The 57,671-nt window shown below is 60.6% G+C and carries 49 protein-coding genes (1 of these 49 running past the window's edge); 32 read left to right on the forward strand and 17 right to left on the reverse strand.

Annotated elements, in window-relative coordinates:
* Nucleotides 1–575 precede the first annotated feature (575 nt).
* From OSJ75_RS20975 to OSJ75_RS20990, 4 genes are all read right to left on the reverse strand, one after another.
* Nucleotides 576–1,889, reverse strand: coding sequence for a surface lipoprotein assembly modifier (locus OSJ75_RS20975; RefSeq protein WP_267229376.1), 1,314 nt, complete (start codon nt 1,887–1,889; stop codon nt 576–578).
* Nucleotides 1,890–1,911: 22 nt separating this feature from the next.
* A complete protein-coding gene (locus OSJ75_RS20980; RefSeq protein WP_267229377.1) occupies nt 1,912–2,820 on the reverse strand; it encodes a transferrin-binding protein-like solute binding protein in 909 nt (302 codons plus the stop codon).
* Between the two features lie 154 nt (nt 2,821–2,974).
* The gene (gene pdeM / locus OSJ75_RS20985; RefSeq protein WP_267229378.1) at nt 2,975–3,703 is read right to left on the reverse strand and encodes a ligase-associated DNA damage response endonuclease PdeM; all 729 of its coding nucleotides are present in this window, start codon (nt 3,701–3,703) and stop codon (nt 2,975–2,977) included.
* Nucleotides 3,700–6,270: a ligase-associated DNA damage response DEXH box helicase gene (locus tag OSJ75_RS20990; RefSeq protein WP_250019365.1), complete on the reverse strand. Its 2,571-nt coding sequence runs from the start codon at nt 6,268–6,270 to the stop codon at nt 3,700–3,702. The genes pdeM and OSJ75_RS20990 overlap by 4 nt, the downstream gene beginning before the upstream one ends.
* Before the next feature lie 105 nt (nt 6,271–6,375).
* Between OSJ75_RS20990 and OSJ75_RS20995 the strand changes: the two genes are divergently transcribed.
* The 17 genes from OSJ75_RS20995 to OSJ75_RS21075 all read left to right on the forward strand — a co-directional run bounded on the left by OSJ75_RS20995 (nt 6,376) and on the right by OSJ75_RS21075 (nt 25,636).
* Nucleotides 6,376–7,392: a ligase-associated DNA damage response exonuclease gene (locus OSJ75_RS20995; protein WP_267229379.1), complete on the forward strand. Its 1,017-nt coding sequence runs from the start codon at nt 6,376–6,378 to the stop codon at nt 7,390–7,392.
* Nucleotides 7,392–9,017 carry a cisplatin damage response ATP-dependent DNA ligase gene (locus OSJ75_RS21000; protein WP_267229380.1) on the forward strand — a complete coding sequence of 542 codons (1,626 nt, stop codon included), beginning with the start codon at nt 7,392–7,394 and terminating at the stop codon, nt 9,015–9,017. Before OSJ75_RS20995 ends, OSJ75_RS21000 begins: the two co-directional genes overlap by 1 nt.
* A gap of 250 nt (nt 9,018–9,267) precedes the next feature.
* On the forward strand, nt 9,268–10,866 hold the full coding sequence (locus tag OSJ75_RS21005; protein WP_267229381.1) for a peptide ABC transporter substrate-binding protein: 1,599 nt from the start codon (nt 9,268–9,270) through the stop codon (nt 10,864–10,866).
* A gap of 214 nt (nt 10,867–11,080) precedes the next feature.
* Entirely contained in the window at nt 11,081–12,004 is a 924-nt protein-coding gene (gene oppB, locus OSJ75_RS21010; protein ID WP_250019255.1) for an oligopeptide ABC transporter permease OppB, read from the forward strand.
* Nucleotides 11,997–13,127, forward strand: coding sequence for an ABC transporter permease (locus tag OSJ75_RS21015; RefSeq protein ID WP_267229382.1), 1,131 nt, complete (start codon nt 11,997–11,999; stop codon nt 13,125–13,127). Before oppB ends, OSJ75_RS21015 begins: the two co-directional genes overlap by 8 nt.
* 2 nt (nt 13,128–13,129) lie before the next feature.
* Nucleotides 13,130–14,731, forward strand: coding sequence for an ABC transporter ATP-binding protein (locus OSJ75_RS21020; RefSeq protein ID WP_267229383.1), 1,602 nt, complete (start codon nt 13,130–13,132; stop codon nt 14,729–14,731).
* A 291-nt stretch (nt 14,732–15,022) separates the two neighbouring features.
* The gene (locus OSJ75_RS21025) at nt 15,023–15,793 is read left to right on the forward strand and encodes an amino acid ABC transporter substrate-binding protein (RefSeq protein ID WP_267229384.1); all 771 of its coding nucleotides are present in this window, start codon (nt 15,023–15,025) and stop codon (nt 15,791–15,793) included.
* A gap of 77 nt (nt 15,794–15,870) precedes the next feature.
* Nucleotides 15,871–16,551, forward strand: coding sequence for an amino acid ABC transporter permease (locus OSJ75_RS21030; RefSeq protein ID WP_250019260.1), 681 nt, complete (start codon nt 15,871–15,873; stop codon nt 16,549–16,551).
* The gene (locus OSJ75_RS21035; RefSeq protein WP_267229465.1) at nt 16,551–17,321 is read left to right on the forward strand and encodes an amino acid ABC transporter ATP-binding protein; all 771 of its coding nucleotides are present in this window, start codon (nt 16,551–16,553) and stop codon (nt 17,319–17,321) included. Before OSJ75_RS21030 ends, OSJ75_RS21035 begins: the two co-directional genes overlap by 1 nt.
* Before the next feature lie 115 nt (nt 17,322–17,436).
* Entirely contained in the window at nt 17,437–17,775 is a 339-nt protein-coding gene (locus OSJ75_RS21040; protein WP_250019261.1) for a hypothetical protein, read from the forward strand.
* 493 nt (nt 17,776–18,268) lie between these two features.
* Nucleotides 18,269–20,083, forward strand: a complete 1,815-nt coding sequence (locus OSJ75_RS21045; RefSeq protein ID WP_250019262.1) for a BTAD domain-containing putative transcriptional regulator — start codon at nt 18,269–18,271, stop codon at nt 20,081–20,083.
* Between the two features lie 27 nt (nt 20,084–20,110).
* Nucleotides 20,111–20,353 (forward strand): hypothetical protein, encoded by a 243-nt coding sequence (locus tag OSJ75_RS21050; RefSeq protein WP_267229386.1) that lies wholly within the window; start codon nt 20,111–20,113, stop codon nt 20,351–20,353.
* A 105-nt stretch (nt 20,354–20,458) separates the two neighbouring features.
* Nucleotides 20,459–20,683: a hypothetical protein gene (locus OSJ75_RS21055; RefSeq protein WP_267229387.1), complete on the forward strand. Its 225-nt coding sequence runs from the start codon at nt 20,459–20,461 to the stop codon at nt 20,681–20,683.
* A gap of 80 nt (nt 20,684–20,763) precedes the next feature.
* Entirely contained in the window at nt 20,764–22,020 is a 1,257-nt protein-coding gene (locus OSJ75_RS21060; protein WP_267229388.1) for a YcaO-like family protein, read from the forward strand.
* A 9-nt stretch (nt 22,021–22,029) separates the two neighbouring features.
* Nucleotides 22,030–22,770, forward strand: a complete 741-nt coding sequence (locus tag OSJ75_RS21065; RefSeq protein WP_267229389.1) for a TfuA-like protein — start codon at nt 22,030–22,032, stop codon at nt 22,768–22,770.
* Between the two features lie 351 nt (nt 22,771–23,121).
* On the forward strand, nt 23,122–24,345 hold the full coding sequence (locus OSJ75_RS21070; RefSeq protein ID WP_267229390.1) for a glycosyltransferase: 1,224 nt from the start codon (nt 23,122–23,124) through the stop codon (nt 24,343–24,345).
* Nucleotides 24,326–25,636, forward strand: coding sequence for a glycosyltransferase family 4 protein (locus tag OSJ75_RS21075; RefSeq protein WP_250019271.1), 1,311 nt, complete (start codon nt 24,326–24,328; stop codon nt 25,634–25,636). The genes OSJ75_RS21070 and OSJ75_RS21075 overlap by 20 nt, the downstream gene beginning before the upstream one ends.
* A 297-nt stretch (nt 25,637–25,933) precedes the next feature.
* Here OSJ75_RS21075 and OSJ75_RS21080 read toward each other — a convergent pair whose 3' ends face one another.
* The 3 genes from OSJ75_RS21080 to OSJ75_RS21090 form a co-directional block, all read right to left on the reverse strand.
* Nucleotides 25,934–26,263 (reverse strand): hypothetical protein, encoded by a 330-nt coding sequence (locus OSJ75_RS21080; protein ID WP_267229391.1) that lies wholly within the window; start codon nt 26,261–26,263, stop codon nt 25,934–25,936.
* Between the two features lie 27 nt (nt 26,264–26,290).
* Complete coding sequence (locus OSJ75_RS21085; protein ID WP_256473399.1) at nt 26,291–26,968, reverse strand: sugar transferase; 678 nt, start codon at nt 26,966–26,968, stop codon at nt 26,291–26,293.
* Nucleotides 26,969–27,282: 314 nt separating this feature from the next.
* Nucleotides 27,283–28,827 carry a hypothetical protein gene (locus OSJ75_RS21090; protein ID WP_267229392.1) on the reverse strand — a complete coding sequence of 515 codons (1,545 nt, stop codon included), beginning with the start codon at nt 28,825–28,827 and terminating at the stop codon, nt 27,283–27,285.
* 325 nt (nt 28,828–29,152) lie between these two features.
* On the opposite strand from OSJ75_RS21090, the gene OSJ75_RS21095 reads away from it, so the two are divergent.
* From OSJ75_RS21095 to OSJ75_RS21105, 3 genes are read left to right on the forward strand one after another with little or no spacing between them, the layout of a single operon-like run.
* Nucleotides 29,153–30,595 carry an oligosaccharide flippase family protein gene (locus OSJ75_RS21095; protein WP_267229393.1) on the forward strand — a complete coding sequence of 481 codons (1,443 nt, stop codon included), beginning with the start codon at nt 29,153–29,155 and terminating at the stop codon, nt 30,593–30,595.
* Between the two features lie 12 nt (nt 30,596–30,607).
* Nucleotides 30,608–31,318, forward strand: coding sequence for a N5-glutamine methyltransferase family protein (locus OSJ75_RS21100; RefSeq protein WP_267229394.1), 711 nt, complete (start codon nt 30,608–30,610; stop codon nt 31,316–31,318).
* Entirely contained in the window at nt 31,311–32,420 is a 1,110-nt protein-coding gene (locus tag OSJ75_RS21105; RefSeq protein WP_267229395.1) for a hypothetical protein, read from the forward strand. The genes OSJ75_RS21100 and OSJ75_RS21105 overlap by 8 nt, the downstream gene beginning before the upstream one ends.
* 14 nt (nt 32,421–32,434) lie before the next feature.
* Here the strand turns inward: OSJ75_RS21105 and OSJ75_RS21110 are convergent, their stop codons facing one another.
* A complete protein-coding gene (locus OSJ75_RS21110) occupies nt 32,435–32,917 on the reverse strand; it encodes a hypothetical protein (protein WP_250019282.1) in 483 nt (160 codons plus the stop codon).
* 3 nt (nt 32,918–32,920) lie between these two features.
* Nucleotides 32,921–33,736 (reverse strand): response regulator transcription factor, encoded by an 816-nt coding sequence (locus OSJ75_RS21115; protein WP_250019283.1) that lies wholly within the window; start codon nt 33,734–33,736, stop codon nt 32,921–32,923.
* Between the two features lie 624 nt (nt 33,737–34,360).
* Here OSJ75_RS21115 and OSJ75_RS21120 point away from each other — a divergent pair.
* From OSJ75_RS21120 to OSJ75_RS21135, 4 genes are all read left to right on the forward strand, one after another.
* Complete coding sequence (locus tag OSJ75_RS21120; protein ID WP_250019284.1) at nt 34,361–35,275, forward strand: hypothetical protein; 915 nt, start codon at nt 34,361–34,363, stop codon at nt 35,273–35,275.
* A gap of 95 nt (nt 35,276–35,370) precedes the next feature.
* A complete protein-coding gene (locus OSJ75_RS21125; protein ID WP_267229396.1) occupies nt 35,371–37,362 on the forward strand; it encodes a hypothetical protein in 1,992 nt (663 codons plus the stop codon).
* A 34-nt stretch (nt 37,363–37,396) separates the two neighbouring features.
* Complete coding sequence (locus OSJ75_RS21130; protein WP_267229397.1) at nt 37,397–39,427, forward strand: type I secretion system permease/ATPase; 2,031 nt, start codon at nt 37,397–37,399, stop codon at nt 39,425–39,427.
* Nucleotides 39,428–39,448: 21 nt separating this feature from the next.
* A complete protein-coding gene (locus tag OSJ75_RS21135) occupies nt 39,449–40,780 on the forward strand; it encodes an HlyD family type I secretion periplasmic adaptor subunit (RefSeq protein ID WP_250019287.1) in 1,332 nt (443 codons plus the stop codon).
* A gap of 6 nt (nt 40,781–40,786) precedes the next feature.
* Here the strand turns inward: OSJ75_RS21135 and OSJ75_RS21140 are convergent, their stop codons facing one another.
* Genes OSJ75_RS21140 through asnB form a run of 6 tightly spaced genes read right to left on the reverse strand, consistent with a single transcriptional unit; the run spans nt 40,787 to nt 48,084 of the window.
* Nucleotides 40,787–42,226, reverse strand: a complete 1,440-nt coding sequence (locus tag OSJ75_RS21140) for an O-antigen ligase family protein (RefSeq protein WP_267229398.1) — start codon at nt 42,224–42,226, stop codon at nt 40,787–40,789.
* A gap of 23 nt (nt 42,227–42,249) precedes the next feature.
* Nucleotides 42,250–43,287, reverse strand: coding sequence for a glycosyl hydrolase (locus tag OSJ75_RS21145; RefSeq protein ID WP_267229399.1), 1,038 nt, complete (start codon nt 43,285–43,287; stop codon nt 42,250–42,252).
* Between the two features lie 8 nt (nt 43,288–43,295).
* A complete protein-coding gene (nadE, locus tag OSJ75_RS21150) occupies nt 43,296–44,306 on the reverse strand; it encodes an NAD(+) synthase (RefSeq protein ID WP_267229400.1) in 1,011 nt (336 codons plus the stop codon).
* Complete coding sequence (locus OSJ75_RS21155; RefSeq protein ID WP_267229401.1) at nt 44,306–45,844, reverse strand: class I adenylate-forming enzyme family protein; 1,539 nt, start codon at nt 45,842–45,844, stop codon at nt 44,306–44,308. The genes nadE and OSJ75_RS21155 overlap by 1 nt, the downstream gene beginning before the upstream one ends.
* Before the next feature lie 15 nt (nt 45,845–45,859).
* Nucleotides 45,860–46,123, reverse strand: coding sequence for an acyl carrier protein (locus tag OSJ75_RS21160; RefSeq protein WP_250019292.1), 264 nt, complete (start codon nt 46,121–46,123; stop codon nt 45,860–45,862).
* 14 nt (nt 46,124–46,137) lie between these two features.
* Complete coding sequence (asnB, locus tag OSJ75_RS21165; RefSeq protein ID WP_267229403.1) at nt 46,138–48,084, reverse strand: asparagine synthase (glutamine-hydrolyzing); 1,947 nt, start codon at nt 48,082–48,084, stop codon at nt 46,138–46,140.
* 341 nt (nt 48,085–48,425) lie between these two features.
* Here asnB and OSJ75_RS21170 point away from each other — a divergent pair, with 341 nt between their 5' ends.
* From OSJ75_RS21170 to OSJ75_RS21185, 4 genes are read left to right on the forward strand one after another with little or no spacing between them, the layout of a single operon-like run.
* Complete coding sequence (locus OSJ75_RS21170; RefSeq protein WP_267229404.1) at nt 48,426–49,778, forward strand: SLBB domain-containing protein; 1,353 nt, start codon at nt 48,426–48,428, stop codon at nt 49,776–49,778.
* 22 nt (nt 49,779–49,800) lie between these two features.
* Nucleotides 49,801–52,131: a GumC family protein gene (locus OSJ75_RS21175; RefSeq protein WP_267229405.1), complete on the forward strand. Its 2,331-nt coding sequence runs from the start codon at nt 49,801–49,803 to the stop codon at nt 52,129–52,131.
* Nucleotides 52,121–53,038, forward strand: a complete 918-nt coding sequence (locus OSJ75_RS21180) for a glycosyltransferase family 2 protein (RefSeq protein WP_267229407.1) — start codon at nt 52,121–52,123, stop codon at nt 53,036–53,038. The genes OSJ75_RS21175 and OSJ75_RS21180 overlap by 11 nt, the downstream gene beginning before the upstream one ends.
* Before the next feature lie 49 nt (nt 53,039–53,087).
* The gene (locus tag OSJ75_RS21185) at nt 53,088–53,390 is read left to right on the forward strand and encodes a VanZ family protein (protein WP_267229408.1); all 303 of its coding nucleotides are present in this window, start codon (nt 53,088–53,090) and stop codon (nt 53,388–53,390) included.
* On the opposite strand, the gene OSJ75_RS21190 is transcribed toward OSJ75_RS21185, so the two are convergent.
* Complete coding sequence (locus OSJ75_RS21190; RefSeq protein WP_267229409.1) at nt 53,375–53,785, reverse strand: carboxymuconolactone decarboxylase family protein; 411 nt, start codon at nt 53,783–53,785, stop codon at nt 53,375–53,377. The genes OSJ75_RS21185 and OSJ75_RS21190 overlap by 16 nt on opposite strands.
* A gap of 141 nt (nt 53,786–53,926) precedes the next feature.
* Nucleotides 53,927–54,136, reverse strand: coding sequence for a hypothetical protein (locus tag OSJ75_RS21195; protein ID WP_250019299.1), 210 nt, complete (start codon nt 54,134–54,136; stop codon nt 53,927–53,929).
* Nucleotides 54,137–54,297: 161 nt separating this feature from the next.
* Between OSJ75_RS21195 and OSJ75_RS21200 the strand changes: the two genes are divergently transcribed.
* The 4 genes from OSJ75_RS21200 to OSJ75_RS21215 form a co-directional block, all read left to right on the forward strand.
* A complete protein-coding gene (locus OSJ75_RS21200) occupies nt 54,298–55,263 on the forward strand; it encodes a DUF930 domain-containing protein (protein ID WP_267229410.1) in 966 nt (321 codons plus the stop codon).
* A 201-nt stretch (nt 55,264–55,464) separates the two neighbouring features.
* Nucleotides 55,465–56,442, forward strand: a complete 978-nt coding sequence (locus tag OSJ75_RS21205; RefSeq protein ID WP_250019301.1) for a TRAP transporter substrate-binding protein — start codon at nt 55,465–55,467, stop codon at nt 56,440–56,442.
* A gap of 61 nt (nt 56,443–56,503) precedes the next feature.
* Nucleotides 56,504–57,058: a TRAP transporter small permease gene (locus OSJ75_RS21210; RefSeq protein WP_267229411.1), complete on the forward strand. Its 555-nt coding sequence runs from the start codon at nt 56,504–56,506 to the stop codon at nt 57,056–57,058.
* Nucleotides 57,059–57,671: the 5' portion of a TRAP transporter large permease gene (locus tag OSJ75_RS21215; RefSeq protein WP_267229412.1), read on the forward strand. It continues 668 nt past the right edge of the window; the window shows 613 of its 1,281 coding nt (coding positions 1–613); its start codon is at nt 57,059–57,061; its stop codon lies beyond the right edge, outside the window.

The following is a 57,671-nucleotide window of genomic DNA, read 5'->3' on the forward strand; positions in this document are numbered from 1 at the left end:
AGACCGCCCGTCTCCCCCCATTTTCAATGACCAGACGCGATTGCGCGGGCGTGGTGCGGATTTTCCGTATTTAATCCCTGCATCACACCAAGTTCCCCCATGCTGAGCCCCCACCTCCCTCATGCCGATCTCCACCTTCCTCATGCTGAGCTTGTCGAAGCACGCACTATTTCGATGCAGCGCTGTAAGGGGACTGCATCACCGTTGCTGCGCCCTTCGACAGGCTCAGGATGAGGGTAAATTGTTGATTGCAGGAAGGTCGTTCTGCGATCTCTCAACACCCGCCAACGCCACAGAACTACCACCCAGCCAAACACCCCCCAACCCCTCATGCCGAGCCAACCTCCCTCATGCTGAGCCCGTCGAAGCACGCGGTACATTATTGCCATCTCTGATTTCAGCGCTGCATCAACATCGTGCGTGCTTCGACACGCCTGCAACCCACTGGGCGGCGGCTGCACAGCTCCCGCATCGTGGCGCGCAGCCTGCACCCTCGACATGAGGGGCGGTTGGGCACCGCACGGATGCCGTTGTGGAAATCCGGGCCGGCGGCGGATAGCAGGCATGGTGGCGTGTTAGTATTTGCGCGTGAGGTAAACTCCCATGGAGTGGGTATCGTAGTCGTAAAGGCCGATATTCGAATTGTTGCGGACATAGGCATATTCCAGTCGCGGAGCGATGCGCCTGAAGCTCAGGCCACGGAAGGTCAGCGACGAGACCAGGCTCAGCTGCCCGTCCCTGCGGTTTTCGCCCGTCCATGGGAACTTTCCGTCATAATCGCGGAGCTGATAGCCAAGGCCGATACTGCCGAGCACGCCGAAAGGCAGGTCGCTGTAGATCTCGAAATAGGGCCGCACCGCATTATAGCTGTTGAACTCCCTCTCTGCCTTGACCCGCGTCAGTTCCGCCCCGGCATTGGCCACCAGCGCGGCGGAAAAGGCGTGCTGGTAGCGCAGGCCGCCGGAAATTTCATATCCGTCGAAAGCATCGAGATCGTCATAGTCCAGCCTGCGGAGGCGGCCGGTGAACCGCATCGTGTCGCCGCTATTGCCGAAGCTCTTCTGGATGCTCCACTGCGCACCATAGGCGAGGCGATAGCCTTGCCAGTCGAAGGTAAGGCGCTCCATTGTCGGGCCGACGCCAAAACGCCAGCGGCCGGTCTTGTATGAGAATTCGGAAAACACCTGGCCGGAGAGGGAGTCATATTCGCGCCCGCCATATTTGGTGCCGTCGAAACCGCCGCCGAGGGTGAGCCCCATCCTTTCATTGAGATCGAACCGGTACGATCCCGAACCGCCAAAGCTGACGCCGATGCCGCTTTGCTTCCTGTTGGCCGGCTTCACCGGCACGCCGCCTATGAATACCGTATCGGCCGCCACGCCGCGGCTGATATTCGTGCTCGGGGCGAGGGCGACATAGCCATCGAGCGACCATGGCCGCCGCGAGTCGATGGCGTCGAGATAGTCATTGTAGAGCGAGCGAAATGCCGGCGAATGGCTGGTCGCCGACAATATGCCGAACTGGTGCCGCGCATGGTCGTTCTCGCCGAGCAGATAATAGCTATGCGCCAGCTCCTGCCGCACCCGATCGAACTCGGGATTGTCGAGCAGGATCGCCTCCATCGCATCAGCGGAAGCCTGCAGCTGCCGCTGATGCTTGAGGATGAGCGCCTCGGTGAACGCCTTCGCCACCCGCTTGCTCGGGCTGTCCTCGCCCGAAGCGGCAACGAGCTGGCGCGCCGCATCATATTGGCCGGATTCGATCCGCGACTTTACCTGCGCGAAGGAATAGGACCCCTCCGCATGGGCATCGGCACTGGTCAAACATCCGAGGAGGATACCGAGCGCCAATGCCGCCCGGTATCGCCGGCCCTTGAGCCTGCCTGTCATCATTTCGTTCCCGGCAGTGCGATCAATTCGGCTTTTCGCCGTGGAACGCCCCGATGATGTTGGTCGGTTCGCTGCCGGAAACGGTAGCCTGCAATGTGCCGGCCGTTTCGCTGCCGCCGGCATTGAAGAAACCACCCTGTACGGCGCCGGAAACAGCTTGTACGCCTTCCCCGGTGATGGTTACCTTGTCGGCGCTATAGCTCGCCTTGTCTGCCGCCATCTTGCCGTCGAAGCCTATGCCGGTCACCATGCCCGCTGCCGCCGTCGGACTGGTCTGGTCGAGTGGCCCCCTCAAACCCTGGATCGTACCCTTGACGGTTCCGGCGCCGAAATCGGCCGCCAGGTCGAAGGGGCCTTCCAGATGCGCCCGCACGCCGCTATTGCCCTTGCCGGCATTGGCCGCACCGACAAAAATACCCTCATAGGTCGCGGTGCCCGAAGTGGGGAGGTTTGTCGGCGCCCGGCCGCCATAGAGCGCACCGGCGGAGAAGCTCTTCTCCGCTGAATTATCGACCAGAAGCCCGAAAGCGGTGGGGTTGTCCTTCGAGTCGCGTGAGGCGTCGCTCATCAGGAAGCGGATATTGTCATCTTCGCCGCCGCCGTCGCGCGCAGTATTCAGCATCTGGCCGGCCGCGGTTCCGTCCTTGCTGAATTTCAGGAACACCGGCGCGTACTTCCCTGAAATCGTCGCTCCGGCTGCCTTTGTATCCCCCAGCGTGGCCGAATAGGCAAACGTCTTCAGGCTTCCATCCTCGGCGGTCTGCAAACCGGTACCCTTCAGGCTGTAATCGCCGCTCTGCGCCGTGTCCTTGGCTTCGGCTCCCGCCGTCTTGCCGGCGAGCGCCAGGGACGGAGCTCCCTCGTGCTCTCCGTGCTTGCAGCCAGCTATTGCCAAAGCAATAGCAGCCAGGATGAGAAGATCGTGCCGCATGAAAACCTCTTCTGAAAAATCTGTTTAAGCAATATCCTTATCTGTAGAACGATTTCCAACATTCGATCTATTGGTAATAAGTATGAGTACTAAACCAAGTACAACTTGTAGAAGAGTCGAGAAATAATATTCGGGGGAAGGGCCGCAATTGCGGTCAGAAGCGCGGCGCGGGCTCGAAATAGCTGCGATTGACGCGGTATATCCTGTCTTTTCCGAGCATATAGGCGCTCAGCGCCGCAAGATCGAACAGGCCGTGAAAGGCGCGGTTCATGATGTTCAGCCCGCCGGTATAGGCGCCGAAGGCCGGCATGATCATGCGGGAATGGTCGGTCGCAAAACAGCGGCGCTGCACCGCCTGGCCGCGCCAGACGATCCTTGCGGCGGGGTGCAGATGGCCGGCGATCTCGCCCGCGGGCGCGTTGCGCGTCGGTTCATGACGAAAGACCAGCCCGCCGAGCGCCAGTTCGGCACAGGTTTCGCCGGGCAGCGCGCCCGGATGATGCGGATCATGATTGCCGGTGATCCATGTCCAGTGCCTGCCTCGCATCAGCGTCATCAGATGGCTTGCGGATTCCGGCGCAAGGCGCGTCGCGGCCTCGCCATCATGGAAACTGTCGCCGAGGCTGAGAACGGATTTCGGGCGGTAGCGGCCGATGAGCCGGGCAAGGGCGGCAAGCGTCGTCAGCGTGTCATAGGGCGGCAGCAGCATGCCGCGTCGCGCAAAGGACGAACCCTTTTCGAGATGCAGGTCGGAGACCACGAGCAGGCCGTCCTCCGGCAGGTAGATCGCGCCCGCGGGGTCGCAGACCAGCCGGTGCCCGGCAAGATCGAGCTCGGCCGCGCCGGCGGGCACGGGCGCGACGTCGAGAGCTGCCATGTTCATCGGTGGTCCGTCATTTCGCGCGTCATTTCCTCCGCGATCTCTTCCAGCAGCATGTCATGCGCCTCGCCGGGCACACGTTCCTTGCCGATCTCCATCATCACGGGCACCGCCAGCGGCGAAATCCTGTCGAGGTCCCGGTGCACGATATGGCCCTTGATTCGTCCAAGCATAACGCCAAGCCGTCCAATGTCGAGCAAGCCGGTTGCCGCATCGGCGCGCGTCGCCTGCAGAAGTATGTGGTCCGGTTCGTGCTCGCGCAGCACGTCATAGATGAGATCGGTCGAAACCGTCACCTGGCGTCCTGTCTTTTCCTGCCCGGGATGGCGCTTTTCCACCAGCCCTGAAATCAGGGCGCAATTGCGGAATGTCCGCTTCAGCATGAAACTTTCCGACAGCCATGCTTCGAGATCGTCGCCAAGCATGTCCTCGTCGAACAGGTCGGCGAGAGGCAGTTCGCCGCTGCGGAACATCTTGCCAAGGTCGCGCATGCCCCAGACCGAGATGGCATAATCGGTGGCGATGAAGCCGAGCGGCCGCGCCCGGGCGCGCTCAAGCCGCCGCGTCAGCAACATGCCGAGCGTCTGGTGGGCGAGCCTGCCTTCGAATGGATAGGCCACCATGTAGGAGCGGTTGCCGCGCGGAAAGGTCTCGACAAGAAGGCTGCCCGGCTGCGGCAATGTGGACTTGTCCCGTTGCAGCCGCAGCCAGTCGCTCACCTGCTCGGGCAGCGCGCGCCAGCGCTCCTCGTCGGCGAGCATGGCGCGCACCTGGTCGGCGAGATAGGTGGTCAGCGGAAACTTGCCGCCGGCATAGGAGGGAATCTTGGCATCGAAGCCCTTCGCCTCGGAGACGAGGCATTCGTTTTCCCTGATGCCTTCGAAGCGCAGCACCCGGCCGGAAAAGAAGAACGTATCGCCCGGCGCCAGCGCTTCGAGGAAATGCTCCTCCACCTTGCCGAGCACCGGGCCGCCGCGCACATTGATGCCCTTGCCGCTGCGCCGGGTCAGCCGCACGGTCAGCGCCGCCGCTTCGATGATCGTCCCGACATTCAGCCGGTATTGCTGCGCCACCCTTGGGTGTGTCACGCGCCAGCTGCCATCCGCCGTCTGGCGGATCTTGGCGAAGCGCTCATAGGATTTCAGCGCATAGCCGCCGGTGGCGACGAACTGGACGATGCGCTCGAAGGTCTCCCGCGCCAGCGGCGCATAGGGCAGGGCCGTGCGCACCTCGGCGTAAAGTTCATCGATGACGAAAGGCGCGGCGCAGGCCATGCCGAGCACATGCTGGGCAAGGACGTCGAGCGCGCCGACGCCGAGCGGCGGCGTATCCTGCGCGCCGAGGTAGTTGGCATCGAGCGCCGCCTGGCATTCCATCACCTCGAAGCGGTTCGCCGGCACCAGAATGGCGCGCGAGGGCACGTCCATGCGGTGGTTGGAGCGGCCTATGCGCTGCGCCAGCCGGCTAGCGCCCTTCGGCGCGCCGACATGGATGACGAGATCGACATCGCCCCAGTCGATGCCGAGATCGAGCGTCGACGTGGCGACGACCGCGCGCAGGCTGTTCGCCGCCATCGCCTGCTCGACCCTGCGCCGCTTGCTGACATCGAGCGAGCCGTGATGCAGCGCGATGGGCAGGTTGTCGTCATTGATCATCCACAGGTCATGGAACAGCCGCTCGGCCTGGCTGCGCGTATTGACGAAGATCAGCGTCGTGCCATGCGCCTTGATCGCGTCATAGATGCCGGGAAGGGCGTAGACGGCGGAATGGCCGGCCCAGGGCACGCGGTCTTCTGTTTTCATGATGGTGATGTCCGGCCTCGCGCCGCCTTCGACGACGATCAGGCTTGCAAGCGCAGCCGAACCGTTCTGGGACTCCAGCTGGGGCACCAGCCATTGCCGCAGCATGTCGGGCTCGGCGACGGTGGCCGAGAGGCCGATCGCCTGCAGCCCGGGCTGCAACCGGCGCAGGCGCGCGAGGCCCAGCGCCAGCAGGTGCCCGCGCTTGGAGGTGATCAGCGAATGGAGCTCGTCGAGGATCACATAGCGCAGATCCTCGAAGAAGCGCGCCGCATCCTTGCTGGCGATGAGCAGCGCCAGCTGCTCCGGCGTCGTCAGCAGGATGTCGGGCGGGGCGAGCTTCTGGCGCTGGCGCTTGAAGGCGGGCGTATCGCCGGTGCGGGTCTCGATCGAGATCGGCAGCGCCATCTCCTCGATCGGCTTTGCCAGATTGCGCTGGATATCGACGGCAAGCGCCTTAAGGGGCGATATGTAGAGCGTGTGGATGCCGCGACCGGGCGCATTGCCCTTGCCGCGCGTCGCAAGGTCCGTCAGGGCTGGCAGAAACCCGGCCAGGGTCTTCCCGGCGCCGGTCGGTGCGATGAGCAGGGCGGAATTGCCCGCATCCGCCTCGCGCAGAAGGTCCAGCTGGTGTTGGCGGGGGCTCCAGCCCTTGTCCTGGAACCAGCGCAGGAATTGCGGCGGCAGGAGGGGGGTGTCGTCCAATGTTTCGGGCTTGCTCACAGCGGCGAATGTAGCGATTGCCGGTCTGCGCGCCAAGGTCCCTGGCATCTGTCGAAGCATGCACGACGCTGCTGCAAATAGCGCGATACGGAATTTGCGTGGAGCCAAAAGCGCACTATCTTCGTTTAGCCATGGCCGGAGCAGGGGGAGAAGGTGCTGAAACGACCGGAAGACTTGTTGCGATCGACGCCGGCGGGGCTCTATTGTCCGCCGGGCGATTTCTACATCGATCCGATCCGGCCGGTGCAGAAGGCGCTCATCACCCATGGCCATTCGGATCATGCGAGGTCCGGCCATGAAAGCGTCATGGCGACGCGCCAGACACTCGACATCATGGCGCTGCGCTACGGCAGTGGATTCGCTGCCGTGACACAGGCGGCGACGCTCGGCGAAACCGTCGTCAACAACGGCGTCAGCGTCAGCTTCCACCCTGCCGGGCATGTGCTCGGATCGGCGCAGATCGCGGTGGAGAAGGATGGCATGCGCATCGTCGCCTCGGGCGACTACAAGCGCAGCCCCGACCCGACCTGCCTCGGCTTCGAGCCGGTGGCCTGCGACGTCTTCATCACCGAGGCGACGTTCGCGCTGCCGGTGTTCCGGCACCCGGACAGCCGCGACGAGATCGCCAAGCTGCTGCGCTCGGTCGAGCAGTTTCCGGAACGCTCGCATCTCGTCGGCGCCTATGCGCTCGGCAAGGCGCAGCGCGTCATCCGCATGCTGCGCGATGCCGGCCATGACAGGACGATCTATATCCACGGCGCACTGGCGAAGCTCTGCGACTACTACCAGTCGCAGGGGATCGACCTCGGCGACCTCTCGCCGGCCACGGTCGATACAGACAGCGCCGGCGATTTTGCCGGGGCCATCGTCATCGGTCCGCCATCGGCTTTCCTCGATCGCTGGGCGCGGCGTTTCCCCGACCCGGTCTCCTGTTTCGCCTCGGGCTGGATGCGCATCAGGCAACGCGCCAGGCAGGGCGGCGTCGAACTGCCGATCATACTTTCGGACCATTGCGACTGGGATGAGCTGACGCGGACGATAACGGAACTCGATCCCGATCAGGTCTGGGTCACCCATGGCCGCGAGGAGGCGCTGGTGCGCTGGTGCGAGCTCAATGGCTACAAGGCCAGGCCGCTGCATCTGATCGGTTACGAAGACGAGGGCGACTGATGGAAGAGTTTGCCGAACTCCTCGACCGATTGGTGCTGACGCCGGCCCGCAACGGCAAGCTGACGCTGCTCGTCGATTATTTCAGCAGGACGCGCGACCCGGATCGCGGCTATGCGCTGGCGGCCATCACCGGCGATCTCAACATCGCCAACGTCAAGCCGGCAATGCTGAGAAGCCTGATTGCGGAGCGAATGGACGAGCAATTGTTCGGCTATTCCTATGATTATGTCGGCGATCTCGCCGAGACGATATCGCTGGTCTGGGCGGCGGAAGATGCGCCGCGGGCCAATGCGGCGCCGTCGCTCGGCGATATCGTGACCTCGCTCATCCACGCATCCCGCAGCGATGCGGTCCGGCTGGTGGAGCGCTGGCTCGATCGGCTCGACGCATCGGCGCGCTACGCCTTGCTGAAACTGGTGACCGGCGGCCTGCGGATCGGCGTGTCGGCGCGGCTTGCCAAGCAGGCGCTGGCGCAGTTCGGAGATGTGGATGTCGGCGAGATCGAGGAATTGTGGCATGGATTGAAGCCGCCCTACGAGCCGCTCTTCGCCTGGCTGGAGCGCAAGGCGGACAAGCCGCAGGGCCTTGCCAGCGCGCCCTTCCGCCCGGTGATGCTGTCGACGCCGCTGGAAGAGCCGGACTATGGCAAGATCAACGCGGAAACCTATGCGGCCGAGTGGAAATGGGATGGTATCCGCGTGCAGCTGACGGCGGAAGGCGGCCAGCGGCGGATCTATTCGCGCACTGGCGACGACATCTCCCACGCCTTCCCGGACGTGGCCGACGCCATGAGCTTCGCCGGCACGCTGGATGGCGAATTGCTGGTGGGGCGGCCATCGGCTACCGGCATCGAAGTCGGGTCGTTCGGCGATCTGCAGCAGCGGCTGAACCGCAAGACGGTGACGGCAAAACAGCTCGAGAGCTTTCCCGCCTTCGTGCGGCTCTATGATCTCCTCTTCGACGGGGACGAGGATATCCGCGCCCTGCCTTTCATCGAGCGCCGGGCGCGGCTGGAGACGTTCGTCGCCGGGCTCGATCCCGCCCGCTTCGACCTCTCGCCGCTGGTGCCGTTCGAGACTTTCGACGATCTGGCGGAACTGCGGGGCAAGCCGCCGCATCCGATCATCGAGGGGCTGATGCTGAAGCGGCGGGATTCCGCCTATGTGCCGGGGCGTCCCAAGGGACCGTGGTTCAAGTGGAAACGCGATCCGTTCATCATCGACGCGGTGCTGGTCTACGCGCAGCGCGGCCATGGCAAGCGTTCGAGCTATTATTCGGATTATACATTCGCGGTGTGGACCGGACCGGAGAGCGACCCGCAGCTCGTCCCGGTGGGCAAGGCCTATTTCGGCTTCACGGACGAGGAGCTGAAGCAGCTCGACGCCTTCGTCCGCAACAATACCACCGAGCGCTTCGGCCCGGTTCGCTCGGTGCGGGCAGAACCCGACCACGGGCTGGTGCTCGAAGTGGCGTTCGAGGGGCTGAACCGCTCCAATCGGCACAAGTCCGGCGTCGCCATGCGCTTCCCGCGAATATCGCGATTGCGCTGGGACAAGCCGCCGATAGAGGCGGATCGTCTCGAAACGCTGGAAGCACTTTTGCGTGATAGCGAAACCGCAGGTTGAGTATTGTCGCGGCAATTTGCGGATTGTCGTGTTTTCCACACAAATCGGTATGACCTAAGTCTTAGGATGTAGGCCGCGTTTCCGGCAGAAAATGGCGGGAATCGGGCATGTGGTCCATATGGTGCAACGATGTTTGACGTGGCCGTAACCCCCATTATCGCTACAACCCCGACAAAGCCTCCTTGCGTTCATGCAAAAATTGTCATTTGTTCATGCCTTCACATTCTCTTAGAGGGGAAGGAACAGACAAATGTCCCACATGAAACTCAATCTCCGCGCCGCGCTCCTGCTTGGGTCGCTGCTGATCGGCGCGAGCCCCGCTCTGGCCGAAATGGTGCTGCATCGCGGCAATAGCGGCGAGCCGCAAACGCTGGACCAGTCGCAGACCTCCATCGACATCGAGGCCTTCATCCTGAAGGACCTTTACGAAGGTCTGACCGTCTATGACGCCAATGGCAAGATCGTGCCCGGCGCGGCGGAAAGCTGGACGATCTCGGATGACGGCACGGTCTATACGTTCAAGCTCCGCGCCAATGCCAATTGGTCCGATGGCAGCCCCGTGACGGCGGAAGACTTCGTGTTCTCGCTGCGCCGCATCCAGGACCCGAAGACGGCTGCCGGCTACGCCAATATCCTCTACCCGATCAAGAACGCGGCGAAGATCAACAAGGGCGAGGCCAAGCTCGAAGAGCTGGGCGCCAAGGCGATCGATGCGAAGACGCTGGAGATCACCCTCGAAAACCCGACGCCGTTCTTCATAGAGCTGCTGTCGCACCAATCGGCGCTGCCCGTCAGCAAGGCGAGTTTCGAAAAGAACGGCGCCGATTTCGTCAAGCCGGGCAAGCTCGTCGGCAATGGCGCCTTCAAGCTTGTCGAGCATGTGCCGAACGATCACCTGACCGTGGTCAAGAACGAGAATTACTGGGATGCCGCCAACGTCAAGCTCGACAAGGTCATCTTCTACCCGATCGACGACCAGGCGGCGAATGTCCGCCGCTTCGAAGCGGGCGAACTGCATCTCGTCTATAATTTCGCCAGCGACCAGATCGAGCGGCTCCGCGCGCAAAATGGCGAACAGGTGCATGTGACCCCGTCCTTCGCCACCTATTACTATCCGTTCGATACGCGCGCCGAACCCTTCAGCGACGTGCGCGTGCGGCGTGCGCTGTCGATGGCGGTCGATCGCGACTTCCTTTCCACCGAGATCTTCAACGAGTCCAAGCTGCCGATGTATTCGCTGGTGCCGCCCGGCATCGAGAATTACGGCAAGCCGGAGCTGCCCGATTTCGCCGAGATGTCGCAGCTCGATCGCGAGGACAAGGCCATCGAACTGATGAAGGAGGCCGGTTATGGCGAGGGCGGCAAGCCGCTCAATATCGAGATCCGCTACAACACCAATCCGAACCATGAGCGGGCCGCGACCGCCGTCGCCGACATGTGGAAGAAGACGTTCGGCGCCAATGTCACACTGGTCAATCTCGACATTTCCTCGCACTACGCCTACCTGCAGGAAGGCGGCAAGTTCAATGTCGCCCGCGCCGGCTGGGTGGCGGATTATGCCGATGCCGAAAACTTCCTCAACCTGAACTACAGCGGCAACAAGACCTTCAATTACGGACACTACAACAATCCGGAATTCGACGAACTGCTGCAGAAATCCTACAAGGAACGCGATCCCGCCGCGCGCTCCAAGCTGCTGCACCAGGCCGAAGCCCTCGTCATGCGCGACCAGCCGATCGCGCCTCTGGTCAACGACGCGAATTTCTGGCTGGTCTCCAGCAAGGTCAAGGGCTGGGGCGACAACGGCAATAATGAACATCTGAGCAAGTATCTCAGCGTCGAGGAATAGGATTTTGCATTGCGGCCTGCGATCGGGGTTCGATGGCAGGCCGGCAACGGGTTCCGGCGTGGCTCAGTTTTCTCATAATTCGACACATGAAACCGTGTTCCACCCGGTGCGGGCAGCCTGTTCGCCCGCGCCGGGAGGAGCCGTTTCCATGGGACACAGCCGCGACGGGAACCCGAACGCAAGCCGGGTAGAATCTTCTCCGGGAGTATAGCGGATGTTTCACTTCATTCTTCGCCGATTGGCGAGTGCGGTGCCGACCCTCTTCATCGTCGTCACCATTTCCTTCTTCCTGATGCGCTTCGCACCGGGCGGCCCGTTCAATCTCGAACGGCCATTGCCGCCGGCGACGATGGAAAACCTGATGCGGGCCTATCATCTCGACCAGCCGCTCTGGAGCCAGTATCTCCAATATCTGAAGAACGCGGTCACCGGCGATTTCGGGCCGAGTTATATCTACAAGGACAACACGATCGCCGAACTGATCGGCAAGGGCCTGCCCTATTCGATAAGGCTGGGCAGCCTCGCCTTGATCTTCGCGCTGGTCGGCGGCGTGCTCGTCGGCACGCTGGCGGCCCTGCGGCAGAACTCGTTCCTGGATTTCCTCGTCATGTCGGTGGCGACGACGGGCGTCACCGTGCCCAATTTCGTCGTCGGGCCGGTCCTGCTGCTCATATTCTCGCTGACATTCTCGCTGCTGCCGGGCGGCGGGTGGGGCGATGGTTCGTGGCCATTCCTCATCCTGCCCGTGATCACGCTCGGCCTGCCGCAGCTCGCGGTGTTCGCCCGCCTGACGCGGGGATCGATGATCGAGGCGCTGCATGCGGATCACATCAGGACGGTGCGGGCCTATGGCCTGCCGCAGCGGGTGGTGGTGATAACCCACGCCATGCGCGGCGCGCTGTTGCCCGTCGTCTCCTATCTTGCTCCCTGCGCGGCTGCGCTGCTGACGGGCTCGGCTGTGGTTGAAAGCATATTCACCATCCCCGGCGTCGGCCGCTACTTCGTGCTCGGCGCCATCAACCGGGACTACACTCTGGTGATGGGCACCGTCGTGCTGGTCGCGGTCTTCGTCATCGTGTTCAATCTCGTGGTCGATATCATCTACGGCCTGCTCGATCCGAGGGTTCGCCATGACTGACATCCCGACGACCATCGTTCCGCCGGAGGAGACCCGGGGACGCGGCCTGTTTCAGCTGGCGCTCATCCGCTTTCGCCGCAACAGGGCCGCCATGGCGGGCAGCATCATGCTGCTTCTGATCATGCTGTTCTCGTTCGTCGGCCCCTATTTCATCAGCCACAGCTATGATCAGGTGTTTCCGTCCTATGTGGCGGTGGCCCCGAGCATCGAGCCATTGCCGAAAGCCGATACGCTGGGCGACGTCCTGAAGGGCGTTGCCACCCGGGCGCGGGTGGAACTGCGCGAATTCGCCATCGAGGACAATGGTTTCACGGCCACGATACAGTCCGACAAGACCATCGATCCGCGGACGATACGCTATTTCGACCGTGCCAACGAGTTCGACAATACGCAGGTTGTCGCAACCGAGGATGACGGGCGCACGCTCAAGGTCTCGGGCGAGGTCAACCGCGAATATTTCCCCTTCGGCACCGATACGAACGGCCGCGACATGCTGGCGAGGGTCATGCTGGGCGGACAGATATCGCTGGCGGTCGGGCTGCTCGCCAGCCTCGTATCGCTCGCCGTCGGCGTTACCTATGGCGCGGTCTCCGGCTATATTGGCGGGCGCATCGACAATGTGATGATGCGGCTCGTCGAAATCCTCTATTCGCTGCCCTTCGTGTTTCTCGTGGTGGTGCTGGTGGTGTTTTTCGGCCGCAGCTTCATCCTGATCTTCCTCGTCATCGGCGCGGTGGAATGGCTGGACATGGCGCGTATCGTCCGCGGCCAGACCCTGGCGCTCAAACGCCGCGAATTCATCGGCGCGGCGCAGGCTTTGGGCCTGACGGACTGGCAGATCATCCGGCGTCACATCATCCCGAACACGATCGGTCCCGTCGTGGTCTTCGTCACCGTCGTCGTGCCCAAGGTCATCCTGCTCGAGAGCTTCCTCTCCTTCCTCGGCCTCGGCGTGCAGGCGCCGCTGACCAGCTGGGGCGCCTTGATCTCGGAAGGCGCGGCCAAGATGCAGTCCGCGCCATGGCTGCTGATATTCCCCGCCATTTTCTTCGTTCTCACCCTGTTCTCGCTGAATTTCATCGGCGACGGACTGCGTGATGCGCTAGACCCGAAGGATCGCTGACCATGACGGATGATATGGAAAACATATTGGCCGTGCGCGGCCTGAAGGTCGACTTCACCACCCCCGACGGCGAGGTCAACGCCGTCAAGGGCATCGATCTCGACGTGAGGCGAGGCGAGACCCTCGCCGTGGTGGGCGAGTCCGGTTCGGGCAAGAGCCAGACGATGATGGGCATCATGGGCCTGCTCGCCGCCAATGGCCGCGTGGCCGGTTCGGCGAAATATCGCGGCAAGGAACTGGTGGGGCTGCCGGTCAAGGGGCTGAACACCGTCCGCGGCTCGAAGATCACCATGATCTTCCAGGAGCCCATGACCTCGCTCGATCCGCTCTATACGATCGGGCGCCAGATCGCCGAGCCGATCGTCCATCACCAGGGCATCAGCTTCAAGCAGGCGCGGGTCAGAGCTCTCGAACTCCTGAAGCTCGTCGGCATCCCCGAGCCCGAGCGCCGCATCAACTCCTACCCGTATCAATTGTCGGGCGGCCAGCGCCAGCGCGTCATGATCGCCATGGCGCTCGCGAACGAGCCCGATCTCCTGATCGCCGATGAACCGACGACGGCGCTGGATGTAACGATCCAGGCGCAGATTCTCGATCTCCTGCGCTCGCTGCAGAAGCGTTTCGGCATGGCGATCGTGCTGATCACCCATGATCTCGGCATCGTCAGACATTTTGCCGAACGCGTCGTCGTGATGCGTCGCGGCGAAGTGGTGGAAACCGGCACGATCTCGGACATATTCGAGCGTCCGCGGGAAGATTACACCAAGATGCTGCTTGCGGCTGAGCCGAGCGGCACAAAGGGGCCGCCGGAGGATACCGCTCCCATCGTTCTGGAGGGCCGCAATGTCAGCGTCGATTTTGCCGTCGGCGGTGGCTTCTTCCGGTCGGCGACTGCCGTGTTCCGCGCGGTCGATGGCGTGAACGTGCGATTGAAACAGGGGCAGACGATCGGCATCGTCGGTGAATCCGGCTCGGGCAAATCGACGCTCGGCCGCGCCCTGCTGCGCCTGCTGCCGAGCAGCGGCCAGTTCCATTTCGACGATACGAACATCACCAATTACGGCCGCTCCGCCATGCGGCCGCTGCGGAAGGAATTGCAACTGGTCTTCCAGGACCCCTACGGGTCGCTGTCGCCGCGCCAGACGGTCGGCGAGGTGATCACGGAGGGCCTGCTGATCCACGAGCCGCAATTGTCGCGCGCCGAGCGGGACAGCCGCGCCGTTGCGGCGCTCAAGGAAGTTGGGCTCGATCCGGCGGCGCGCAATCGCTATCCGCATGAATTCTCCGGCGGCCAGCGGCAGCGCATCGCCATTGCCCGCGCCATGATCCTGAAGCCCAAGGTGGTGATCCTCGACGAACCGACATCGGCGCTGGACCGTTCGGTGCAAGGCCAGGTGATCGATCTCCTGCGCGACCTGCAGGAGAAATATGGCCTGTCCTATATCTTCATCAGCCACGATCTGGCGGTGATAAAGGCGATATCCGACTATGTGATCGTCATGAAGAACGGCAAGATCGTCGAGGAGGGGGAGACGGGAGAAATATTCGCCGACCCGCATCACGACTATACGAAGACGCTGATCGGCGCCGCCTTCGATCTCTGACACGGCACTTCGTCATCACCGGAGCCCGCGCCTCGCCGGCGCGGGTTTTTCCTTGCGGATGCGCCCGCCTCGCCGTGGTCCGGAACATATCCATTTGTCGATGGTTCTACGGGCGCACCTATCGGTTGAAGGCATGAGAAATTCATTCCTGTTATGTGCCGTATTATGGTATATTTTTGCAGCCAAGCGCTAAACTTGGCTTCGGATATCTATGCACGGCCGAGCCAAAGTGACATTTTCTCGGAATGACCAAGGCGCATCGGCGCGCCCGGCAGAAAGCGACGGAATAAGATGAACTGGCTGAAATCACTTGTAGTTGTTGGCGCCCTCGCAATTGCTCCCGCGCATGCGCTTGCGGGAGAAAATCTCGAGCAGATCAAGGCGGCCGGCGTGTTCAAGATCGGGACGGAAGGGACCTACGCTCCCTTCACCTATCATGATGCGTCGGGCAAGCTCGTCGGGTTCGACGTCGAGATCGGCGAAGCGATCGCCAGGGAGCTTGGCGTGAAGCCGCAATTCCTCGAGGGCAAGTGGGACGGCCTCATCGCCGGCCTCGACGCCAATCGCTATGACACCGTGATCAATCAGGTCGGCATCACCGACGCGCGCAAGGCGAAATATGATTTCTCGGAGCCCTATATCGCGTCGAAGGCAGTGCTGATCGTCAAGGGCGACAATGACGAGATCAAGGGTTTCGCCGACCTGAAGGGCAAGAAGTCGGCGCAATCGCTGTCGAGCAATTTCGGCAAGATCGCACAGAGCAACGGTGCCGAACTCGTCGGCACCGATGGTTTCGACCAGTCGATCCAGCTTCTCCTCAGCGGCCGCGCCGACGCGACGGTCAATGACAGTCTTTCCTTCCTCGACTTCAAGAAGCACAAGCCGGATGCGAACGTGAAGATCGCCGCCGAACAGGAGAATGCGGATTATTCCGGCATCATCATCCGCAAGGGCGAGCCGGAGCTGCTGGCCGAGATCAACAAGGCGCTCGAGAAGATCAAGGCTGACGGCACCTACCAGAAGATAGCGGACAAATATTTCGGCCAGGACGTTTCCAAGTAGTCCGTTTACGCCGATTGATATTTGCGCTCTAACAGGGCAGGGGGTAACCCCTGCCTTTGTTTTGAGGAGAAAAGGCCGTGCCACACTGGCTGAACCTGATGCTTGAATCGCTGGCTCCCCTGCTTTGGGCCGGCTTGATCTTCACCATTCCGCTGACGCTTCTGTCCTTCATCTTCGGCCTCACCCTCGGGCTGGTCGCGGCGCTCATCCGGCTGTTTGCGCCGGCGCCGGTGGCGGCCATCATCAAATTCTATGTCTGGATCATCCGCGGCACGCCGCTGCTGGTGCAGTTGTTCCTGATCTTCTACGGCCTGCCGAGCGTCGGCATCGTGCTCGATGCGTTCACCGCCGCGCTGATCGGCTTCACCCTGAACATCGGCGCCTATACGTCGGAAATCCTGCGCGCCGTCATCTCCTCGGTGCCGAAGGGCCAGTGGGAGGCAGCCTATTCGATCGGCATGAGCTGGTCGCAGGCCATGCGCCGGACGATCCTGCCGCAGGCGACGCGCGTTGCGGTTCCGCCGCTTTCCAACACGTTCATATCGCTCGTCAAGGATACGTCGCTTGCCGCTGCCATCACCGTTCCCGAACTCTTCCAGGCGGCGCAACGGATCGTGGCGACGACCTACGAGCCGCTGATCCTCTATATCGAGGCTGCGCTGATCTATCTGGTGCTCAGCTCGGTCCTGTCGGCCTTGCAGGCGCGGCTCGAACTGAGACTCAATCGCTATGGCGGATTTCTGGAGGCGCGTTCATGATGATAGAGCTCAAGAACATCGTCAAGAAATTCGGCGATCAGACCGTTCTCGACAATGTGTCGCTCAATGTCGCCGAGGGCGAGGTGCTTGCGCTTGTCGGTCCCTCCGGCGGCGGCAAGAGCACATTGCTGAGATGTATCAACCTTCTGGAGATTCCGACATCGGGCAGCGTCGAGATCGCCGGCGACCGCCTGGAGTTGCAGCCGGGCGTGCGGCCGGGGGCGAAGGCCATCCAATCCCTGCGCCGCCATACCGGCATGGTGTTCCAGAACTTCCAGCTTTTTCCGCACAGGACCGCCATCGACAATGTGGCGGAGGGACTGGTGACCGTCCTCGGCTGGCCGAAAGCCAGGGCGCGGGACCGGGCCCTGTCGCTGCTCGACAAGGTGGGGCTGGCGCACAAGGCGGATGCGTGGCCCGCGACATTGTCGGGCGGACAGCAACAGCGCGTCGCCATCGCGCGCGCCCTGGCGCCGTCGCCGAAGGTTCTCCTCTGCGACGAACCGACCTCCGCCCTCGATCCGGAACTGTCGGGCGAGGTGGTGGACGTCCTCGCGCAATTGGCGCGGGAAGGCACGACCATGGTGATGGCGACGCACGACCTGCGGCTTGCGTCGCGCATTGCCGGCGAGGTCGTGGTGCTGGAAGGCGGCGTCGTCGTCGAGACCGGGACGTCGCGCGATATATTCACCCGGCCGCAAAAGGAACGCACCAAGCGCTTCATTGCCACGCTCACGCAGGAAAACCACACGCATGGCGATGGAATCTGAGCCCTACCTGCTCTAATTATGTACTTTCCTTATGCAGGCCGTCTGAGACAATCGCATTGAAGCTCAAGCCGACGCGAAGATTCGCAGTCGGTGCCTGAGACAGGGGAGAAGGGCGATGTTCGGATTCAAGATGAGAAGCGCAACGCGTGATCTTGAAGCGGATCTGTCGCGGTTCCAGCGCATCCAGGCAACGCTCGGCCAGGTGATGGACGAACTTCAGCGCGAGAAGGCGGGATTGCGCAAACGCTATTCGGATGCCTCGGCCGACGCGGCGCTTGTGTTCGAAGCCATGCCCGAGGGGGAAAGCCAGCAGCCCTATGAGGCCAAGCTCGATGTCTTCGCCAAGTCTATACAGAACTGCGAGCGCCGGATAAACTTCATCGACGCGCAGATCGTGTTCGTCAGCGAGATATTGATAAGCGTAAGGTCGTTTTGCGGCAGGCACGCACTCTAGTTGGCCGCCGGTCGCACCAGCAATACTTTGTCGACAAGTTTAGCGAACGAATATTGTTCGCCTGAACTGGCCCGCGGCCCTCCCGATTGGCCCCGGCACGGATGAAAATCGCACTGTAATGTCCTTCCGGAGCACAATACCGGCCGGCCGGCAGACATGAGCACCGCGATAGATCATATTTATTAGCGTTTCGGATCATCGCGGGTATAGAGAACTATTGAAACCTATAGTAGAGTTTAAACAAACTGACGGGAAATGGCATTTGGAATACACCTTAACCTATTGAATCATCTGATATGCAAGGTCGTGCTCAATGAAAATGGCAGTTTTTGGAGAGGCAACTGTTGGCCTGGGTGGGCAGCTCGTTCCGCGCGTGCCTGCCAATTTTCTAAGAATTGTTGTTTACCTCTTCCTCGAATCCGGAAGTTATTCCGTTTCCCGCAGCAAACTATCCCAGATTCTGTGGTCTGACACCGACCAGGCCCATGCTTCCATGAACCTGCGTCAATGTCTGGCGCGCATACGCAAGTTCCAGGACCAATATGGTTTGAACCTCATCCAGAGCGACGCGACCTATGTCTATCTGGATCTGGAACAGGTGCGCTCGCAGCTCCTCGAAATCGATCTGCTGGACTATCTGAACTGCAAATGCCGGGACGACATCGAATCCGTCCTGCGGATCGCCGATATCTACAATGGCGATCTGCTCATGCAGCATGAATCGCAGAGCGCCGATTTCGATGAATGGCTCGATGTCCAGCGGGCAAAGCTCAGGGACGAGACGATCAACATATTGCTGAGCGTCGTGAACCGGCCGATCGGCGTGAGCGTCGACGAAAAGCGCATCTGCGCCTGCAAGTTGATCGAGATCGATCCCTATCAGGAAGTTGCCTACCGGGTGCTGATGGCCACGGCCTCGCAACTGGGGCAGATAACGAAGGTCGAGCGGACTTTCCGCGAATGTGCAAAGAAATTGCGCGACGATCTGGATGTCGAGCCCGAGACGGAAACCGTCGAACTCTACCAGAGACTGTTGCCGAAGCAGCTTCCGAATGAAGGGCGCGCCGTCGGCACCTTCACCGGTATTGAACTGCCGCGCGGGTTGCAGGCGTCGAGCGTGATCGAGCAGAATGAGCGCGTCGGGCTGCCGCGCATCATCATGCTCTATATGCCGCACAATGCCGATGATCCGATAGAACAGCTTGCCGCATCGCTGATCGACGACATTACGATCGGCCTTTGCCGGCTGCGCACGGTTTCGGTCGTCGCCCCGTATACGTCGCGGCGGATCGTCGTCGATTCGCCGGTCGAAAGTTTCGAGCATCTCGGCACGCAGTTCGGTGTGAATTATGCGATCGACAGCAAGATCATGCGCCGCGACGGCACCTGTTTCCTGTCGGTGAAGCTGATCGACGTGGCAACGCAGCAGATCGTCTGGGCCGAGAAGCAGCGCTTCGACTATGTTCTGCCGGAGCAGCAATACCGGCAATTGTCGATACGCATCATCCTGTCGGTGGTCTCGATCATAGAGAAGACCGAGCTGGACCGCTACAATACGCTGTACCAGGACCCCAACGCCTACTACTGGTATCTCACGGGCAAGCGCGATCTCGACAAGTTCGACCTGGTCAAGCTTCGCCAGGCGCGCCAGTCGTTCAAGAATGCGCTCGTCGCTTCCGAGGACTTCGTACCCGCGCTGAGCGGCATTGCCCGGACGATGCAGAAAGAGTGGCTGATGCAGGCCCGCAGCGACAAGGACATTCTCATCGAAGGCGAGCAGATCGCCAAGCGCGCGGCGCCGACCGATCCGAATGACGAGCGGCCATTGCGCGAACTCGGCACGATCAGCATGTATCTCGGCAAGTATGACGACAGCCTCGAATATTTCGATCAGGGCGAGTCGATCAATCCCCAGCATGCCGACCTGCTGGCCGACTATGCCGACGCATTGACGCATTATGGCTGGCTCGAACAGGCGGTCGAGAAGATCGAGGTGGCGATCGCGCACAATCCGCTTGCGCCGGATTATTATTACTGGGTCGGCGCCGGTGCATTGCATGCGCTCGACCGGCACGAAGATGCCATCGCCTATACGAACAGGATGCAAAACCCGCGGGCGGCCGCACGATTGATAGCAGCCTGCTGGGCCATGCTCGGAGAGCGTGACGAGGCGGCGAGATTCCGCGCCTACTCGCTGGAGGACAATCCCGGGTTCAAGATCAGCGACTGGACCAAGAGCATGTGCCTGAGGGTGCCGGAACAGCGGCAGAAATATGAGGTCTCGCTGCGCGAAGCGGGCTTCCATTAAACGGTTCGCGACGAAATCGGGGCAGGAATGGCAAAATATTTTCTTTTGGGGGACGCCAGCGATCTTTGGCTGGTGGATGTCGAAGCGGGCTCGGTCGTGCCGATCAGCGAAGAGCTGCTGGCAAGCCCTTTCAGCTCCGACATGTTGAAACTGGTCGATCGCGCAAGGCGAAATGGCATGTCGCTCATAAGGGGCGTCAGCGTGGCCATCTCCGGCGATGCGCGCGCGGAACTTGCGACCAAGTCGTACAGCGAGAATAACGAAAATTAAGTGGAGAAACGGCGGGAACTTTACTGCAGTTGCTTCGCCCATTGACGTCCGCACGAATCAGAATAACCTCTCCTTGTGAGCTCTTTACTTGGAAAGGTTATAGTCATGGGAAAGTTTTACATTGTTGACGACATGACCACCGACAAGCTTTGGCTGGTGGATGAACATAAACGCTCGATTGAGCTGATCGACAGGGATGTCCTTGGTTCCATGGGCAATGCAGGCGCAGAATTTCTGAAAAGAATGGATAATCGCGACCGGTCGACAGTAATGTCGGGCGTTTGCCGCAGTGACGCTTCGGATCGCGCCTATTCCGCAAGCCCCTGCTAAGGGACAGGTTCCGCCGGGGCCGGAATGGTCCCGGCGGAACATCCTTATGGCGGCATGGGACACGCCCTCGTGGATAATTCATGAAACCCCTGGACGTGACGTCGATAATGGCACGGCTGGCCGGCGATGAGGCGAGGCTTGTGGCCGCTGCTCGTTCCGACAGTCTTTCCTCTGCCCGGCTTCAAAACGCTGCAACGCTCGTGGAGCGCTTGCGCCCGCATTTCCCGCGGCTCGGCATTGTCCGCATTGCCGATATGACGGGGCTCGACCGTATAGGAATTCCCGTCTGGATGGCTGTCCGGCCAAACAGCCGGACGCTGGCCGTGAGCCAGGGCAAGGGGATGAGCGCCGCTCATGCCCAGGCATCGGCTGTCATGGAAGCGGCGGAGATCGCCATTGCCGAGAATATCGGCCTGCCACGTCTGACAGCTTCGCGGCGGGAACTGATCGAGCAGGGGAACGCGGTCTTCGACGGGCGCATGTTGCTGATGCGCGATGCTGACGAGCCGGCGATGGACGAGCCGGTGGATTGGCTGCAGGGCCATGATCTCATCAAGCAATCGCCGGTCATGGTTCCGCACGAACTGGTCACGCTCGATTTCACCACTGCCCGGCGGGCGTTTCATTATACCCAATCGACGGATGGGCTGGCCTCGGGCAATTGCCTGCTGGAGGCTGTCATTCATGGGCTGTGCGAGCGCGTGGAGCGTGACGCGATCGAACTCTGGCGCTTCAGGAAGGATGCGGCAGTCGAGGCGAATTGTGTCGATCCGGCTGCCCTCAGGCATGAAAGCATCGACGGGCTGGCGCACAGCATCAAGACCGCCGGGTTCGAACTGAGGCTTTTCGATATCAGCTCCGATATCGGGCTGCCCGTGTTCATGGCTACCATCTCTCCGCGGACGCGCCACGAATCCTACCTGCATTTCGATCTGGCAGCCGGCTATGGCTGTCATCTTTCGCCGACGGTTGCGGCGATGCGGGCGATCACCGAAGCTGCGCAGACGCGCATCACCAATATTTCCGGCGCCCGGGACGATTTCGACCCCGCCGAATATGCGCAGCGGCTGGCACCGGATCTTGCCGTCTACATCAATGCTGCGCCACTGGCGGATTTCGCCTTTGCCGACGCGATGCCGCAGGACAAGGCGCGGCTCGAATGCTATCTGGCGCCATTGCGGGCCAGCGGGATCGGCAGCGTTGTCGTCGTGCCGCTCGGCGGCGAGGAGTTCGGCATCTCCGTCTGCCGGGTGCTGGTGAACGAACTGGAAAGCCCGGTCGGCATGCGCAAGCATCGCTTTGGCGGCAGGGCGCTCACCGCCCTGCTGCGGCATTAGGAGCGGGCGATGAAGATATTGTTTGCCGGTCCAAGCCTGTCGGGAACGCCTTATGTTCCGCTGGAAGGCGGCAAGGACCGGCTGGTGCCGGAGCATGATCTGACCTGCCGCGGCCCGGCCAGATGCGGTGACATCACGCGGGCGGTGCAGCAGGGGTTTCGCCGGATCGGTCTCGTCGATGGCCGGTTCGAGGACGTGGCGGCGGTCTGGCACAAGGAGATTCTCTACGCGCTCTCGCGCGGCGTCGTCGTCTACGGAGCCGCCAGCATGGGGGCGCTGCGGGCGGCGGAATGCCACCCATTCGGCATGATCGGCCTCGGCCAGGTGTTCGAAAGATATGCTTTCGGCGGACTTGAGGACGATGCGGCCGTCGCGCAGATCCACGCTCCGGCCGAGTTCGGCTATGTGGCCTTCAGCGAGGCAATGGTGACCGTGGATGCGACGCTGGAGCGTGCGATGGAAGCCGGTTCCATCACGCTGGACGAGGCAGGCGCAATCAGGGACGCCTGCAATGCGATTTTCTTCAAGGATCGGACGCGAAAGCGCATCTTCGCATGTGCGGATGCCGTGGTGCCCGGTTCCGCCGTCAAGCTTGCAGCAGCCTGGCGCCATATCAAGCGGGAGGATGCCGAGATTCTACTTCAAATCCTGCTCGGGCGAGAGTTGAAAGTACCGTCGCCGCAGGTTTCATCTGCCTTTTCCGGGTGGACATTCAATGAAACGGTGCAATGGGCGAAACTAAAGAACTAGTACTGCTGCAGCGCACAATCAGTTCTATCTATAATCATATTGATTACGGAATTTGTCTAAAATTGTCGAAAAAGATACTGACGAGTCACGCTCGCGTAACGGGTAGCGCCTTAGCTTCATCACGTGGTCGCAAGTTTAAACGCATGAAAAACAAAATTAATCAAGCGTGTGTGGGAGCAAGCGGGCAGCAGTCGGTGGGGGACCTACGCCGGAACTCTAAAGTGATTGAATGTAGGGTTTCGGCGTAGCACCGCGTCTCGGACGTCCATCCAACCAATTACAATAATCTAGAACCTGAACGGACGCGCTTGTCTGCAAGCGTGCGACGGACTTTGGGCAAGGGGCAGTTTTGTGAAAGTTGCAATCGTTCATTATTGGCTGCTGTCGATGCGCGGCGGTGAAAAGGTGCTTGAAGCGCTGAGCGAGCTTTATCCGGAAGCCGATATCTTCACCCTGGTCTACGACCCGGATGCGATCAAGGGACGGCTGAAGAACCATACGATCAAGACGTCGTTCCTCCAGAAAATCCCCGGCGTGAAGAAATACTACCAGCTGATGCTTCCGCTCATGCCGTTGGCGCTCGAAAGCATGGATATCACCGATTACGATCTGGTGATCTCGAGCGAATCCGGCCCGGCGAAGGGAATCATCCCGAAGCCCGACGCGCTGCATGTCTGCTACTGCCATTCGCCCATGCGCTATATCTGGGATCATTATTTCTTCTATCACGCCAATGCGGGCTTCTTGAAACGGCTGCTCATGCCGGTCATCGCGTCCCGGTTGCGGCAATGGGATGTCTCGACGAGCGCCCGGGTAGATCGCTTCGTCGCCAATTCGCGTCACATCGCCAATCGCATCGAGAAATATTACCGCCGGGACGCGACTGTCATCCATCCGCCGGTTTCGGTGGATGATTTCGCCATCGCGGACGATATCGGCGACTTCTACCTCTGTGCCGGGCAGCTGGTTGGATATAAGCGCGTGGACATCGCGGTCGATGCCTTCACCAGGATGCAGAAGAACCTCGTCGTCATCGGCACCGGCGAAGAGATGGAAGACCTCAAGCGCCGCGCCGGTCCGACGATAAAATTTCTCGACCATCAGCCTTTCGCGTCGCTGAAGAAGCACATGGCGCAATGCAAGGCGTTGATATTTCCGGGCGAGGAGGATTTCGGCATCGTTCCGGTGGAGGTCATGGCCAGCGGCCGGCCGGTTCTCGCCTATGGTCGCGGCGGCGCGATGGATACGGTCGTCGAGGGCCTGTCCGGCATGCTCTTCGCCGAGCAGAGCGTCGAGTGCCTGATCGAAAGCGTGGCGAAGTTCGAGGCGGCAGAGGCCGGTTTCGAGCCGAAGGCGATCCGGGCGCACGCACTCAACTTCAGCAAGGACAATTTCAAGAAGAAGATCAAGATGCTGGTGCAGGAAGAGCTTGCGAAACGCAGCGCCGTCGCCGCCGGCCTGTCTCCGGTCAATGTGCCGCCGGCGATCCCGGAGGGCTGGCCGAAGCCGGGCGCACTCGTTCTTGCGCGCAGTCCGAAGACGCGGAGACCGGCCGATGTCGTCCAGCCCAGCTGAAAACGCTTTAGTGCCGCTCGAACGAGTGGTTGTCATCAATGACGAGGCAATAGCGAGCGGCGGAGCTGCCGTTCTGGCGCTGCTATCGGCCCGGCTCCTGCGCGAGGCCGGGATACCCGTCACCTTCCTCAGCGGCGACGCCGGATCCAATCCTGCGCTGTCCTCGGACGGGATCGAGGTATCCGGTATCGGCAGCGCGCCGCTCCTGAAGCTGCCATTGCACAGGCGGATTGTCGAAGGCGCCTATAACCGGCTGGCTCACCGCCGGATACGCGAATATATCGCGCAGCACGACACGCCCGGCACGATCTACCACGTGCATGCCTGGGCGCAGATATTATCGCCATCGATCTTCTCGGCGCTGCGGCCCGTGCATCACCGGCTGGTCATCTCGGCCCATGATTTCACGCTGGTCTGCCCGAATGGCAGCTATGCCAATTTCAACCAGTCGACCGTATGCGAGCTGACGCCGCTCAGCCGCCAGTGCCTCGCTTCGCATTGCGACAAGCGGCGATATGCCGACAAGGTCTGGCGTTTCGGCCGTTCATGGCTGCGGACGCGGTTGCTGCAGCTTGCCGATTCCGAATGCACGATCGCATCGATCCATCCGCTGATGAACCCATGGCTCGAGCGCGGCGGCATTCCACAGGAGCGGATCAGGACGGTACTCAATCCGGTTCGTCCCTTTGCCCGCCGGCGGATCCCGGCGGAAACCAATGACGACATCTTCATTATCGGCAGGGTGGAATTCGAGAAGGGCGTGGATATCGCGGCCGAGGCGGCGAGACGCGTCAACAGGAAGCTGCGCGTCATCGGCGATGGCGCGTTCCGGGAGGAACTGCTTCAGCGCTATCCGGAAATTGTCTGGGAGGGCTGGCGGAGCCATGAGGAGATTGCCGAACTCTTGCAGCAGGCGCGCTTCGTGGTGATGCCGAGCCGCCTGCCGGAGCCGTTCGGCCTGGTGGCGCATGAGAGCCTGCAAAGCGGCGTGCCTGTCGTCGCGTTCAAATCGGCCTTCATTGCTCAGGAGGCGAGGCAGCTTGGATGCGGGATCGTAGCGGAACGGACGGACGTCGACAGCCTGGCGGCCGCGTTCGCGAAGATGGACGACGATGCGACGGTCGAGCGCATGAGCCATCTGGCCTTCGATGTCTCGCCGCGCCTGTCCAACACGCCGGGCTCATGGCGGGACGAATTCATCGCGCTTTACAAGTCTCGCCTGCGATCGCAGGAGCAGGCTGTCCTGCGGCCAGGGCCCGAGCTGTCTTACGGGCGGGCGCAGGCCGTATAAATCCGTCGATTGATCCCAGAAAAAGACAACTAAATCCAAATCAGCAGGATATCCTGCCAAAAACTATGCTTTTATTCATTTTTGTGGCATATGATCTTGTACGGCAGGGGAATTACTGCCGAATTTCGGGGTATCGTTAAATCCGATTATTTACGGAAGGGCGATATCGACGATTGAAACAAGTTCAAGAGATCGATGCCAAACCCGACAGAAAACCTCAAATCCACCGACGAGCAGCCATCGAAATCCTTTTTCGACCTGGTCGAGGAGAAGTATTTGATCAGATGGGCCGCGTTTCTAACGTGCGTCATCTTCTGGGTTGTTGTCTGGCGCCTGCTCTAGCCCGCCGCCGCCTTGGTTGAGGGTGCCGGCCTCACTGTCGCCGGCAACGAGCCAGTTGCGCAAGATTGCCACCGACATCGGCCCCAGATTGGGAATGAGATTGAGATCCAGGCTTGCCGCCCAGACGCGTTCGGGCTCCCAGTCCTGCGGCATGTCCCAGGGCGATCCGCCATATTCAATCCATAGCGCATTGGAGATTCGAGAATGCACGGTCTTCGACGGGCAGAAATCTCTAAGGCGATCGCGCATGGGCAACTCGAGAACATGCATTGATTGATGCGTCATTGCGGCGGTTCCTGCGAACGGTCCTGGTCAGCAACTGCCTCGCGCCAGGAGTACTACTAACGCTGTACGGCACATGATCTTGATGTCGAGAATAAGCGAGCGGGACTTGAAGTAGGCTACATCCAGCTTCACCCTCGTGTCATAGCCGGTGCTGCTGCGCCCGCTTACCTGCCACAGGCCTGTGATGCCGGGCTTGAGCGCCGCATAGTAGTGATAGGCATCGCCATAGCGTGCTATTTCGCTCGTGACGATCGGCCGGGGCCCGACGATGCTCATGTCGCCGCGCAGCACATTGAAGAATTGCGGCAGCTCGTCGAGGCTTGAGACGCGAAGGAAACGACCCAGCCGGTGAATGCGCGGATCGGACTTCAATTTCTGGGTTTCGCGCCATTCGCGCAGGGCTTCCGGATTCTCGTCCAGCAGCTTCTTCAAGCGCTCATCGGCGTCATTCGCCATCGAGCGGAACTTGTAGCAGGTGAATTCCTTGCCATTCTGGCCGATGCGTCTTTGCCGATAGATGATCGGCGTGCCGTCATGTGCGATGAGGGCGACGACGATCGCCACGAGCACGGGAAAGAGAAAAGCCAATGCGACGACAGCGAAAGCAACGTCAAGCGCCCTTTTGGAAAGGTCATAGAACAGTTTGTTTTGCGCATTCGTTATTTCTGGCCGTTGTTCAACCAACGGTTCTGATATGTAGGACATAATGTAAACCCCAAGCCACCCATTGCCGCTCTAAGTCAGATAAATTTCACGTCGTCTTCTTGCGCGAGAACATTGCCGTTCCTTGCGTGTTTCAGTGTAGAAGTTTAAACCGAAGTATTACCCAACAGCTTCTTATTTTTATTTGTGAGCGATTCCATTTTATACGTTAAAATTATAGTATATGCCTCTGGCGTCAATAATTAATAGTGACTAATGGCGGCGGTTGTGCCTTTATCAATATTCATTAAATGTTTAGGAAAATTTGACGCAAATTGCCCGTTTTCGCGATCGAATCGGCGAAACGGTGCAGCATTTCAGGCCCGGCACAAATCGATCACGAAGCGCCCGCCGAGGAAATCGACATGATGACATGCGACGATTCCCGGTTTGAAATTGGGCTCGATGAGTCGCAAGGGCCGCTCGCTGTATTCGTCGGCATCGAGCCGGGTTATTTCCTGGATATTGAGCCCATAGCCATAGACGCCATGGGAATTGCATTGAGACGGGCGCAACAGGCGGTCGCCGACGAGGTGGACGCGTCCGGCATTGCGCGCGATGTCGCTGCCGATGATCACCGGGTTGCGCTTGTGCGGGACCACCGACGTCAGGGCGGGGCCATCCACGGCGAAGGCATAGAGTTCGCTGCAATGGTCCATGAAGTCCGAATGATCGGACAGCGACGTCAGCAGCCACCATTGCCCCTTGGTCTTGAACATGACCGTATCGGCTGGACTTTGCCCCTCCAGGGCAGTCGCATGCAGTTCCCACTTCAGCGGAAATTCCACGGACTTCCAGATTTCCACGCGCCCGGTCTGATGGGTCTCGGGGATGAGATAGATATCGTCGCCATCATTGAATACGAAAGGATAGGAAAGATGATAGCTGGTGCGCAGGCAGGTGCCCAATAGCTCCGCCTTGCCATCGACGAGCTTCGCCACCGAAAGCCAGGCATTTTCGTGATTGCCGGGAAAACACTCGAAGAACACGTAGTCCTCGCCGTTCCATTGGAAAAGGAAGGGATCGGCGGCCCACATTCCCGGCGCCAGCTGCAGCTCGAGACTCTCCGACGGCCGGAAATCCTCGATACTGCCCGACCCGATATGAACGCCCCAGCTGCGGGCTTTCAATCCCAGGCGCGTGCGCCCGACGACAAGCGCCTTGGTCAGGATATTTCCGGCGAGGCGCCGGAGATAGGGCGGCAGGTCCCGATAGGACGGGCTATGCGTCGCTTCCGTGGGTTGAACGGCCGCGGCCGGCTTCAGCTCGCCGCTATCGGCGATCCGGCGCAATTCGCGCATGAGAAGGATGACCGACTTCTCCTTGAGGAATGCGCCATTGACCGTTGCGCAGAATTTCGTGCCATAGGATGCGCCGGCGAGCGGCTGCGGCGGCTCGCTGGCGCTTGCCCGGAAATTGACGACGACCTTGGTGAAAGGACTGCCGTTCCGGACTTCCCGGAAACCGGCCCAGTCATAGCCAGCAGTCTTCCGGTCGACGAAATCCAGCGATAATTCGCCAAGCCTGGTGCGGTCGAGCACGCGCCGCGGCAGTGCGTCCGCGGTGAGGCGGATGAAGATATCCACGCCGCTATAGGCCGAGCCCTTGTCCGCGGTGATCCGCAGCAGCTGGCTCTTCACCTCGCGAGCAAGGCTGCTTGTGTTACGGGCGAAGACCATCTGTTCGCCGCGTTGCAGCAGCCGGAGGGCGAGCGGGGCTGCCGTCTTTGCCGGAGACCTGTTCTCGACAATGTCGCGGAGTTCAAGCCGGCTGTCGGCCAGAATATCTGCGAGCAGCTTTGCTTCCCAGTTGCTCAGTTCCTCGATGGAATCAATGGCAACGCCAATGGCGAGTTTTGACACGCGGGCCCCCTGCGATGCTCGGTTTGTTCGCTGTTTTTCTTCATTGCCGATGCGACCGAGCTTCCCCTTTTTAAGGAATGTCCCATGTTCGATTGGGTTCGTCCAGACGGGCTAATCGAATTGATTAGCAATGTAGTTCCTGAAAATGCGCTGCCGATCTGTTAGAAATCGGAGACTGCCGGCGTTCATGGATCAGCCGAAATAAACAAGCAAAAACAATATCGAAACGGCCGAAGCTGCGGCCGAACAGAGCGGTGGGGTATATATCCTGGATCAGTTCCCGAAAAGAGATGCCGGAAGTGTGACGGCCCGGAAAGCGGCGGCCATGGGAATAGCCGCGCTCGGCTCGCGCGTCTCTGCGCAGGTCGCCCAGATGGCCGTATTCATTCTGGCCGCGCGCACGCTCACCGCCGCGGAATTCGGGCTCTATACGCTCACGCTGGCGATCGCGATATTCCTGACCCGCGTCGCGGAAGCCGGCTCGAGGGAGTTCATCATGAGCTGCCGGGAGGACCGCTCGCTGCTCGACCAGATCGGCACTGCCGCCATCATCAGCGGCGCTGCCGGGACAGCGGGCGGACTCATCGCCGCGAAGTTCATCGACAGCATCTTTTCCGTCCAGGGCGCGGCCAGCCTGCTCTGCCTGTTTTCCGCATGGGTGTTCCTTGCCACCTTGAGCGCGGTCTATACCGGACTGCTCGTCAGGCGCAGCCAGTCGGAGCTACACTCGGTCTTTCTCATGGTCGGGGAAGCGGTCGGCTTGCTGACTGCGCTGGCGGGGCTCTATTCCGGCCTCGGCATATTCGCGCTGGCGATCGGCAAGCTCAGCATGCAGGTGATTTACCTCAGTGCCGCATTCGTCGCCACGAAATGGTTCCCGCGCCTCAGGCTCGAATGGAGCGTCGTGCGCGAACTGGCGGCCTTTTCGAGGCACATCCTTTCGACGCGCATGATCGCCTATATCCAGACCTATGCGGTGACTTTCATCATCGGCGGCTTCATCGGAACAGCCGGCGTTGGTTATTACCGTGTCGCGGAACGTCTCGCCTCCTCGTTCTTCGAGCTCATGGAGGAGCCGGCGCGGCTGATTTCGTGGGTGTCGTTGCGGCGGGTCATCGACAATGACGCGCATCATACCGAGACGAAGCTGCGCGTCGGGCAGGAAATTACCTTGCTGATGCCGTTTCTTCTGGCGCTCGCCCTTCCGATCTTTATCGGCCTGGCGCTGGTTTCGGAGGATCTGGTGGTGCTCCTGCTCGGGGAACCATGGCACCCGGCAGCGCCCATCACGTCGATCCTGGCGCTGGCCTATCTGATGTGCATTCCTCAAGTGCTGTCCGAACCTGCGCTTTCGCTGACGGGCCAGATCAATCTTCTGCCGCGGATATCGCTCTTCAACGCGGCGATCGCCATCGCCATCATCTTTGCCACCGTGCCGTCTGGTATCGAAGCTGTCGCCGCAGGCCAGTTCGCCGCCGGCGTGATCAGCTTCATCGCGACGGTTTGGCTGCAGATCCGCTTTGGCCGTGTGTCATGGGGAAGGATCGCAAGGCGTGCCGCCATCGTGCTTCCCGGCCTCGCCGCCATGGCGGGAGCCGTCCTCTGGTTCGCGGCGGCACCAATGGCGCCGGGATTGAAGCTGGCCTTGCAGGTGGCGACGGGCGCCATCGCCTATGGCCTCATCGCCGGGGCAGCGTTTTTCATCGCATACCGATCAAATGACTGGTCCTCGCTCAGGGAGAGCAGGGCCACGGGAAGCTTGGAGTAAATGGGGGTTCCGATGCAGGAAAATCAACGTGGTTTCGCAGCAGGGGTGAAGCATGACAGGCAGGATCTACGCCGCTTCCTCGATGTCGACATCGAAATTGCCCCGGGTGTGCTTGCGCCTCGCGAGGAGACGGAACTGCTTTGCCTTGCTGCCATCGAGCGGTTGACGGAGGAGGAAGAGCCCCTCGTCATCGATATGTGTTGCGGTTCCGGCAATCTCGGCTTGGCGATAGCGACCGCAGTCAGTTCGGCACGGGTAATCGGCGCGGACCTGACCGACGAAACCGTGGAACTCGCGCGGCGCAACACGGTGCGGCTCGGGCTGAAGAGCCGGGTTTCGATCTATCAGGGCGATCTCTTCGAAGCGCTGAATGGCCAGACGCTCACTGGCAAGGTCGATATGATCGTCTGCAACCCGCCTTATATTTCGACGCGGCGCCTGACCGACAGCCTGGCGCATCTGCTCGAGGACGAGCCGCGGGAAGCCTTCGACGGCGGGCCCTTCGGCATCTCGATCCTGCAAAGGGTGATCCGGGGAGCGGTAGCCTTCCTGAAACCCGATGGCTATCTGATCATGGAATTCGGCGAAGGCCAGGTGGAGCAGGTGCGGCACCTCGTGACGCGTGTCGAGGGCTTTGCGCCGCCGGTCTTCATAACCAATGAGGAGGGTACTCCCCGCGTCGTCGTGGCGCGCAGGGAGGCTATGGGAGCGGATCGTGGATAGCACTGGCGCCGGCCTGATCAGACCCCTGGCGAAGGCGGACATCCCCGCCGTCGCCAGCATGTTCTGGCGTATGTTCAAGCCGAAAAACCAGACCGTCTCGCCTGCCGCCGAAGCCTATCTGGAATCGCTGTATCTCAATCCCGACAGCCGGGACAAGGATATCATTTCCCAGGTCTTCATCGGCGACAATGGCGTGCTCAACGGCTTCATCGGTTCGCTGCCGCTTCGTATGAGCATTCAGGGGCGGACGCTGCGCGCTGCCATATGCGGACCTCTCATGGTCGAGCATCATGCCTCGGACCCGCTGGCGGGCGCACGGTTGCTGCGCACATTTCTGGCCGGGCCGCAGGATCTTTCGCTGAGCGAAACGGCCAATGAAACCTCCCGCCTCATGTGGACCAGGCTGCGCGGCGTCGTCCTGCCGTCCTACAGCCTGGAATGGGTCAAGATATTCCGGCCTGCGGGATTCGCCGCCGATTTCGCGATGCGCTACACGCCGCTGGCGCGTTCGCTGAAGCCACTGGCGGCGCCCCTCGATCGGCTGGCCGGGAACTGGAGCCGCGGCCATCTGCAGGAGCAGGGCGGACTGCGCGCCACGAGCGACGAGGCGACCGATTTCCCGACGTTGATGGAGCTGGTACCGTCCTTCCTGCAACATTACGATCTGCGCCCGGATTGGACGGGTGACGAACTTCGTTCGGTTCTGAACGCAGCGATAACCAAGTCTTCCTATGGCGAGCTTCACAGCCGCATTGTCCGATCCGGTTCGGGCACCGCGCTCGGCGCCTATCTCTACCACGGAGGCAGCGGCAGGGTGGCGCGCATCCTGCAGATATTTGCACGGCGTGGACAGGAGGATGCGGTACTCGATCGCCTGTTGTCGCATGCTGCCCAGTCGGGAGCAGTCGCGGTGCGGGCCCGCATCCAGCCAAATCTGATGGCGGCGATGATGGTGCGCAAGGGCATGTTCTTCCAGCGCTCGTCCACGGTTCTTCACGCGCGGGATGAAGCGGTGCTCGGCGCATTCGCCGCGGGAAATGCCTTCTTCAATGGATTGGCGGGCGAAGCCTGGAACAGGCTCAATGGCGACGATTTCCGCTGACCTTGGCCCAACAGTCAGTGGCTGATGTTCTTCTCCTGCATGAAGCTCCAGATCGAACGATTCACGCTGATGATGGAATCGATCGTATTCTGGATCCGCTGCAATTCGGCATCGTCGAGCGCTTCCACCTTGCCATATTTCAGGCTCTCGTCCATGTCGATGATGCGCATCAGCTGCGTGGAGGCCATGCGGCCGGATTCATCGAAGGAATAGATGCAGTGATTGTACTTGTTGCGCAGGCGCTGTTCGCGCGTCATGCGCGAGGTGATGTCGAGAACCGACTTCTTGACGTCCGGAGGGGTTGACCGGATTTTGGCCAACCGCTCCAGAAGGTCTATGCGAGCGCGTGTCGTATTGAGTGTCAGGAATACGATCGTCGCCGCTTCCTTATTGGTATCGAGGAGGTGGGCAATCAGGTAGATAAACAGGCTTTCGGTGTTCGTCCAGGCATAATTCAGCTTGCCCACCAGCATCAGTACGTCGTCAAATCGTGACATTGCCTAGAGCGCTCTCACCATTTCAGCGCCACCATTCATGCGCGCCATTGACGTACCGTAACCTCTAAAAGGGGGCGAGTATCGCTCCTGGTCCTTGTTGTTGCGATAGACCGCAGCCGCCTGGGTCCGGTTGTGGACGCGCAGTTTGCGGATGAGGTTGTGCACATGGACCTTGACGGTGTGTTCCGACAGCGACAGCCGATCCGCGATGATCTTGTTCTGGAGGCCTTCCGACAGAAGCTCCAGAATCTGGTGTTCCCGGATCGTGAGCGTCTTGATCGGCTTCGTACCGTTGCCGGCAGCCCGCAAGGACGTCTCGATGGACGTGACGGAAGGCTTTTCCTGCTCGGCGCCGGCCGAGCGGACAATGGATGTCGGATAGTATTCGCCGCCATTGAGCAGAAGCCAGATGACGGCCAGCCAGACGTCGAGCTTCAGGTTGAATGGCAGAAGCCCCTGGATCTGCTTGTTGTCGAAGAGGTGGCTCAGCTCATGGATTCCGGTGGCGGATTCCTCGATCATCATCGTGATCGATGCCGACGGGAACCGTTCGCGGCAGCGCATGACGCAACCCGTGACGTCATCGGCAAAGCTGGCCTGGATCAGCGCGAGCCCCACCTCGCTATCAAATGGTTCAGCTTCGACCAATTCGTCGGCGAGGTAGATCTCCAGGTTCGGGAAAGTTCTTTCAAGAGATTGCACCAGGCCCTGAAATACGGCGCCGGACTCTGCGTAGATGAATACGCCGTTCTTTGACTTGGCTGGCCCCTCTGATCTGGACGGATTTTCTATTTTCAGGCGTGATATAGAATTGTTCATAATAGTCCCCTACGCCCCAAAATAAGTGTCACCTCGGGGCCAGTTAGCGTTTCGCGTTTTGTTTTGTAATTGTGAACATTTCCTCAGCACGGCAACCCCCGTCACCGGTGCTGACCTTTTAAGGATTAGTAAACCCGGCGTGACGGCACCGTGACATTGTTAAATGTTTATACATCCGATTGTCCTTCGACTGCCAATCTAGATAGAATTATACTGTTTCAGGCCCATCCGGGTCATCGTCCCAATTCATTAGCCGGGATTATGCTGCCGCTGGCCGCCGGCAACGGGTCGCCGCGAGCGCGCCTCATAAGTATCTGGTAGCTTGGCTTTATTCGCCCGTACCGCGTCCGATTCGCCCGTTCTTACTGGTTTCTGCCGGAGCTAAGTACAATTGGTAGCTTAACGAGGCCGGTTTTCGGCCCTAGGTTCACGTCTCGGCTTGGCGTGCAGTAGGTAAGCCGGATCATCACGAGCATCAGTACCATCATTGTTACCTTGTGCGAGATTCATCGTCTCGCACATTGCAGGCCGATGCTTGTCGGAACTTAACACGGCAGAGCGCGCAGATAATCTCGTTTGAAATGCATAGAGATTTGCCGCTTTGATCTTTTCGGAGGAATTAACATGAGTGGCAATAAGAATTACCAGCTCCCCGGCTTCGACCCGTCCGCCTCGGCCAGTGCCGACGCCGACGCATTCGCCGCTGCGCTGGCGCTTCAGTTGCAGGGACAGGGTCAAGGCCAGGGACAGGGCCAAGGGCAGGATCAGGGCCAAGGGCAGGGACAAGGTCAGGGCCAAGGCCAGGATCAGGGGCAGGGGCAGGGCCAGGAGCAGTCGTCCAGTTCCGAAAACCTCAACCTCAATGGCAATGGCAACCTCAATGGGAACGGCAACCTCAATGCCAATTCCAACGAGAGCTACAACGGCAATGAGAACTTCAATTCGAACAGCTCGACGACCGACGTCACGGTTGACGTAACTGTCGATCTCGGCATCGAAGGCTATTCGCCCGACGATAATGACTTCGCCGATCTCGATCTGACCGGCAACAGCTTCGACAATATCTTCCTGACCGACTCCGGCAGCATCACGTTCGATCCGGGCAATGATGTGAACTTCTCCAATGTGCTCAATGGCGCATTGACCGGTGCCGGCAATGATACGGGTTTCGCGCTCAATCAGGTCGTGGACCTCGTCGACAATGATGCGCTTTCGGGCGTTTCGCAGAACAACACCGGCAGCGTCACGCTAGGTGCCGCTGGTGGCAACGCGTCGGCGGGCGATGGTATCGGCCTCGGTGACGGCGGTTGGGGCGGTCTTACGAGCAGCTTCTTCGGTGGCGGTGCCGGTGGTTCCGACATCACGGCAGGCGATGATGTCAATGGTTCGAGTGCGGCTAGCGCCGAAGCCAACATCAACTCCTCGGCATTCACCCAGGAAATCGTTCTTGGTGCCAATCTGCAGCAGAACGCCTTCGAAGGTACCGTCATCAACGGCTCGTATACCAGCACTTCCGTAGGCGACACCGATCAGGTCTAGCCTTTCCAACGAGTATCACCCTGCGCGGAGCTTCCGCGCAGGGTGCGTCATGAACCGCGTTGGAACTACATCCGCGAACGGCGGGAGCTACCAGAATGCTGGGATTTGGTGATCATATTTCGGAATCGATCACGCACTTTATGGGTTATTTCCACACATCCATCGAAGCGGTGAAACTGCGACTGGACTATCGTGAATTCAAGGTTGCTCCGAATGCGGAGCCTGAACTCAACCCCTTGCTCGTCGTCGAGACCAATCCTGAACAATACGTCGCTCCGGCCAGTTCGCAGGCGAGCGTAAAATACCTCCCCACGCCGTGGGCACCGACGGCCGACCAGATGATGACCTCCGTTTCATACGACACCCTGGAACTCGAGCTGCACGGGCAGAAATTTCATCATCTGAAGGGGAATGTCGGCGTTGGCGGCGGATCGCGTGCGGTGGATCAAGACAGCGGTCCCTATTTCGGCCTTCCGCCTTCCGAGACCGCGGTCGTCCTGCAACAGACGAGCCATCTCGAAGACAATGACATCATCATCATGGGCAATCACGTTCCGGTCGACCTGAACTGGGGCGATGACGCCGCGTTCACGAGCCTGACGGGACTGGCTTTCTCCGTGAGCGAACCTTTCGACGCAGCCAGCAGCCTGGACTCGGTCGCCGACATACCGCAATTCTTTGCGAACCAGATGTCCGCCATGCAGGGTTTCGCGGCGCCTGCCATTGCCGGCGCCGATATCTCCGTCGTGTCCGCCGACCATATCGAAGGCACATATGTCAACGGTTCCGCCGAACTCGCCAACCTGAGGCTCGAGGACTATCTGCCACAGCCGACCGAGGCTGCAACGGATGGCCAAATTACTGCTGGCGCCGAGGGAGCGACGATCAAAGGAACGGAAATCGACGATTCGGTCACCTTGAAGGCCGGCGGCAATCTGATGGTCAACCAGGTGTCGCTGCAAAGCCTGGATTCGGTCGGCGCTCACTTCGCGGTTGCCGGCAATTATTATGACATCAGCGCGATCGTCCAGGTCAATGCCTATAGCGACAGCGATGTGTTCGAGGGTGGATTTGCCGGGCTTGGCGCCGCGCCATCGACACAGGCGATGAACATTGCCAGCTTCCTCTATGAATCGGCCCAGGGCCAGAACGCAACAATACCTGGCGAGGCGCCGACATTCCCGCAGAATTGGCAGATCAGCGTCGTCACGGGCGACCTCCTGCAGATGAACTGGATCTCGCAATATAGTTTCATGTCCGACAATGACGTGCATGTGCTGTCGGCAACCGGCGCCTACACCACCATCGTGACCGGTTCCAACGGCTCCATGAATAGCGCGTCCTTCGCGGACCTGTGCAAGTCATACGACCTCGTCATGATCGGCGGGAACTATTATGACGGCAATTTCATATTCCAGACCAACATATTGTTCGACAACGACAAATTCACTACGGGCGGCGCGGCGGGGGAATATAGCGGCGGCCTGTCGTCGAGCGGCAACCTGTTGTGGAATTCCGCCAGCATCGCCAATACGGGCGGGGCGAACTGGGTGAACGGCCTGCCCCAGCATTATGCCGATGCCTTCAGCCAATTGGCCGGCGGGAACTACACGATGCCGTCGGGCTTCGGCGCTGACGCAGCGCTCCAGGGCATAGAGGGCCTCCGGGTTCTTTATATCAGCGGCAATGTCTACGATCTGAATTATATCAAGCAGGTCAATGTCTTGGGCGATGCCGATTATGTTGCGCATTACGAGGATGCTTTGCTGAGCGGGTCGGACGGAACGGAATGGGACATCAGCACCGGATCCAATGCGCTGATCAACATCGCGTCCATCGAAGACATGGACGCGAATGGAGGAGGCACGTCCTATGCGGGTGGAGGCGTCTATTCCGACGCGATCCTGATCCAGGCCGACATCATCGCGCCAGCGCCTGCGCAGAACGGGCAACAGCCGCTCGCCAACGAACTGGTGGCATTCCTGGACGATGATGCGCCCGGCCATGCGGCCGCGGATCATGGTCCCGCCGTCGACATACCCGACACCGGTCCCGCCGTGGACGTGATGCAGACTGTACTCGCCTGATAAAAACAAGAATGCGTGGAGGAGCGCGAGGCGAATGAACCAATACACAACGACCGGCCTGTCCGGGGCATTGCCTCGTCATGGCGACGAAGCGGAGCTCAGCCGGTTGACGTTTGAAAGCCTGCTGGACGAAATGGAGGCGCAGATCCGCCGGCTGTCCGGCGAGGACGCGGAAACCGCGACGGCCAATCCGGTTGAAGCAGCCCCGGTTGCGCCGATTGCCGAGGGGCATCAGCAGCCGGTAGAGGAATTCGGCAAGGTCATCGAAGGTGATCGTGGTCCTGTTCCCGCCAAGGAAAGCAGCAATGTCAAGCCGATCACCAGTGGCGAAAACTTCCATAAGCGCGTCGCCGCGGTAAGTTTCGCCGACAGTTTTCGCAACGGCGTCAATGCGGTGCGGCGAAACCTCATCATCACCATGGGTTTCACCTTCTTCCTGAATATCCTCGTCCTGGCGATCCCTATCTACCTATTCCAGATATCCGACCGCGTGTTGACGAGCCGGTCGACCGATACGCTGGTGATGCTTACCGTCGTCATCGTCGGGGCCGTCATCGTTCAGGTCGTGCTGGATGCGGTTAGGCGCTTCATTCTGATGCGCACGGCGGTGGAGGTCGCGGTGCAATTGGGAGCGCCCATTTTGAGCGCCGCTGCCCGTGCGTCGCTGCATGGCAATGGCAAGGACTACCAGATACTCGGCGATCTGCAACAGTTGCGATCGTTCCTCACATCGGGAACACTCCTTTCATTCTTCGACGCGCCGATCGCGCCGATCTTCCTGCTGGCAGTGTTCCTGGTTCATCCTCATCTCGGATTCATCGTCGTCGCCTCGTCGCTGCTGCTGATCGCGATCGCCTTCCTCAACCAGCGCGCCACGGCCGCTTCCTTTGCCGAGGCCACCAGCTACCAGAGCCGGGCCATGCTGCACCTCGACTCGATGTCGCGGAACTCGCAGATCATCAATGCGCTGGCGATGATACCCGAAGCGGTGAAGATCTGGGGCCGCGACATGGCAGGTTCGCTGCGATCACAGGTCAAGGCGCAGGACCGGAACATTATCTTCGCCACCATTTCCAAATGCGTGCGGCTGCTTACACAGGTCGCGATGCTCGGATGGGGCGCGCATCTGGCCATTGACGGGCAGCTTACGGGCGGCATGGTCATCGCAGCCTCGATCATCGCCGGCCGCGCCCTCGCGCCTATCGAAGGCGCGATCGAAGGCTGGAACAGTTTCATCCAGTTCCGCTCCGCCTTCGGCCGGATTCGCAACCTGCTGCAGACCTCGCCATTGAACTTCGAGCGGCTTCGCTTGCCGGCTCCCCAGGGCCGGCTGGATGTCGAGCGGATCCTTTACGTTCCGCCACCCAACAAGAAAGTCATCCTGAACGGTATCTCCTTCACGCTGATGCCAGGAGAATCGATGGCCGTCATCGGCAATTCCGGCGCGGGCAAGACGACGCTGGGCAAGATGCTCGTCGGGTCCATCCTGCCGACTTCGGGCAGTGTGCGCCTCGATCTCATGGACCTGCGAAATTGGGACCAGCGCCAGTTCGGCGAGAATATCGGCTACCTGCCGCAGGACGTGCAGCTGTTTCCGGGCACGATCAAGGCCAATATCGCGCGGATGCGGGAGGACGCCACCGATCAGTCGATTTATGAGGCGGCGGTTCTTGCCGACGTGCATGAGCTGATCTCCAGTTTCCCGCAGGGCTATGAGACGGTGGTCGCTGCCGATGGGGCGCCATTATCCGGTGGGCAGAAGCAGCGCATCGCTCTCGCCCGCGCCTTCTTCGGCAACCCGACGCTGGTCGTCCTGGATGAGCCGAATTCCAATCTCGACCAGAAGGGCGATCAGGCGCTGACAAAGGCGCTCTATCACGCCCGCAACAACAAGATCACCGTCGTCACCATCACCCAGCGGCCGGCGCTGTTGAGCTGTGTCGACAAGATCATGGTGCTCAACAATGGCAGCGTGACCATGTTCGGCTCGCGCGAGAAGGTCCTGGAGGCACTGTCGAGGAAGAAGGCGCCGGCACCGGAAGCCTTCATCGAAGCAGCGGAATAGAACAAGAAAAGGGAGCGAACCGTGGCCGCGACGAACGCATTGAACGACCTCGAATGGTATGCGGGCGTGCCTCGCTCCATCAAGCCCTACAGCAAATTCGGCGCTGCGCTCGTCTTCGTGTGTTTTGGCGGGTTCGGGACATGGGCGGCCACCGCGCCGCTCGCCGCTGCCGTGATCGCGCCGGGAAGCTTCGTGGCCACCGGCAACAACAAGATCGTGCAGCATCTCGAGGGCGGTATCATAAGGGAGCTCCTCGTCAAGGAGGGTGACCAGGTCAGCGAGAACGACAATCTGGTGCGCCTGGACGAGACTGCGGCGAAGGCGAATGCACAACAGCTGTTCCTGCGCCAGGCACGGCTGGAGGCGATCCTTGCGCGGCTTCATGCGGTGGTGCGCGGCGACGAGCGCTACCAGCCGCCGAAGATAATCATGGACAATCTGACCAATCCCGATATTCGCGCGGTCAACGAGAGCCAGAGCGACAATTTCGCCAATGCCCACGCGAAATATGCGAACGAGCTACAGATGATGGAGCGGAACATCTCGGCGCTGGAGTTCCGGCGCGTCGGGCGGATGGCCCAGATCGACGCGACCGCGACGCAGGTCGAACTGCTCAAGGACGAGTTCAAGGCCAAGCAGTCGCTGTTCAAGAAGGGGCTCATGGCCCGTTCCGAGGTGAGCGTATTGCAGCGCGCCGTGGCCGATGGCGAGGGCACGATTGCACGTCTTTCGGCAGAAATTTCCGAAATCAACGCCCAGATCGAGAAGTTCCGCAAGGAAATCATCCAGACCAAGGATACCGAGAAGCAGGCCGCCCTCGATGAAATCCAGAGTGCGGAGGCCGAGCTCGATGCAGTGCGCGAACAAACCCGGCAGGCCGATAGCGTGCTCGACCGGACGTTGATCAAGGCGCCGGTGGCAGGCACTGTGGTTCGCCTGCATTACCACACGGCCGGCGGCGTCATCGAGACCGGCAAGCCGATCGTGGAGATCCTCCCCGCCGGCGTTCCTCTCATCATCGAAGCGCAGATACCGCGGATGCAGATCGACGAAGTCAAGCAGGGGCAGGAAGCCCACATCAGGTTGAGCGGCCTCAACCAAAGGACCACGCCGGTCATCAACGGCCGCGTCGACTACGTATCCGCCGACTCGATGACCGATAACGCGACCAAACAGGATGTCTATCTGGCGCGGGTGAGCATTCCGTCGGAGGAACTCGGCAGGATCAAGGGTTTTTCACCGACGCCGGGCATGCCTGCGGACATTCTCATCCAGACGCATGAACGGACTTTCTTCGAATATCTGGCGAAGCCGGTGCTCGACAGCATGTCCCGTGCCTTCCGGGAATCCTGAGGTGGATCAACGCGCGCTGTGGCCGGTCAATTCCTTGCCGGGCAGCGCGATCTTGCGGGCCGGAGCGATGGCCTTCGCAGCGGGATAGGCGGCTGCGGCTGCGGCACCTGCCAGGACATAGAACAGCATTCCAAGATCGAACACGGTTCCGACCAGCGCCGCGCCGACAAGATTGGCGGCGATCCCGCAACGGATGGCGCGGACGATATGGCGGATCTGGCCGCCTGATGGGCGCAGGCTCCGCCTGAATAGCGTGGAAGCCACGAAGAATACGAAGCAGAGCGCGCCCGGCACCCCGACATTCGAGAGCAGCACGAATACATAGCTCGATGCGCGCGCGCCGCCGACGCCGACGCCGAGGCCGAAGCTTTCGACGAAGTTCGTCCATGCCACCTCGTTCCAGTATCCGCGTTCACGCCCCGACGCGCTGTCGAGCTTGCCGAACAGGCTCTCGTCGAAAAAGGCAGCGACGGCGTCGATGATCGTCGGTGACAGCACCGCGATCAGCAGGAGCAGGGCGATCGCGCACATGCCGCCCATATAGATGAACAATTGCTTGCGCATGCGCCCGCCATTGAAGACCGGAGCGAAGGATTGCACCATCAATAGCGCCATGGTCGCCATGAGCCCCACATAGGCAGTTCCCGAGGTCGAAAGCAGCAGCAGGACCAGACTGGCCAGCGCGTAGAATCCGGAGCGGAGCGGCCTTACATTATCGAGATAGAGGCTGGCGCTGATCGCAAAGAGGATCAGCGTGAACGTGGCGAAGGAAGACGATTCAGGGAAGGTTCCCGAGATCCGCTTGAGGCCACCCATCTCGACCGCCGTCATCAGCGAATAATTGGCCGTGTGGATGAATTCCAGCAATTCGCCTGTGCCGGTTGCGAACGTAGCGAGATCGAGAATGGCAAAAAGGACGTTCAGGCCACAGAGGAAGAAGAAGGCGCCGAGGAAATGGTGAAAGGCCTGCTTGAGCCTGAAATAGGCGAACGAGGCGGCAAAGCAGACGACGCCGCCCAGGGCATAGACCGTCTGCGTCAAATGGGTGCTCGAGAAGGTAAGCGGATTGAGCACGATGCGGCTCAAGCCGCCGGGCAGTCTCTGCACCATCATGGTTTCTGTCACGCCGGCGAAGAGGCGCGGGAAAAAGATGGTGCTGATGATGCCATAGGTGATCAATAGCAGGAGCCAGAAGCCGCTGCTGGGCGCCAGAAGACTGCTGAGGAAGGGCGAAAGACCGGTGATGCGAAGCGTCCGCCAGGCAAAGAACACGAGGAACGCATTGGCGACGAGAATCGACGCGCCGCCGAGCGCAGGCAGGGTCAGCGCCGCCGCCGCGCCGAAAAGCGTGAGCGCCAGCATGCCGTAGAGCGCATACTTCCTGTGCATGAACTGGACGAGGATGCCGAACAGCAGCACACAGACGCCAAAGACATTGGTTGCCATGATCTAGTTCCGCCGCCTTGTCATCATTGGATCGCGGCTCCGGCCAGGGCGTTGCTCTGGATGAATTCCTGAACCGTCTTGAACGCGGGCTTCAATGCCCCCGGCCGCCATCCGCCCTTGCCGTCCGGATCGAGCTTGACCAGGCCCATGAATGCCTCGAAATCCGGAGCCCAATAGGTCTCGTCCATCAATTCGTAGATGTGGGCCGCCTGCACCGGATAGAATTTGCTCAGCTCCTGGAGCCGCGCCATTGCCTTCTTCAGGCCTTCCGCCTGCGCCTGCTCGCCCTCGACACTGCCTTTCGGATGGTTGAATTCGGTCACCCAGATAGGCTTGCCATAGGCGGCCAGTGCCTTGAAGGCCCATTCCGGGTCCTCGCCATAGGCATGCCATACGCTGATATCCCATTCGATCTTGTCTTGCTTCATCCGCTCGAACGCGCCGATGTGGCCCCAGCCGGCTGTGCCCATCGCAATCTTGTATTCGCCGCCCGCCGCCTTCATGCCCGCGATCAACCCACGCATCACGGCCGCGACTTTCTCCCAGCGCGGGCCGTAATAGTCGAGCGGGTAAAGTCCGCCTGCCGGGCCCCATTCGCAGGGATATTGCGTGCCGTCATCGCGCATCTCGCATGGCTGGATGATGGCGAAGCTCTCGAGTTCGTTGCCGAGTTCCCATACGGAGACCTTGTCTCCGAGCTGTGCCGCCGCCTGCATCGCAAGCCGTTTCGACACCGTGAAAATATCTTCCTTGGATGCTGATTTGAGATCGACGACCGGCGTGAGCACGGGAAGGATCGAAATGCCTTTCCGCGCTGCTGCATTGACGAGCATTTCAAGCTTCGGCAGTTGTTCGGGCGTCTGCAGGTCGACCCGGTAGGATTTGACGCCAAGCGCGGCCATCGTTTCTACCTGGAAGGTGAGGGTGACGCCATGATAGGAGGCAAGGGGATGGCCGTTGATGCCCCACATCATGCGCTCTTCCGCAAGCGCCGCCCTGCCGGGAAGAGCTGCCAGCAACAAGGTGCCGATTGCGAAAACCGCTTGCGTGAAACCCGGCATGGCGCTTCCTAATGATCGATGGTGGGTATCGCCTCGACCAGTTGCGGGCCGAGATGAAGATAACGCGTCGTCTTCCGCTTGGCCGTTATATCGCGCCATACGCGCAGGACCTGCTCTTCCGAGAGGCCCGCGGCGACGGCGACGCTCGCGGCCGGCAGGGCATTGTTGAGGCCGTAGAGGCACAGATCCATCTCGCGATAGGGCAGGGCGAAATAGAACTCCTCCTGCGTTTGCGCCAGCTGATAGGTATCGGTCGTCGGCGGCCGCGCCGTCACCTCTTCCGGCACCCTGAGATAGGAGGCCAACTGATAGACCTGCGATTTGTAGAGATGCGCGATCGGCTTGAGATCGGCCGCGCCGTCGCCATTCTTGACGAAGAATCCCTGATCGTATTCGAGCAGGTTTGGCGTCCCGATGACGGCGTAGTTCAGGCGGTCAGCATGGTAATATTCGATCTGCTTGCGTGTGCGCTGCTTCATATTGGTGGCGGCGACGATGCCGAGATAGACTTCCGCCGGCATGCGGAGCTTCGCCGTCGTCCCGTCCGGCCGTTGCAGCACGAGCGATGAAATATTGTAGCCCTCGCCGGAAAGCGCATTGGCGATGACGATTTTCGACGCCCAGCCGGGCCCGAAACCGGGCTCGATGCGGCGGATAAAGGCGTCCCTGCGCTCATAGCAGCCCATGGCTTCCAGTTGCGGGCCGATATCCTCGATAATGCCTGGAAGCCCGAAAGCGTCGGCGACCTGTTGTCCGAGCCGCAGACTTTCCGGGTCGGAATCGTTTTCCGGCATGAAAAGACAGAAGACGTTCCGGGGGCCGACGGCGCGTGCCGCCAATGCGGCGCAGACGCTTGAATCGACGCCGCCAGAAAGGCCGAGGACGAAACCGCGGCGCCGGAGCGGCGAGCGCAGCTGGCTCCTCATCGCGGCGACGATGCGCGCGACCTCGGCAGCCGGATCTATTTCCAGCGACAAAGGCAGGATGTCCGCGCCGGGCCTCGAGGAAATCTTGTTCATCATATTTGCTCCTGTGGCTCTGCCGCGAGCCTCCGACTGACCTTGCCCGTATCGGTCTTGGGCAGCCCAGACCTGAATTCCACCGATTTAGGCACCATGAAATCTTCGAGATTACGCGCGCAATGGCGAATGATGTCCCTGTCCGTCAGGGTTTCATCGCTCCGCACGACTATGGCGCGCACCGCCTGGCCAAGCACGGGATCGGGCACGCCGATCACCACCGCTTCGGCAATTCCGGCGCAGGCGTGAAGGACGTCTTCGACCTCCTTGGGCGCGACTTTCTCGCCGCGCGTCTTGATGATGTCGTCCTTGCGGCCGACGAAGAACAGGTAACCCTCGGGGTCCATCGTGAAGAGATCGCCCGTATGGAGCACCTTTTCCCAGGGGCTTGGACCGGGCCGCAGGGCGCGATCCGTCGCTTCCCTGTTCTCCCAATAGCCCTGCATGACATGCGGGCCGCGGATGACGAGCTCTCCAACGGTCCCCGGCGGTACGCGCTGGCCATCATCGTTCACGATGAAGGCCTCCGTGTTCGGAATGGCGATGCCAACGGAACCCGGGCGGATGTCGAGCTGTGAAGGCGGCAGATAGGTGCAGCGCTTGCACTCGGTCAGCCCATACATCGAATAGAGGCGGGCGCCGGGAAAAAGCTCCCGGAGGCGGGCAATATGCGCCGGCGGCAGGGCCGCGGCGGTATTGGTGAGGTAGCGCAGGCCCGGCAGGAACCCCGGTTGAAGATCGCGCATCTGCAGGATCAGCGCCGCCATGGTCGGGACGATCGGAAAGCCGGTAACGCCCTCGCGACGCATGGTGTCTAATATGGCTTGCGGGAAACTAAAGGATTTTTCCAGCACCAGCGTTGCGCCTGTCCTGACCGTCATGAACAGCTGATAGAGCCCATAGTCGAAGGCCAGCGGCAGCACGTTGAGGATGATGTCGTCCTCGACATTCTCGACATAGGTCGTGATCGAGGTCGCCGCAGCTTCGATGTTGCGGTGGTTCATCATCACGCCCTTTGGCCGTCCGGTGGAGCCGGACGTATAGATCAGCATGGCGAGGTCCATGTCGATCCCCGCATGCGGCACCGGCACAGGCTCGACCTGAAGCGCATTGGCAAAGGACAACCGGTTCTGGCCGGCCATGTCGTCACGCGACCCGGAAACGATCAGCTCGCAAGCGGTATTCGTGCCTATTGCTTCACTGGCTATGCCGGCCAGCTTCTCCTGGGTGATGATGGCCCTCGCCCGGCAGTTCTCGATGATATAGGCGAGCTTGTCCGCCTTGGTGGATGGGTTGATGGGGCTGAAGACAGCCCCGGCCTTCATGACGGCATAGATGGAGACGGCAGCTTCCCAGCAATTGTTCATGAACACGAGAACACGGTCGCCGCGCATTATGCCCTGAGCCCAAAGCGCGGCGGCGAGACGATCCGTCAGATCGTCGAACTCGGCATAGCTCAGCCTCCGGGTGCCGGCGACCAGCATGGTCTTGTCGCCAAGGCGGCGGGCGGTCTGCCGCAGGATGTTCTCGATGCGCATTTGCCGGGCCTTTCCTCAAGCCACCGATTTCTGCGGCACAGCCTTGCTGGACACGAAACTGGCGATGCTCGCGATGGAATCGAGGTTGGAAGGTACGATGTCCGCATCGTCGATGGTGATGTGGAACGTGTCTTCAAGGAAGGTCACCAGTTCGAGAACCCCGGTCGAATCGATGACATCGCTCTCGATCAGCGACGTCGTCGCCTCAAGCGGGTGGCTGGTGTCGCCGAACAGGTAGTTCTCGACGATGAAATCTCTTATCTGTGCCTCGAGCGTCATGCTGAATATTCCTTTCATGCTGCGGCATAGTTGTTTTGATAGGATTGTTGGGCGAAGGCCTGTTGCCAGAGCTGCGTCGAGAGAATGCCGACGAAAGCGCTGTCGTCGCGATGCCCCGGCGTGTCGTTGCGCACGCATTTTTCGAGGAGCTTGCCGACGGCGCCGGCGTTGAACAATCCGCCATCGTCGATCGCTTCCGGGCTCATCAGCTCGGCAACGTAACCGGGCAAGCGGCCACGGGTGAAGGACTGGCTGTCGGGCGCCCTGTAAGGCTGCTTCTGCCGGGCGGTGATCGTCTCGGGTATCAGCCCGCGCATGGCCTGCTTGAGGATGTGCTTCTCGTCGAGGCCATTCAGCTTGGCGCTGATCGGCAGCCTCGCTCCAAATTCGACGATCCGATGGTCGAGGAACGGGAAACGCCCCTCCACGCCATGGGCCATGGCCATGCGGTCGCTTTGGCAGCACAGGATATAACCGGGCAGCAACAGGCTGGTTTCGAGATATTGAGCCTGGTTCAGCGGATGCCAGCGCGCATATTCCGCAGGCAGTGTCGAAATCAGATCTTCCGTCGCGTCATAGCCATGAAGCGCCTGTTTCAGCTCAGGGGAAAAGAAAAGTTTCGTCGCCGCCGTGCCGCGGAATCTCGGGCGATGCGAATAGAGCGGATCGTTCAGATCATCCACGCTGACGCCGAAGAATGCCGCAAGATATTCCGGTTTCTGCTGCTGCAGCCCCGGCAGATACGGATAAAGCCGGCGGAACAGCTGCGGTCTCATGCGGGAATGGGGCTGGCGGGCGCAGAAACGCCGGACCTTGGCCTCGCGGAACAGGTCGTAGCCGCCGAAAACCTCGTCGGCGCCCTCGCCGGTGAGGACGACCTTGTAGCCGTGCTCCTTGGTAAGCCTCGACAAGAGATAGAGCGGCGCTGGCGCCGTTCGCAGCACCGGCCGCTCCATATGTTCAACGACGGACGGGAATATATCGGCAATGTCGCTGCCGCTGCAGGTCAGCGATGAATGCTTCGTTCCGAGCGCCTCGACCATCTGGTTCTGAAAGATTGTTTCATCATGTTCCGCGGATTCGAACCCGATCGAAAATGTCCTCAGCCGATCCGGGATGACACGAGCGGCCAGGGCCGAAACCGCCGACGAATCCAGCCCCCCGGAAAGATAGGAGCCGACAGGTACATCGGCGCGCAGCCGAATTCTGGTCGCGTCGGTCAGAAGATGCCTGAGTTCCTCGGCCATATCGGCTTCGGATCGCGATTTTCCGTGGTCGCCGCCATGCGGATAGTCGAGCTGCCAATAGGATGACCGCTTGATGCCACGGTCATCGACGAGCATCAGATGGGCAGCCGGCAGTTCGTAAATGTCCTTGAACGCCGTTCGCGGCGGGATCGGCGCCCAGAGCGTGAATATCTGGTCGAGCGCATAGGGATCGATTTCGGACCGCACGCCTGGAACGGCCAGCAGCGCCTTTATCTCCGATGCGAAGAAGAAATTGCCGCCGTGGCACGTATAGAAGAGAGGGCGCACGCCCATCCGGTCCCGCGCCAGCATCATGCGGCGGCGCTTGTTGTCCCAAAGTGCGAAGGCGAAATCGCCATTGAGCAGCTTGACGCAGTCCGGCCCCATCTCGTCGTAGAGATGAAGGATCACCTCCGTGTCGCTCGAGCTGCGGAAGCGGTGACCCTGTGCGATCAGGTCGTCGCGCAGTTCCACATAGTTGAACACTTCACCATTATACGAGATTACGAGGTTGCCATCCGCGCTCTGCATCGGCTGCTGGCCATCGGACAGGCCGACGATCGACAGGCGGACATGACCGAGCCCCGCATCCGTCATCGACTGGACGCCGCTTTCGTCGGGGCCCCTGTAAGAAATCGCGTCGGTCATCCTGCGCAGGATGCGGGGGCCGTCTCCACCGATTTCCGTTCCACAATAGCCCGCGATCCCACACATTTGACTGCCCCTTGAGCGGCATATACGGGTTATTCCTTCCCGCTTCGATGCCGCCCATGAAGCCTATAATATGGACCCGGAGCGTCAATAAACAATTGGGTTTAACAGGCGCCCGTAATACTAGGTATACGGCGCGCTATACTGATCTATCAGACTTGATTTCAGTCTATATGTGTTGGAAATTGCGATCTGGCATGTTCAACGTGCATCGAAACTGGTGAATAAACACAAAAGATAGCCGATATAGACCAAATTCATTATGGTAAAACTGTGATCGATTGATTGTCACGCCTTCTGTAGCCGCTGATAATGCTGGAAAAACAGGTGGCGGGGCAAGAATCATGTGGCACGAACTCAAGAGATCGATCCTCGGGATCGCGCGGCGGCTCATGCTTGCCGCTGCTCTGTGTTCCATACCGTTTGCAATGCCATTGCCGGCGGCTGCAAGCGAACCGTACAAGCTGGCGCCCTATACGAGATTGCGTCTCACTGTGCTGGAATGGGTGGCCGCCCGCGGTGAATATCGCGAGTGGAGCGCACTGAACGGCGAATATGTCGTTTCCGAGGAAGGGTCGCTTCTCCTGCCATTGGTCGGCACCATGGAAGTGTCTTCCTTCGATGCCGTGACCATGGCGACCGAGGTGTCGAAACGGGTGCAGAAGATCACCGGTCTGGTGAACCTTCCCAATGTGGCCGTCCAGATCGTCGATTATCCGCCGGTCTTCCTCGTCGGCAATGTCGAGCGGCCGGGTGAATATCGTTTCCGTCCGGGCCTGACGGTGCTTCAGGCGGTGGCCCTGGCAGGTGGGCGATATCGTCCGCGCGAGGAAGCGAGAACGGTCGAGCAGATACAGTATCTGGGTGAGCTTCAGTCGGCGCATGGCGAAATGGTGCGCACCCTTGCCCGGATCGCGCGGCTGAGGGCCGAAATTTCGGGTCAGAAGGATATCGAATTTCCCGCCAACCTTAACGAGCTTGCCGATGAAGCCACGGTTTCCTCCATTATCGCGGAAGAACGGGCGGTATTTCAGGCGCAGTCCAATGGTCTTACCCAGCAGCTTGAGAACCTGAGCGAACTGCGCCGGCTCTTCGCCTCGGAAATCGATGTGCTGCAGGAAAAGGTCGTCGGCCAGGAGAAGCAGCTCAAGCTGCTCGATGATGAGCTCGCCGCGGTCAAGCCGCTCGTCGAGCGCGGCATAGCGACGACATCGCGCCAGTCCGACCTGCAGCGCATCATAACGGCGCTTCAGGCCGATCGCCTGGATCAGGTGACCGCAATCATGCGCGCACGGCAGAACATAAGCCAGGCGAGCCGGGATGCGCAGAACCTCGTCAGCACGCGGCAGACCACCGCCTCGACCGAACTCCAGACGGCCCAAGCCTCGCTGGATCAGCTGAAAATCCGCCAGGAGACGGCGCAGCGCCTGCTCGTCGCGGCGGGTTCGATCATCTCCGGACAGAAACGCGGTGAAAAACAGGAGCCGGACCTCACATTCACCATCACCCGCAAGGCCTCCGCCGAGCCGGTCGAAATCGCCGCCGACGAGAATACGCTGCTTGTGCCGGGCGATGTGGTTCGTGCCTCGCTCAATGTCCGGTTCTCCGCACAGACGGCTGGAACCGCGGCGATGGTGCCGCAGAATTCCGGCGCCGCGCCTCTCGCGGCGGCGACCGGCCTGACCAACACTCAGTAACAACAGGATGATGGGCACGAGAATGGCCAAGTACAAGGATCTTGAAATGTCCGACGACAATCCGGCCGATGCCAATCTGATCGGAATGCGCGATATCATCGGATTCCTGAAACGCAACTGGCGGCCGGTCCTCGTTTCGGTCCTCGGCTGCGCCATGGCCGGCATGTTCTATCTGGCCGTCACCGAACCCATATTCACCGCTACCGCGCGTATCGTGATCGATCCCGAGCAGGCCCGTATCGCCTCGCAGGACGCGGTTTCCGGCGCGATCGTCATCGAGACGGGCGAGGTGGAGAGCCAGGTCGAGATCATCCGCTCGGAAGCGATTGCGATCAGCGTCATCGCCGAACTTGCCCTGACGGAAGACCCGGAGCTGCAGGAACAGCCGTCGCTGCTCTCGCGCCTTGCCTTCTGGCGCAGCGGCAATACGGATGGGAAACAGGAAGTGGCGCTTCGGCGCACTGTCGCCGGTTTCCTGGAGCGCCTGCGCGTATGGCGTGTCGGTCAGTCCTATGTTCTCGACATCGCCTATAATTCCGTCGATCCGGTCAAGGCGGCCGCCGTGGCCAATGCGACGGCGCAGGCCTATATCAAGGCCGGGCTCGAAGCCAAGTCGTCGGCCGCCAAGAGCGGTGCCGGCTGGCTCGAGGCGCGTCTTGCCGAGATCAGCCGCCAGGCGAACGAATCCGCCAAGGCAGTCGAGGATTTCCGCAACCGCAACAATATTTCTCAGGCCGGCCCGACATCGCTCGACGAGCAGCAGGTGGCGGAGGCCAATATCCAGCTCTCGCGCGCCAAGGCGGATGCGGCAACGGAGCGGGCCAAGCTGGCCATGATCAATCGCTTCCTTGAATCCGAGACCTATGTCGATGGCTATGTCGACGAGGCGCTGCGAAGCCCGCAGATCACCGCCTTGCGTGAACGCCTGACGGTGGCCACGGGCCAGCGCGATGAATTGAAGAGCCGCTACGGCGCCGAGGGCACGGCCGTACAGGCGGCGGAAAAGGAAATCGCCAGCCTCCAGGGCGAGGTTCGCGCCGAGATCGTCCGTATCGGCCAGGTCTACAAGTCGAACCTCGAAGCCGCCGAACGGCGCGAGCAATATGTCAATGAACAATTGCAGGCGACGATCCATTCCGGCCTGAGCAAGGGCATGGCGAGGGTGCAGCTGGCGGAACTCGAAAGCCGCGCCAACACATACCGGCAAATGTACCAGAGCGTGATGCAGCAGCTGATAAGCGCGCTGCAGCAGGAATCCTTCCCGGTTGGAGATTCGCGCCTGGTGTCCGCTGCCGCCGTACCGCTTGGCAAGGCCTGGCCGAAAGGTTCGCTGGTCCTGGCGCTTGCCGTCGTGCTCGGTACGCTCGGCGGCCTTGCCTACGCCGCCATTCGCGAAGTCGCGGATCGCCGCATCAAGACGGCAGCCCGCCTGCACAGGGAACTCGGCCTCAGCAGCCTTGGCACCCTGCCTTTCGTGCCGCTGAAATCGCTGTCGAGAACCGGCGGGCATGAGTCGCAGCGACTGCTCAGCCTCGTCATGGACCAGCCGAACGAACCATTCGCGGATGCAGTGCGCAGCACGAAGGCCTCGCTGGACCTTATTCTGCGTCGCAGGAACGGCAAGATCGTCGGCATAACCTCGGCGCTGCCGGGCGAGGGCAAGACGACCTTGGCCAGCAATCTGGCGCAGCTCTACGCCGCCACCGGCTATCGCACCATGCTGATCGACGCCTGTGCGGCCAACCCGACCCTGACCCGTGTTTTCGCCACGCTGAACCAGAGGCTCGACCACAAGGGCGAAGATGGTGGAAAATCCGTCGACGCGCATTATGGCCGTTCCGAGCTAGCCGAAGAGCGCCGACGGCTGGCCGAGGTCAAGGAAAGGCGGAACGACGAGCCCTATCAATCCGTGGCGGTGATCACTCCACCGGCCTTGATGGGCGTCGACGAGATCACGCATAAGTCGACACAGTCCTATCGCTATCTGAACCTGCAGGCGCTCGAAGCCAATCTCGCGCGGCTGCGCGAGCAACATGACATCATCATACTGGACCTGCCTGATCTCAAGACGACGGCGGATGCGCGTATCGTCAGTGGGACGACGGATTGCGTGATCCTGACGGTGGGCGACGAGCAAAATGTGACACTGGACGTATTGGGAGCAGCCGTGGCGAGCTGCGGCGCGCTGGACGCCGATGGTGTCGGCGTGGTGTTCAACAATGTCCGCCGCTCCCGCGCAGCCGCGCCTATCTCGTTCTGGCCCTCCAGCCGGGAGCTGAAATCATCATTGGCCGCGCTTGGCAAACGCTATGTACGCGTTGGCAAGAAAAGGGGAGCCGCTCATGGGGTATGATTCCGCACGCCGCCTGAGGATGGCCGTCGGGATACCATCGACGGGAAGGAGCGACATTCTGGCGGCGACAGTGCCGCTGATCGAGAAACAGACGCGCCTGCCGGAGAAGATCGTCATCTGCACGTTGCGTCCGAGCGACGTGCCCGACGGCCTGCACCATCTCGCCATTCCGGTGTCCACGAAGCTGTCGTCCTCCGGCCTGGCGAAACAGCGCAACGATATCATCAAGGAATTGTACGATTTCGATATATTGGTGTTCCTGGACGATGATTTCCTGATGGCGCCCAACTACCTTGCCGAAGTGGAGCGCCTTTTTCTCGAGCATGAGGACGTGATGGTGGCGACCGGCAATGTCCTGCTCGACGGCATAGGCAGCCGCGGCATTGGCGTCGCGGAGGGATCGGGCCTGTTGAAAAAGCTGCTCGACGACCCCGAGACACGGCCCGAGACGATGACGAATGTCTATAATGGCTACGGCTGCAACATGACGGTTCGGCTGGATGGCCTGCGGCGCAACGATATCTGGTTCGACGAGAACCTGCCGCTCTATTGCTGGCTGGAGGATGTGGATCTGAGCCGGTTGCTGGCTCAGCACGGCCGAGTCGTCAAATCGAATACCCTGCGCGGCATCCATCTCGGTGTGAAAACAGGACGAACGTCCGGGATCAAGCTGGGTTACTCCCAGATCGCCAATCCCTATTATCTTGCCCGCAAGGGCACAATGCTGAAGTCCAAGGCGCTCGCCATTGCGGCGAAGAACGTGGTCGCCAACCTGGTGAAAAGCCTTGCGCCAGAGGCTTGGGTGGACAGGAAAGGCCGTCTGAGAGGCAATCTGCTGGCGCTTCGGGACCTTCTTGCGGGGCGGATATCGCCAAGCCGCGTACTGGTGGTGGAGAAGAACGATTAATTTCTTCGCACGCCATCACGCAATCGCCTGGCTGTTGCTGGGTCTCATCATGCTCGCCACCATCGGCCCGATGAGCGTGCGGCCGGTGACATTGCTCGGCCCCAACACGGAACGGTTCGCGGCCTTCCTGGCGCTGGGCATCGTATTCAGTCTCAGCTACCCCAATCGGCTCGTCTACGTGGGAATGGTGCTGTTTCTGTGCTGTGGCCTGTTCGAACTCGGGCAATATCTGATGCCCGGCAGGCATGCGGATATCAGCAACTTCCTGGTCAAGATGGCGGGCGCAGGCATGGGGATAGCCGCCATGGCCCTGTTGCGCGACAGGATCGCGGCACGTCAACCGCCGAACTGAAATTCCGGATCGACCGGGATCTGCATCGCATTCGCCAGATGATTGGTCTGGCCGGCAAGGCTGATGACCGCGATCAGTTCCGCGTGCTGCGCAGCGGTCAGACCTTTCGCCCTGGCAGCGGCGCTATGGGAATGTACGCAATAATTGCAGCCATTGGCGGTTGAAACGGCGATATAGATCATTTCCTTGACCAGCGGGTCGAGTGTTCCTTCCGCGCCCATCACCGCTTTCACGCTCTCCCAGACACGCTTGAGCGTTGGCGGGTCATTGGCGAGGCCACGCCAGAAATTATTGATGAAGTCGGACTTCCGCGTCGCCCGGATGTCTTCGAATACGGCCCGCACCGCCGGGATTGCGGCCGCCTCGGCATCTGTCAGCAGTTTTACAGTGGTCATGTCGACACCTCAAAAATCCGTGTTTCGAATGTGAAGGATCTCCGCAGATCCAGCCAGTTCGCGTGTCCAGCGATCCGGAAGGCCGGGACAGTGACATTCTGAAGGCGCATCGCGTTGGATTCCATCGATGCGCGGACCGGCCTATTTGACCCTGTTCTTCGCCTGCTTTTCCTCATAGCGGGTGACGATGAGCGTATAGTGCGATATGAGGCGCCGATAATGGTCCGCCGTCTGCGCCGAGACATCTTCCTTCACGCCGGTGCGCGATGTCCGATACGCCTTGTCGGTCCCCGATTCCAGCCGCTGCACGATGATTTCGTAATCGGCAATCACGGCTTTCAACCGCTCCATAAAGCCATCTTGTTCTGATTGTGCTTTTCCCAATCGTTGATCCAGTCGGGTGGAGAAGGCGAGTTAGATTGTCAGTGTGGGGCAGTATGATGTAATTCTGTCCCGGATGATAACCTAAGCCAAGGATGGTTCAAGTTTTCTTATCGCGCCTGATCGGCTCGATGAGGCATTCGATTGTCATTGTTACTTCGGGCATCGACGCCGCCATGCGGCCGGATGGTCCGTCCATTCAAGAGAGCATCTCCCAGCCTATGTTTCACGCGGCAAGACGACATGGATGGTTCTGGTCTGTACCGGTCTCGCTCGCCATCCACGGGCTGATCGCCGCCTTTTTCCTGTTCGATATCACGGCAGCCTTGCCGAAGATGAAGGAAGACAAGGCGATCGAGGTTCGGCTGGTGCCGCCGCCGGCGCCTAAGCCGCCGCCGAAGCAACCGCCAAAGCAACCGAAGCCGCCCGAACCTCCAAAGAAGGTGCCCGCCATGGAAGCGGCCGCTCCGCCGAAAAGCCCGGAACAGGCGAAGCCGCAGCCGGCTCCGGCAAGCCCTGCGCCTGCGCCGCCTGATGCCGGACAGCAGCGCCGGGAACGTGAGCCGCAGAAGCTGCCGGTCGAGCGCAGGGAAGGAAAGCTCGCCAGCGCCGATCAGGCGGAGCCGAAGGCCAAGGATGCTCCAGCCAGGAAAGCTGAGAAGGCGACGCCAAAACGAGCCGGTGGCGAACGGCAGTCGTCGAAGGCGAAGAAGGGTTCATCCAGGCTGCAAAAGGCGACACGATTATACTCGCCGAATTCGATCTCGGATCCCCGCGTTCGAGATGCCCTTGCCAAGCTGCCGCCGCGCCGGCGGATCATCCAGCTATGCAGTATCGAGGCGCTCGAACAGATACGGCACCAGCGTCCCGCGTCGTTCCCGGACCTCTTCGTGCCCTTCGAACCCGGGGGCGGCAGGCTTTCCGATCAGGCGCTTGATGCGACCGGCGGCGCCTTCCGCAGCCGTACCAGCTGGTTCAGCGTGGATTACCGCTGCGGGGTGAATGGCGACCAGACGGAAGTGGTGTCGTTCAGCCTGAGTTTCGGCGATCTCATTCCTCCGGGCGAATGGTCGGCACGGCGGTTGCCGCTGAATTGAGGTGGGTCAAATTCATCATACAACATACCCAAACTTGTATATTGACATGATGAAGAACTCTTCCTATCGATAGATGACGGGAGGAAATGACCGGGCATTGCAGCGGCCGGGCACCTGTAGGGGAGGAGACCTCGCAGGATCCGCGCGCTGCATGCGAGGGCCCGGCTCATGGTCTCTTCCCGCTTGTTCAGGGAGGAACTTATGCTGAATTCCATTCGATTGACGATGCTGACCGCCATGGTCGGCGCACTGATGACAGGCGCGGCAGGGGCACAGACGGTGCTTCGCTCTGCCGATACCCATCCTGACGGCTATCCGACTGTCGAGGCCGTGAAATATATGGGCGAGCTGATCAAGGAGCGCACCGCCGGCCGCTATTCGGTCGAGGTCTATCATTCGGCGCAGCTTGGCGAGGAAAAAGACACGATCGAGCAGGTGCAAACGGGCGTTCTGGACCTCAACCGTGTTTCGATGGGCCCGTTCAACAGCGTCGTGCCGATCACCAAGGTGCCGTCGCTGCCCTATATCTTCCGCTCTGCCGACCATATGCGCCATACGATGGATGGACCTGTCGGCGATGAAATCCTCAAGGCGTTCGAGGCGCATAATCTTGTAGGACTGGCATTCTACGATTCGGGAGCGCGCTCCTTCTACAATTCCAAGAAGCCGATTACGTCCCTGGACGATCTCAAAGGCATGAAGTTCCGCGTCATCCAGTCGGATGTTTTCGTCGACATGGTCAATCAGCTTGGCGCCAACGCCGTTCCGATGGCCTATGGCGAGGTCTATTCGGCGCTCGAAACCGGCGTGATCGACGGCGCCGAGAACAATTGGCCGAGCTTCGAATCGGCGAAACATTACGAAGTGGCGAAATTCTTCTCTCTCGACCAGCATCAGATGGTGCCGGAAGTGCTGGTGATGTCGAAGGCGAGCTGGGACAACCTGACGCCGGAAGATCAGGCGATCGTGCGGCAGGCGGCAAAGGACAGTGTCGCCAAGATGCGTGAACTATGGGATGCCCGCGAGAAGAAGTCGCGCGAGATCGTCGAGGCTGCCGGTGTGAAGGTCAACGAGATCGAGAGGCAGCCGCTGATCGACGCCATGAAGCCGGTGTACGAGAAATATCTATCGACGCCGGAGCTGAAGGACTTGGCTGCCCGTATCGAAGCCACGCAGTAAGCGGCAGATCCCCATGGAGCCTTGTCTTCATGGGGAACTCCGCCCGAAGGGGAGGAATGGAATGAGTGATTTTCCCGCGACGCGCGTCCGGCTGAGCCGCGTCATCACGGCGATCAGCAATTTTGCGCTCTATCTCGCCGGGTTCGGCATGGTCATGATGACCCTGCTCATCGCCTATCAGGTATTCTCGCGCTTTATCCTCAACTCGTCGCCGAGCTGGACCGAGACCTCCTCCATCATGCTGATGAGCTGGTTCATTTTTCTCGGCTCGGCGATCGGTGTCCGCGAGAACTTTCATCTCGGCTTCGACGTGCTGCTCTATATATTGCCGAACGGGAGCAAGGCGGTCCTGCGCACGGTTTCCGACCTTGTCGTCTTCGGCTTCGGCCTTGGCATGGTCTGGTACGGCAGCAAGCTCGTGGGGCTCACTTGGCAGGCTCGCCTGCCGTCGCTTGGCCTGCCAGGCGGCTTCGATTACCTGCCGCTCGTTGCTGGCGGCGTCCTGTTCAGCCTGTTTTCACTCGAGCGCATGGTTCTGCGCTGGGCCGGCGTCAGCGTCGATCATGACATAAACCTTGAAGAAGTCCCCGAAATGCCCAAGGTGCAGGAGGCCTGAATGGATCTTTGGATTTTGTTCGGAGTCTTCACGCTCCTGATGTTCATCGGCACGCCCATCGCCTTCTGCCTGGGCGCTGCCAGCCTGGCTACCGTGGCCTATCTCGGATTGCCCCCGCTCGTCGTCTTCCAGCGGATGAATTCCGGCATGAGCGTCTTCTCACTGATGGCGGTGCCATTCTTCATCTATGCCGGCGACCTGATGGTGCGGGGCGGCATCGCCCAGCGGATCATTTCCTTCGCCGGTTCGCTCGTCGGGCATCTGCGTGGCGGTCTCGGCCAGGTCAATATCATCGCCGGCACGCTGTTCGGCGGCATATCGGGTTCGGCTGTCGCCGAAGCGGCAGCCGTCGGAGGGATCATGATCCCGCAGATGAAGGCGAAGGGCTATGGCACCGATTATGCGGTGAACGTCACCTCGATGGCCGCGCTGATCGCGCTGCTGCTGCCGCCGTCGCAGAACATGATCATCTATTCGATCGCCGGAGGCGGCAAGATCTCCATCGCTGATCTCTTCACGGCCGGCATTCTCCCGGGGCTGCTCCTTGCCGCCGCGCTGATGATTACGGCCTATTTCGTCGCTCGCCATCGCGGCTATCCGACCGAGGCGTTCC

It is taken from the genome of Phyllobacterium sp. 0TCS1.6A, assembly GCF_026420825.1.
Classification (GTDB): domain Bacteria; phylum Pseudomonadota; class Alphaproteobacteria; order Rhizobiales; family Rhizobiaceae; genus Phyllobacterium.

Bases quoted from the DNA above. Each gene is read 5' to 3' on its own strand.
- OSJ75_RS20975 (WP_267229376.1), bottom strand. From the start codon at position 1,889: ATGACAGGCAGGCTCAAGGGCCGGCGATACCGGGCGGCATTGGCGCTC.
- OSJ75_RS20980 (WP_267229377.1), bottom strand. From the start codon at position 2,820: ATGCGGCACGATCTTCTCATCCTGGCTGCTATTGCTTTGGCAATAGCT.
- pdeM (WP_267229378.1), bottom strand. From the start codon at position 3,703: ATGAACATGGCAGCTCTCGACGTCGCGCCCGTGCCCGCCGGCGCGGCC.
- OSJ75_RS20990 (WP_250019365.1), bottom strand. From the start codon at position 6,270: ATGCCAGGGACCTTGGCGCGCAGACCGGCAATCGCTACATTCGCCGCT.
- OSJ75_RS21000 (WP_267229380.1), top strand. From the start codon at position 7,392: ATGGAAGAGTTTGCCGAACTCCTCGACCGATTGGTGCTGACGCCGGCC.
- OSJ75_RS21005 (WP_267229381.1), top strand. From the start codon at position 9,268: ATGTCCCACATGAAACTCAATCTCCGCGCCGCGCTCCTGCTTGGGTCG.
- oppB (WP_250019255.1), top strand. From the start codon at position 11,081: ATGTTTCACTTCATTCTTCGCCGATTGGCGAGTGCGGTGCCGACCCTC.
- OSJ75_RS21015 (WP_267229382.1), top strand. From the start codon at position 11,997: ATGACTGACATCCCGACGACCATCGTTCCGCCGGAGGAGACCCGGGGA.
- OSJ75_RS21020 (WP_267229383.1), top strand. From the start codon at position 13,130: ATGACGGATGATATGGAAAACATATTGGCCGTGCGCGGCCTGAAGGTC.
- OSJ75_RS21025 (WP_267229384.1), top strand. From the start codon at position 15,023: ATGAACTGGCTGAAATCACTTGTAGTTGTTGGCGCCCTCGCAATTGCT.
- OSJ75_RS21035 (WP_267229465.1), top strand. From the start codon at position 16,551: ATGATAGAGCTCAAGAACATCGTCAAGAAATTCGGCGATCAGACCGTT.
- OSJ75_RS21040 (WP_250019261.1), top strand. From the start codon at position 17,437: ATGTTCGGATTCAAGATGAGAAGCGCAACGCGTGATCTTGAAGCGGAT.
- OSJ75_RS21045 (WP_250019262.1), top strand. From the start codon at position 18,269: ATGAACCTGCGTCAATGTCTGGCGCGCATACGCAAGTTCCAGGACCAA.
- OSJ75_RS21050 (WP_267229386.1), top strand. From the start codon at position 20,111: ATGGCAAAATATTTTCTTTTGGGGGACGCCAGCGATCTTTGGCTGGTG.
- OSJ75_RS21055 (WP_267229387.1), top strand. From the start codon at position 20,459: ATGGGAAAGTTTTACATTGTTGACGACATGACCACCGACAAGCTTTGG.
- OSJ75_RS21060 (WP_267229388.1), top strand. From the start codon at position 20,764: ATGAAACCCCTGGACGTGACGTCGATAATGGCACGGCTGGCCGGCGAT.
- OSJ75_RS21065 (WP_267229389.1), top strand. From the start codon at position 22,030: ATGAAGATATTGTTTGCCGGTCCAAGCCTGTCGGGAACGCCTTATGTT.
- OSJ75_RS21075 (WP_250019271.1), top strand. From the start codon at position 24,326: ATGTCGTCCAGCCCAGCTGAAAACGCTTTAGTGCCGCTCGAACGAGTG.
- OSJ75_RS21080 (WP_267229391.1), bottom strand. From the start codon at position 26,263: ATGACGCATCAATCAATGCATGTTCTCGAGTTGCCCATGCGCGATCGC.
- OSJ75_RS21085 (WP_256473399.1), bottom strand. From the start codon at position 26,968: ATGTCCTACATATCAGAACCGTTGGTTGAACAACGGCCAGAAATAACG.
- OSJ75_RS21095 (WP_267229393.1), top strand. From the start codon at position 29,153: ATGGGAATAGCCGCGCTCGGCTCGCGCGTCTCTGCGCAGGTCGCCCAG.
- OSJ75_RS21100 (WP_267229394.1), top strand. From the start codon at position 30,608: ATGCAGGAAAATCAACGTGGTTTCGCAGCAGGGGTGAAGCATGACAGG.
- OSJ75_RS21110 (WP_250019282.1), bottom strand. From the start codon at position 32,917: ATGTCACGATTTGACGACGTACTGATGCTGGTGGGCAAGCTGAATTAT.
- OSJ75_RS21115 (WP_250019283.1), bottom strand. From the start codon at position 33,736: ATGAACAATTCTATATCACGCCTGAAAATAGAAAATCCGTCCAGATCA.
- OSJ75_RS21120 (WP_250019284.1), top strand. From the start codon at position 34,361: ATGAGTGGCAATAAGAATTACCAGCTCCCCGGCTTCGACCCGTCCGCC.
- OSJ75_RS21125 (WP_267229396.1), top strand. From the start codon at position 35,371: ATGCTGGGATTTGGTGATCATATTTCGGAATCGATCACGCACTTTATG.
- OSJ75_RS21130 (WP_267229397.1), top strand. From the start codon at position 37,397: ATGAACCAATACACAACGACCGGCCTGTCCGGGGCATTGCCTCGTCAT.
- OSJ75_RS21140 (WP_267229398.1), bottom strand. From the start codon at position 42,226: ATGGCAACCAATGTCTTTGGCGTCTGTGTGCTGCTGTTCGGCATCCTC.
- OSJ75_RS21145 (WP_267229399.1), bottom strand. From the start codon at position 43,287: ATGCCGGGTTTCACGCAAGCGGTTTTCGCAATCGGCACCTTGTTGCTG.
- nadE (WP_267229400.1), bottom strand. From the start codon at position 44,306: ATGAACAAGATTTCCTCGAGGCCCGGCGCGGACATCCTGCCTTTGTCG.
- OSJ75_RS21155 (WP_267229401.1), bottom strand. From the start codon at position 45,844: ATGCGCATCGAGAACATCCTGCGGCAGACCGCCCGCCGCCTTGGCGAC.
- OSJ75_RS21160 (WP_250019292.1), bottom strand. From the start codon at position 46,123: ATGACGCTCGAGGCACAGATAAGAGATTTCATCGTCGAGAACTACCTG.
- asnB (WP_267229403.1), bottom strand. From the start codon at position 48,084: ATGTGTGGGATCGCGGGCTATTGTGGAACGGAAATCGGTGGAGACGGC.
- OSJ75_RS21170 (WP_267229404.1), top strand. From the start codon at position 48,426: ATGTGGCACGAACTCAAGAGATCGATCCTCGGGATCGCGCGGCGGCTC.
- OSJ75_RS21175 (WP_267229405.1), top strand. From the start codon at position 49,801: ATGGCCAAGTACAAGGATCTTGAAATGTCCGACGACAATCCGGCCGAT.
- OSJ75_RS21180 (WP_267229407.1), top strand. From the start codon at position 52,121: ATGGGGTATGATTCCGCACGCCGCCTGAGGATGGCCGTCGGGATACCA.
- OSJ75_RS21185 (WP_267229408.1), top strand. From the start codon at position 53,088: ATGCTCGCCACCATCGGCCCGATGAGCGTGCGGCCGGTGACATTGCTC.
- OSJ75_RS21190 (WP_267229409.1), bottom strand. From the start codon at position 53,785: ATGACCACTGTAAAACTGCTGACAGATGCCGAGGCGGCCGCAATCCCG.
- OSJ75_RS21195 (WP_250019299.1), bottom strand. From the start codon at position 54,136: ATGGAGCGGTTGAAAGCCGTGATTGCCGATTACGAAATCATCGTGCAG.
- OSJ75_RS21200 (WP_267229410.1), top strand. From the start codon at position 54,298: ATGAGGCATTCGATTGTCATTGTTACTTCGGGCATCGACGCCGCCATG.
- OSJ75_RS21205 (WP_250019301.1), top strand. From the start codon at position 55,465: ATGCTGAATTCCATTCGATTGACGATGCTGACCGCCATGGTCGGCGCA.
- OSJ75_RS21210 (WP_267229411.1), top strand. From the start codon at position 56,504: ATGAGTGATTTTCCCGCGACGCGCGTCCGGCTGAGCCGCGTCATCACG.